Below are 44,129 nucleotides of genomic sequence, written 5' to 3' on the forward strand. Positions count from 1 at the left end.
TGGATTACACAGCATTTAAAAGGCTTTACTCTTACAGAACAGCAGGTGAGAAATCGTTTGGATGTACTAGAAGAAAAAGAGTATATTATAAAACGCAGAGGCAGAGCAGGAACGAAAATAACAGAAAAAGGACTGCATTATCTATATCATTTAAAAACAAAACAGCACTTAGTCAATCCTTAATATACGGAAGAAAGGGAAACTTCACTAATCAAGTTTCCCTTTTCTATAAAATAGTGTCGTCATAGACTTGGCGTTTACGGCTGATTTCCTCCGTATACTTTTCCTGTAGAGGAAGTAATAACACCGCCATTTACGTTTAAAGTATAAGCTAACCCTCCAGAACCCGTCCAAGTGGAAAGATTAAAAGTGCTACCATTAAATAGTTTATAGATAGAAATATTATTAAACGTCAGCGGCTGACCGCTTATACAAGTAGTAGGCGCCTTATTCGTTTTAGCTAGATAAACAGCTGCGTTTGTAGAGCCTGGCTGTGTTACTACTTTAGCTGAACCATCTTTTTCTACCAGAAGCGCTGACTGTTCATTAACAGCAATTCCTTTGGCGCTTGTTCCAGTTTCTTCTCCGTCTTGAATATTACGTGCAAGAAATGTTAAAAAGCGTCCCATTCTATCTCGTTGTTCAAAATGAGTGTCTGTTTGAATGTTATTATTATGCGGGGTTTGAATCAAATAATCTGTAAAAGAAATAAGAGAACTATAGGGATTGTTTAGCGCTGTTTTCGAATCTAAAGTTGTAGAGCCTGCTGAGATAGAGTCATAAACGTGATCACCTTGAATCATGGTGCCGGCGCTCGTTCCTCCAAAAGGAATGCCTTGATTAATACGATTATTTAAGGCTGTAAGAGCTGGCGATCCTTTTAAGAAATCTACGTAATCAGCTTGATTGCCTCCAGCAAAAAAGATGCCTTCTGCTTTGTTAATTTTGTCAATTAAAGAAGAGTCTGAACCTGCTCTTATTAAATCATCAACAACAATTGTGCTAACAGAGTTAAGGGGCTTACCTATGCTTTTGGCAAGGTCATAGATATATGAATTATAGGCGTCAGTACCCGTCGCTCTTATAACCAAGAAATCTCCGCCGTTTGCCTTTTGGATCATCCATTTGAATGCTTCATCTACATCGGTGCTTCCGCCCATATAGACTTGTCCGAAGCTTGTACTAGTAGCTTTATCTGCAGTACTTCCGACTTGATAAAGCGTATAAGGTGCAGAAGCAGCGGAAGTGGAGATTGGAAGTAAAAGAGATGCCGCGAGAACAGCACAAGTAATGACTTGCTTTTTAATACTTTTCTTACGTTCAGCTTTTTTCATAAAGTTCTCCTCCTTTAATAAGTGTTCATAAATGAATATGCAAGTTTTATACCAACTTATTGAACACCAGCAAAATAGTGAAAGAAGGCTTTTTTTAAAAGCTCTATGTGTAATATAGGTTATTTATGGGTCATTATTAAGGTTTTTTACACCCGAAAAATGCCGAGAACGACTCTAACTTGGATATCTAATATTGAAAAGAAATTGAAAAAGGTCTATTACAAGATTACATCCCTCATTGAAAAATCACCTTTAAAAACTTAAAATTATAATAGAAAGGAAAAACAAGGATAAAAAGAAGAGCTGTCCGCAATAGCAACTTATTTATCAAACAGACCTTCATTCTATCAATATCTTCATCTCTTAAATATTTTCCACCAGCATTTCTACGCAGAAAAATTATACATGAGAGGATCTGTCAAAATGAACAAACAGGAAAGTAGCTACAGATGGGTTGTTTTTGGAACCGCTTTATTAGCGTATTATTTGATTGTCAGTCAACGAACAGCCCCTGGACTTATTACAGAACAGTTAATGAAAGATTTTCACGTTTCAGCGTCTGTTATAGGATTAATGACTAGTATACAGTTTTTAGCATATGCAGGTCTTCAGATTCCTATTGGTTTACTTTCTGACCGATACGGTCCCAATCGATTTTTGATTATAGGGTCGCTTTTAACGGGAATAGGAAGTCTTATCTACAGCACGGCCCCTAACGAATATGTGTTAATTTTCTCTCGTTTACTAGTCGGTACGGGAGACTCCATGATTTTTGTCAATTTAGTGTTAATTTTAAGTCAGTGGTTTAAGGGAAATGAGTTTGTAAAGCTATTAGGTTTAATTGGGCTGGTAGGAAGTGTAGGTTCATTATCAGCTACCGTGCCTTTGTCTATGTGGATTTCATTTTCAGGCTGGAGAGTTCCTTTTCTTAGCATAGGTCTAGTTTTAATGGCGGTATCCTACCTGCTTTATGTCGTTTTGGTGGTAAAACCTAAACGATTATTTCAAGATGATGCTAAAGCAAATAAATCTTCTGTTAAGACTCCGGAAAGTGTATGGGCGATCCTAAGGAGAGTGATGACAACTCGCCAAGCCTGGGCAACATTTCTTTGTCATTTTGGTGTAGTTGGTACATATATCGGCTTTATTGGTTCTTGGGGAGTTCCTTATGGAATGAATGTGTTCCATTTATCTCGCGCTGATGCAAGTCAGCTTATTATGTATGGTCTGTTTGGCGCTATGATTGGCGGACCTTTAATCAGCTGGATATCAAGCAGGTTAAATTCCATTAAAAAAATTTATTCACTTATTCATCTTATTGTGGTGCTTAGCTGGACTGGGTTATTACTTTCCGGCGTGAAACCTTCATTCATGCTAGTCGTTATTTTGCTTTTTATCATCGGCTTTGGAAACGGCGCAAGCGCTTTGACATTTGCCGTAGTACGTCAATCCTTCTCAGTAAAAGAAGTAGGAGTTGTATCAGGTTTTGCCAATATGGGAGGCTTTTTAAGCGCCGTATTATTACCTAGTATTTTCGGGAATGTCTTGGATTTATTCCCCGAGCGTTCGCTGCATGTTGGTTATCATTATGCTTTTATGATTCCCATCTTGTTTTCAATAATGGGGTTGTTAGGTGTCTTACTAATTAAAGAAAAGGGAAAAAAGGAGCAGAAAGTGCTGAATGCTTCTTAATGTCTTATACAATGAGAGACATGCAAGAAAAAACGGGGCTGTCTGCGCCCACTCTGCGATACTACGAAAAGGAAGGCATTTTACCGTTTGTGGAACGAAATGAACATGATCACCGTCTATACAATGACCAGAATATCGAGTGGGTCAAGTTTATTTTAGCCTTACGTGCAACAGGAATGCCGCTTGTCGAGATTAAACAGTATGTAGTAGAGTCATATAAAAAAGGAGAAAGTACCATCAGCGAACGTAGAAACATGATGCTTCAGCATAAAAAGAAAGTGGAAGCAGACATGTCGCAAACCTACCTGCATCTAGAACGAATTAATTATAAACTTGCGCTGTACGATACGTTGGAAGCTGGTTTAAACAATAAACAAATAAAAATTTAAATGCTGATAACAAAGAATCCTGTTCATACACAAACTATACAGGTGTTAAAAACTGCGAAACAAACAAAACAAGATAACTGCACAGTTATCTTGTTTTGTTTGTTCTATTCTAGTATGTACTGCTTAAATAAAGAGCTACATCGCGAATTGCTTTATCAGTTGCACTTTCTATTAACTCTCTGTCCTTTGTATACGAATAAAGAGTATCGCCGTGAAGAAGGTGGTCTGATAAATTTAATAAGCCGACAGCCCGCTTGTTGAATTTATGAGCAATGGCCAAAGTGGTAGCTGTCTCCATATCCACACCGAGAAAACCTGCAAGCGACCATTCCTTTACCATGTCAAGTGTCTCGATCAGCATGGCACCCATACTGACCACGTGTCCTTTTATATAGCTGTAGCCTTTTTGTTCACAATATCTACAGGCGGCTTCGACTAACTCTTGGTCAGCTTCTACAAGCGTTTTTTCTGGTAAATACCAGTGTGATACGCCATCTTGCATTTTTGCTGCAGATACGATTAAGATATCTCCATATTGTATAGTAGAAGATAAGCCTCCAAAATATCCCGTTTGAATAAATAAGTCGGTTCCGCTGCCGGCAAATTGATGTACGATGTTTGACGCCATCGGACTGCCGTACACATTCGCAAATCCTATGTTTCTTTTATTTAACTTACCTATTATCGTGTTCCATTTAGGCATATGAACATCAGTGGATAAGATCTCTTTCCATAAATTTATATTATCTTGAAATTCCCACTCACCATGAATAATAAATGCATTAGGCAGCTCTTTTTCTGGTAGCTTTAATACATTTAGCCAATCTTCTTTTTCAAAATCGCCATACAGCTTCATCTTTTTCTCCTTATTTTCTCAGTTAGACTAGTTAGAAAAGAATTCTTCATTACTAGCTTTCATTCCTTTAATTTTTAGAACTAACAAAGATAAAAGAAATGACAGTGCTGATTTAAAAATGAAGTTATGCGTGCTTTTTCTGTTCATTTCTCGACAAATATTTAGAATTAAAAAGGAATTCAGTAATAATAAAAGAAATTTCTTATTAACGTTTATTTAAATTAGATAAAGCTGTGAGAAAAGCTCCGTTTAGTGAATGAATAAGAGGAGGGAAGGTACAGGTGTCAAATTATTTTCCCGTAATTAAAACAAAAAGGCTTATCCTAAGGGAATTTGAAACAGAAGACGCAGGCAGTATTTTAAAATACCTATCCGATAAAGAAGTAATGAATTTACGTGTGGAAAATTTGATGATTTGTATATGTATTCGTTATTAAAACAAGATTTTGACAGGCTTCAACCACATGAAGAGAATATCTAGACATCGTTATTAAGAATATAGCACAATGACAGATAAGAGGAAAATGTATGACCCGTTTTAATGTTGATATTGTTCACTATCATTCTCAATTTGCTGAGCAAACGGTAAAAATGTGGAGAGATAGTAAAGAAAAAGCAATTGAACAAAAGGAAATGCATAGTTTTGACCGTCATGTCTATTTTTTAAATCATATATTGTCAGCACACTATAAAATTGAATTAGCGTTAATGTATGAACAAATAGTAGGAATGATTGCTTATCATGCTGACGAAATTAGCCAACTGTACGTTCATGTAGATTATCAAGGAAGAGGAATCGGACAGCTTTTACTCGAAAGAGCCAAGACAGAATCAAATGGGAAATTAATATTACGTACATTTGAACGAAATAAAAATGCCCAGAGGTTTTACGAGAAACACGGCTTCAGTATTATAAAAAGAGGATGTGAAAACGAAGAGAAACTCCCGGATATTACATATGAATGGACAAACAAATGAAGCATACGTAATTTTAATAAAGGAGCGGTTAGTGTGAATACGTTAGCACATGAAACATAACAACGCTGTCTATATGTCCGTGGTCCGCCTTTTACTAGTTTAGGATAGATGATTAATGCTAGCTATAAAAAGGAGGAGTTCAATATGATAACGGACAAATATTTTTTTAATGCTGTAAACAATACAAATAATGTTGATTTTACTGGCTGGGATTTTTCTATTATTACTCGTACTGGTCGTATGGATAGCGACGTGCTTTCGTGGTCATACGGAAGTGAAGCTATTCGTCTTATTCAAAACTCTAATGCCGCTTTAGATATGGGAACAGGAGGAGGAGAATTTTTATCTTTGTTACAGCCTTTTCCTCGCGTTATGTACGCTACAGAAGGATACAAACCTAACATTCCAATCGCTAAAAAACGTTTAGAACCGCTTGGTGTCAAAGTTGTTGAACGAACTGAAGACAAAAATTTACCGTTTAAAGATGATACATTTGATTTGATTTTGAACCAGCATGAATCTTTTTGTGCTTCAGAAGTAAGCAGGATTTTGTCAAAGGAAGGCACGTTTTTCACGCAACAAGTGGGAGGGTTAGACTGTTCACGAATCAATGAATCTATAGGGGTTCCAATAAATAAAGAGTTTTGTAATTGGAATTTAAAGAAAGCAATAGAAGAGCTTAAACAAAGTTCTTTTAACATCATTTCTTTCAAAGAAGAGTTTCCTGTACAGAGATTTTATGATATTGGAGCGCTGGTCTTTTATTTAAAGGCAATTCCTTGGCAAGTTCCTAATTTTGATATAGAAACACATATCGAAGGGTTGTATAACATACATGGAATTATACAGTCTAAAGGTTTCTTTGACGTAAAACAACATCGTTTTATTATTAAAGCTAAAGCAAAATAAATAGTTAATCAACCAGAGAAAGCCGATCTCTAGCTGGAGACCTGCTTTCTCTAGTTTAATTATGTAATTGTTTGCTAGATAAATCTAGCTCAAAAAGAAGAGAATTTCGATCTGGATAATCATATTGAACTGTCAGATCCTTTTTGGTCACTTGTTTAAACCCAGCTTTTTTATAGAAATTATGTGATCGAGTAGCTTGAGATGGAGTATCTAAAATAATTTTAGAAAGCCCGTGCTTCTGCACAAAGAAAAGTAAAGAAGCATAAAGATTTTTTCCTATTCCAAACTCTTTTCCTCTATAGTGCTTGTAGACAAAAAATTTCTTTAATATGCCTATTTCATTGGTTTTCTTTTGCAACCCAATACATCCTATTACTTCTTGCTTATCATTCAAAGCTACCCAAAAGTTACCGCCGGTATGGAGATAGTTTGACTTAATGTCTAAAATATCCGGCTGTTCTTCAACACTAATACCTACACCAGCTTCTACATTTTGTACATGCAATATTAGTTGAATAACTGCTTCTTTATACTTATCTTCATACAATACAATCATGGATTAATAATAACTCCTTTCCTTCATTAAATGTTTCCTCCTCATTGCTCTTATTATATCTAGTACTATGGTGCCAATCTATTATGATAGTTGAGTAATAAAAATGTAGCTATATGGAACGCTTGTTGTCTTGAATATGATTTTGTGAGGTATGAGATTTTGGTAATATGCAATCTACTGCTTTTTTTGTAATGGGCATAAAAAAATTAAGCAGCACGCCGCCTAAAAACACGGTTAATAGCGACCCAACACCAATGGGTCCGTTTAAAAGCATCGCAGCTAGTAAGAATGTGAGGTAAATCAATGTTCTTGAAAGTAATAAGTTTGTTTTAGCTAGTTTTTGTATGATTAATGTTAAGCGGTCAATTGGAATGGGTGCAAAATTTGTATGTAAATAGGCTGAGGTTCCTACACCTATAATGATTAAACCAATTCCAAAACAACATAATTTGCTGTACCACATTTCAAAGGGAGCCCAATTCTGTAATAAAAAAAGCCATACATCAATACCAAGACCCGTTATGAATGCTGTTAACAGTCCCAGTACTTCCGGCTTTTGTTTGCTTAAAAGGGCATTACCACAAATTAATACACATGCAAGTATAATTTCCCAGCTTCCAACGCTAAGGCCTACGTTTAGGGATAGTCCAACTAAAAGTGCATCAAAAGGTGAAGCTCCTAGGCTGGATTGGATCGTTAAAGAAATTCCTAGAGTTAATAGCAAAATTCCTCCTACATAAACAACATACTTCACTGTAATCAGCTCCTTTATTCACTATTTTTTGTTGCAAATGCAACTATTTTAAGGTACATTAAACTTATATTATTTTTATTGTATTTGCAACAAAAATATATACAAAGGAGATATTTATGAGTGAAATTCTGCGTGAAATTGGAATGATAGCAAGAGCATTGGATTCGATTAGTAATATAGAATTTAAAGAGTATGACCTGACTAAGGGGCAGTATTTGTATTTAGTGCGAATATGTGAAAATCCGGGAATCATTCAAGAAAAGTTAGCTGAGATGATAAAAGTAGATCGAACAACAGCGGCTCGGGCTATAAAAAAGCTTGAAATGAATGGTTTTATTGAGAAGAAAGACGATCCCCGCAATAAAAAAAATAAAAATCTTTTTCCAACTGAAAAAGGGAAGAACGTATATCCGTCTATAAAAAGAGAAAATGATTATTCGGATAAAGTGGCATTAGAAGGTTTTACCCAGGAAGAAGCAGATACCATTCTTAAGCTGGTTCAAAGAGTAAGAAAAAATATAGAAGCAGACTGGGAGTTTGTCAAAAAAGGAAACAAGAGAAATTATTGAGGATATAAAGGAGAGGTGTATGTCAGTGATGATGGATATAAAAAAGTGTACTCTTGAAGATGTAAATCACCTTCAAGATATTAGTTACAAAACATTTAATGAAACATTTAAAGATCAAAATTCACCTGAAAACATGAAAGCTTATTTAGAAAAAGCATTTACAGTGGAACAGCTAGAAAAAGAACTATCAAATACGTCCTCGCAATTCTTTTTTATGTATGTTAATCATGAAATTGCAGGTTATTTAAAGGTTAATACGGGTGATGCTCAGTCTGAAGAGATGGGGGAAGAAGCGCTTGAAATTGAAAGAATTTATATAGGTAACAGCTTTCAAAAACAAGGGCTTGGTAAACATTTATTTAATAAAGCAGCAGAGATAGCAACGACACTTAATAAAAAGAAAATTTGGTTAGGCGTATGGGAAAAAAATAAAAATGCGATTGCTTTTTATAAGAAACAGGGATTTGTTCAAACCGGATCTCACTCGTTTTACATGGGAGACGAAGAACAAATAGACTTTATTATGGTTAAAACACTTTTATAGTTTTTTAAAAGATAAATAAAGTACGATAAGGATTCTGCTCTGTATAGTCTTCAAACTATAAAAAAAGCGTCTATTTCTTCGTATAATTTAACCATTGTTTTTACCTGTTCTTTTTATTATTAAGAAAAAGTTACCATGTTTTCATCAAATAATACCGGGGAACATATTCAAAGAGATAAATGAATTATTAAAGGTACATGTATGTAAATTATAAATAATAAATAATAAATGAAAAAGGAATGAGTAAATCATGACAGGAAATTCAAAAATTTTAATGGTTGTTACAAATGGACATACAATGGAAAACGGAGAACTTGCTGGAATTTGGCTTACAGAATTCTCTGAAGCATATTTAGAATTTAAGAAAGAAGGATATGAAGTAGTCGTAGCAAGTCCAAAAGGCGGTAAATCACCTGTGGATCCTAACAGCTTAACAGATGATGTGACGGACGAAGACAAAGAAGCAGGAAAATTTTTAGAGAATACAAAATCATTAGCTGAAGTAAGTTCACAAGACTTTGCAGGCATGTTTGTACCTGGAGGGCACGGAACAATGTTTGACTTTCCAGACGATACGCACTTACACCGTTTGTTAACAGAATTTGCTGAAGACGACAAGCTGATTGCAGCAGTATGCCATGGACCGGCAGCTCTTGTAGGCGGAAAGCTTAAAAACGGTGAGCCGATTGTAAAGGGTAAACGTATTACAGCGTTTACTGATTCAGAAGAGAAAGATACAACCTTAGATAAATACATGCCGTTTCTTCTTGAAACAAAGCTTCGTGAGCTAGGCGCTGAGTTTATTGTAAAAGATAATTGGAGCGATCATATTGAAGTAGACGGAAAGCTTTTAACAGGACAAAATCCACAGTCTACTATCAGCCTCGCAAAAGAATTTGTGCGTGCTTTAAACGCATAAAAGTATGTATGACCTTAATAGGATGAAATAAAATAGGAATTAAGGAAAATAAAAAGGGCAGCTATCTAAATAGCAGCCCTTTTATTTATTAGAAGGTTTATTTCTGAAAATATATGTAGTAATTCCTGTCACAATGATAACAGCTACAACACAAATGATCAGACGAACAATCTGTGTCACAAAGATATTATCTGCAATGCTCATGTTTTTGGTTAAAATTAACGTTCCATAAGCAGCTAAGACAGATAAAAACATATTGACGATTCGTTGAGCCATGTTGTTTTTACTCCTTTCGCTTCACTACTTTACACTTTAACACATGTGTTCGCTGTAAAAAATATTGAATTACAAGTATGTCAGAAAATCAGCACTCCAGTAAAAGAATCTACTTGTAAGGAAGTAGCTGATATCATATTAGTTATGACGACTAGAGCTCAGAGAAGGAAATAAGATTTCTTTAGTCGAATTTAACATGCTTGTATTATTTTTTTAGATAGGTGGGAAAAGCTTGTTTAATAAATTAAAAAAACTATTTATGGATAAACAGGATCAGGAAACAGATGACAAATATATTTTAGTCCCTGAGAGTGAAATAAATGAGAATTTAAAAAGAGATATAGTAAAGTTGGAAGAAGTAGGAGAGGCATACTGCAAAAGTCTTCAACACAAATATAGAAATAAATTTGAACGTGAGGATAAGCAGAACTTAAAAATATGGATGTGTCGGGATATTGATGGCGACCAACTGCCAAATCTAAGTTCGGAGCAGTGTTTAGAAAAAGAATATCGTTCCCAAGTGGCAATAAACTTTGACGGATTTACAGATGAAGAAGATGCATACGTTCATTACATCCAGTTGTGGTATTACTTTGGTGGGTATTTTAAAGGGACAGGCACTTTGTATGATTTGTCAAAAAATCATTTAGAAGCTGATATTGAAGAAAAGTTAGAAGAATTACTGAACCAATTATAGATTTCTACTTAGCACTGAGATTATTTGTTAATACACAGGGGGAAGGAATATGAGGGGGCGGCCAGAGTTAGAAATAGAAAGGAAAAAAGTTTATAAAACGAAAAAAAATCCTAATGGAACATTTATAGCGCGAATTATTCAAGTGCCTAAGGAAGAAAATATGTTAGATTTTATTCTAGAAATCAAAAATTTAAAGAAAAAGGAACTTTCTTATAGAAGTTTATTAGTAAGGACTGAAAACTGGTACTATTCTTTTCGTCTTGCTAGAGGAGATCTGAAATGGGTATCTTTGCATACAGTAGCGGTATGGGACCGGCTAGGACATAAAATAGTTGAGGTAGCGGCCCCAACCGGTAAGGAAAATTATCGTATTTCCGATGAACACTGTTCAGTTTACCGAGAAAAGTAATAGTGACCATATAGTTAAGGAGAAAACGAATGAAAAAGCATTGCTGCGATTACATGAATTATCATGCGAACTTTACGTGTGATATTCATAGTGATCCGTTTGATTGTCCAGATAATCTTATCTTATTTGATGAAACAAATAAGGAATACGGTTTAATTATCCATGATGGTGGTTCATCCATCATTGGAATTTCATTTTGCCCATGGTGTGGTGCGAAGCTATGAATTAAGAAATGAAGAGGCGTCTTTTGTTTAAGAGATCCTCTTCACTCTTGGAATGGGGGGATAAAATCATGAGCGTAAATTAAAAATAGTTTTATTATTGTATTGAATAACCCTGAGAAAATCTTAGCAAGTAGCCATCTGGATCTTGAACTATAAATTCTTTTTGAGTGAAGCCACTATAGTTATTTATCATAGCGTCTCTAAAAAGTGAAATATTATGTTTCTTTAAGTTTTGTAAAATAACCTCTATATTTTCTACTTCAATTTGAAAATTAATCCCTCGCCCATATGGGTATTCAAGTTCACCAGTTTCCCAGTGACCATTACATTGCTCAATCATCATTTGTGCTCCGTTTAGTGAAATAAATGCAAATTGGTCTTCTGGACGTTCATATGCAAGCTCAAATCCAAGTATCTCTAAATAAAATTCTTTTGATTTATAAATATCTTTTACGGAAAGTTCTGGTATTAACTTATTAAATTTCATGTAATCGCTCCTTTGTTTATAGGGCTACTCATTGTTTTAATAATACCGTATAGATGTAAAATACCGAAATGGGGGATTATACTTGGTCTTACATTATCTAGCTATGTTATCAGGACTAGGAATTGTTTTATTAAACCTTTTTGATCCTATACATCAAGGGGTTACGCGCTGGTTGATGGTCATCTGCGGTTTATTCATCTTTAGTAGCCGTTTAAAATTCATCTTAGATAAGAAATCGAAAACAAAGGATCATCAAAAGAAGACCTACTAATAAGAATTTCTTTTGAGGTGGTACTGTTGATAATTATGTAAATGAAAAACCTAAAGAATATGTATCTAGTATAAGGTTATTAAAGAGATCCCCTTACATAAAGAGGATCTCTTTGATGCAGGTGTTTGTAATAGTAATTATATTAACTAGCGTTGTATACTTCTTCATTACAAAGCGGTGTTTCATACTTATTAAAAAAAGAAATGTGTACAGTTAGTGTAAGAAAAGGGATCTGACAAAAACCCATTAATTTATATTTTAACCATAATATGTTATAATATTTCGAAAATGGTGGTGTGACGATGAGCGAAGATAAAGAAATACCTGAAAGAAGAAGAGAGAGATTAAAACACGAAGAGGTAAAGAGAAACCCCGCAGGGAATATGAACGATGCATTTAACAGAAATCAAGCTGGAAACCTATCTGGTTTAGCAGGCAGCTTAGGATGGAAGGGGCTAGGTATACTTATTACTGTACTGATTATAGGCTTTATCGTTGTGTCCCTATTTTTAAAATAATGTGAGGTTTATAAATTAAGAGTACTGGAGGAGTCATTTTGAAAAATTATGCAGTGTTTATTGGTAGTTTTATAGTGTTACTGTTTGCTTTTCAAATTGTTTCTGGGCTATTTCTTACACTTACATATGTACCTGAGACTTCACGGCATTTGAGTAGCTCAACGGTCAGTATTTTTTCTTTTAATTATCCATTTTTAAGTTCTATTATAGCAGCGACCGTTGCATTTATTATTTCAAAAAAAGGATGTAAAGTTAAAAAGAGCACCTATAAATGATTAGGTGCTTTTTTGTGCTGAAAATATTCATTATGATTTTTAACAACTGCTATTTTTCCTTTTTATGGTATTATATATAGATACGTATTCAGTACTGTTGAAAGAGGGAGATACTTAATGTTGCAATCACTGATTTTTGATATGGATGGAACGCTGTTTCAAACAGATAAAATTTTAGAATTATCGCTTGACGATACCTTTAACCATTTACGTGCACTCAATCAATGGGATACTGGCACTCCTATTGATAAGTATCGTGAGATTATGGGTGTACCTTTACCAAAAGTATGGGAAGCTTTATTACCTAATCAATCAGATGAAATAAGAAAGTATACGGATGACTATTTTTTAAAAAGCTTATTGGAGGATATAAGAAAAGGGAAAGGTGCTTTATATCCCAATGTAAAAGAGGTCTTTAACTATTTAAAAGAAAATAACTGTTTCATTTACATAGCAAGTAACGGTTTAAAAGAATATTTAGAAGCAATTGTAGACCATTACGATTTGAATAATTGGGTGACAGAGACATTTAGTATCCAACAAATCCAAACCCTCAATAAAGGAGAGTTAGTCAAAACAATTATAAAGAAATATGATATCAAACATGCTGCAGTAGTAGGAGACCGCCTATCTGATATCAATGCTGCAAGAGATAATGGTTTAATGGCAGTGGGGTGTAATTTTGATTTTGCTCAAGAAGCTGAGCTTGCGCAGGCTGATGTGGTAATAGATGATTTGAAGGAGTTAAAAAGGATTGTATCTAACATAAATAGTAGCTTGTCAATCTAATAGACGGATCTTCGTACATAACCATTATAGATGGTTAATGTCTCAATTCTATTAAGAAAATAAATTTTTTATATGCTATGTAAACGGATAGGCCTTTAAAGGCCTATTCGTTTGATTTACCTTACAGTATTGGAAGCCACTTGATTTTGAATCTTCATTGCAGTTTCTGCTTCGTCAATGAATTCATACATATAGAAATCTCAATCTATTGAAGTTAAAACATAACTAATGAGTGGTTCCCTACAACTCTCCAATGTTTACATAATCTTTTCTTGTCATTAATAAATGGTTTACAATCCTGAGCTATGCTTAGGTTAAGATTTCCAAAATAGTTTTACATTAAAAATAATTCTATGAGAAAGGAGATTTTTGATTATGGCTTCGCATATGATTCGTAAATCTGATAGCGCTCAGTTATATATTAGAGGATATAAGATAAAATTGACACTCAGCCAGTGGAAGCTTGTAAGCACTCAGAGATAATGGTTAACCCAACTATAAAAAAGGAAACCTCCACCTTAATTTAGGTGGGTTTTTTTGCATTTCTTTTATTAACCGTTTAATTGGTTAACTATTTAGACTTTATAATAAAAAAGACTAATAAAAGTTAAAAAATGTAATAAAAAAGAGGAATAGTATTTAAGTGAAATTAAAATAAAGCACAACTAAATATGCATTTTTTAAATGTTTTACCACTTTTTATTGACCATAAAAATTTAAAAGAATTAAAATAAATATAAAGTAAGTAGTTACTTACATTTTAAAACTAGTTTGTAGGAGGATGAATATTTTTAATGTATAGTTTAAGTTTTCAAAAGGTGGATGAGGCGAACGAAAAAGTTGGAGCAAAAGCTTTAAACCTTATAAAAATGAAAAAAGAAAATTTACCGATTCCGGATGGCTTTGTTATTCAAACAGAAGCTTTAAAGCGATATATCGAATGGAATGAGATTAATCGTCAAACGGATAATATCCACGAGAGAATTTTGCAAGGGGAAATTCCTATTGAAATTGAATCGGATCTCATAGAGGCATTTCGAAATCTAAAAAGCTCTTATACATCAGTAGCTGTTCGATCATCATCCAGTGCTGAAGATTTAGAAGGTGCATCGTTTGCTGGCCAGTATGAAACCTATCTTAATGTGAAAAGCCCTGAGGATTTTTTAAGTAAAGTAAAAGCTTGCTGGGCCTCATTTTTTACTGAAAGAGTCGAACAATATACTCAAAATATGTATGCTGATTTTGATGAAATTTCAATGGCAGTTGTTGTTCAAGGATTAATTGAGTCCGAAGTATCGGGAGTCATATTCAGCCAAAACCCTGTTACTCATAATACAAAAGAAATGATGATTAATGCCAGCTATGGACTAGGAGAAGCAATCGTATCGGGCATAGTAACACCTGATGTTTACCTGGTTAATAAACAAACCTTTGAGATAGAGAAAGAGAAAGGGCTAAAGGAAGTGAAAATAATTCCACTTGCTGAAGGCGTTGAAGAAATCGAAACAACGGAAGATGAACAGCAAAGGTTTTGTTTAACAGACGAGAAAATCATTGAATTGGGCGAAATAACAAAAGAAGTAGAAGCTCTTTACCAACATCCCGTAGACATAGAGTTTGGTATTCAAGACAATCAAGTATATCTATTACAGGCAAGAGCGATTACCACATTAACAGAATCAAAAGAATTAACTCCTTTCCAAAAAGATATATCTTTAAGTTTCGAGGATATGGAAGAGTTTTGGATTTTAAATGACACAAGTTTTTCCCATGCTGTTAGTCCTTTGTACGCTTCATTTATTATTCCGGCATTTTCGGAAGGAACAGCTGCTAGTTTTAAAAAGTTAAAGTTTATGTTTAATAGACTTCATTTAAAACTTTATAAAGGTCATATCTATACAAAAACGGAGTCTTTTAAAGGAGATTCTAATAAAAGATTCCAAGCAAATAAAGAATTGATGGAAAGTATTTATCCAATCCTAACAAAACGAATGAATCAAATGATTAAAGAACAATTCCTGCCTTACTATAACAAGTTAGATAGCTTTACTGAGGGAAATCTCAATCTTCAGAGAGGAAAAGAGATTCTTCAAAGTTTAACTGATTTTTATAAAACGGCATATGACTTGCATTTTGACATTGTTATGCCTCAAATGTCTTTAAATACTAAGGTTGAAGAATACTATAAAAACCTTACAAATAAAAAATCCGGCCATGATGTTTATGAGCTATTGACCGGGAAAATGAACAAATCGTTGGAAACGGATCAGCAGCTTTCTAGACTTGCTTTAACAGTTAAAGACGATGCGGAACTTACTAAGATCTTTGAAGAAGAATGTACAGAAACTTTATTAAAGAAATTAGAGGAAAATAAAGCAGCAAAAAGCTTTATGGCTGAAGTAGATGCTTTTCTAAAACAGTATGGATATCGAAGCGTCGTAAGTCACGATTTTGTAGGGGAAACTTGGCTAGAGAATCCTCTTCACGCATTATTGATTATTCAAGGGTATGTTAATGACGGTTACAACTTTGATGAGAATTTCAAACAGACGGTCAAAAAACGTGAACAGAACTATAATGAATTTCTGGAACAGATAGCGGATAGCACACACAAAGAAGAGTTTAAAAAATATTATCAGTGGGCGTTAGATGCATCTGTTATAAGAGATGACCACCATTTTTATATCGATGCAATGTTGGATGCAAAAGCTCGTTTATTCCTACTCAAGCTAGGTGATTTACTAGTACATCATCATGTTTTTCTAATGAAAGAAGATATTTTCTTCTTATATCTTGATGAGGTAAAGTCTCTTTTAGAAAATCCAGTAGACGTGACAGAATTAGTTGAGAAACGTAAAAAAGAACACGCAGAACATGAACAAATGCCTAATTTGCCTAGATACTTCGGCGTCCCTGAGCCAGCTCACCTAAAAGAAGCTGAGAAATATATGGGAGCTATTGAGGAAAATGACGCTAACAGCGAACATTCTATTAAAGGATTAGCCTCTTCTTCAGGAACCTATACCGGAAAAGTAAAAGTCATTTCAAATACGAAGGAATTTTATAAGCTGGAAAAAGGTGATGTTTTAGTATGTAAAACCACTACTCCACTTTGGACTACTTTATTTCAGACTGCGGGGGCTGTTATTACTGACGCTGGAGGCATTCTTTCTCATTCGGCAATAATTGCACGTGAATATGAAATTCCTGCAGTGGTTGGTACGAAAATAAGTACGGATAAGCTAAAAGATGGCGATATAGTTATGGTGGATGGTACGAATGGAATTGTCACGCTTTTAAATGAATAAATAGTTCTCTTCGCTTCCATTTGACAACAGCTCTTTTTCCTTTATATACTGCCTAATGGAAAGTAAATACTTACATTCAGGAAGCATAAAGGATGATTAACATGAAAAAAGATGAAACAAAAAAGAAGATAACAAAAGCTACAATAGAACTGCTTAAAGAAAAAGGCTACAAAGGTACTACCACTAGAGAAATTGCAGAACAAGCTGGAGTTAATGAATTAACTGTTTTTCGCCACTTTGGCAATAAAGAAGGCATTATTCAAGCTATTGTCAAAACAACAAGCTTTTCGCTTGAAATTTTTGATAAATCAATTGAATGGGAGCTTGAAAAAGATTTGACGAATTTCGGTTACCTGTTACTAAAAGACTTTGATAATAACCGAGACATGATTTCAATTGCTTTAAAAGATCCTTTAATTTTCTCACAGGCGCACGAAGAAATTTTGAAAAAAATTAATGATACGAAAGAAATACTAAAAGAATACTTTGAAGAAATGCAAAGGAAAGGATATATCAAAGAATTAGATTGCTGTACACAAGCGGAGATTTTCCTAAGTGCGTATTGGGGATATTTTATGTATAAACTAAATTTTGGAGACAAAGCCTTACATGCAGATTATCAAGATATGATAAAAAACAGTATAAACACGTTTATAAAAGGAATTTCTCTCCATTAAAAGGAGGCAATAATGTTTGGGTAAACATAAAGAGCTTATCTTGATTATTTCATTACTAATTGGGACATTTCTTGTACCAATAAATTCGACAATGATTGCCGTTGCTCTATCAACCATATCGGCTCATTTTAATGAACCACTTGCAAGTATTTCTTGGGTAGTAACTATTTATTTAATTGTAATGGCTGTCACTCAGCCTATCGCTGGAAAGCTAGGAGATCTATATGGAAACAGAACTATCTATTTATGGGGCGTGGTGTTCTTTCTGATAGCATCTTTAGGCTGTATATTTTCAACTAATCTCATTTCCCTTATTATCTTTCGATCACTGCAGGCAGTAGGAGGAGCTTTACTTACTCCAAACACTATAGCAATCATTAGATATGTGGTGCCAAAAGAACGGCTCCCTAAAGTTCTGGGTATATTTGGAATGGGGATGGGTTTGGGTGCTGCAATTGGACCTTTATTAGGGTCTGTCCTGCTTGAAAACTTCAATTTGGAAGCTATATTCTGGGTCAACGTTCCTTTTCTTTTCTTAGCTTTAATCAGCGGAATAGTTATGATTCCTAAATTTAATGTTAAAAAGCAAACAAGTACTTTAGATATTCAAGGTTCTATTTATTTAGCAATTAGCATTTCTTTATTGATCTTGTTGACACACGGTATGAAATTTACCAAGGCTTTAATAATGGGAATAATATTTATTTTATCTACAATCTTGTTTATCAAAAGAGAAAATACGGCAGAAAACCCGATTATCGATTTTTCTTTATTTAAACATTCCACCTTTACAAGCGCTAATTTATCTATTATGCTTAGCAACTTTGTTATGTATGTGATTTTATTAATTATGCCTCTGTTAATGAAGTCTCAATTTCATTTATCTACAGCGCAAACAGGGCTTGTTTTATCAGTTTTTTCGATTTCAATGTCTTTAAGCGGCTGGATAGGTGGATTATTAAACAATAAGTTTAGTTCTAAAAAAGTGATTGGGTTTTCTTTTGCTATGATTATTGTCTCTAATATCCTTTTTCTATCTTTAGAGAACATTGGATCTATTCTTTTTCTTATCGTAGCTTTAATTATTGGAGGTTTTTCGACCGGAATAGGTTTAACAAGCATGCAGGTTGCCTCGCTGGACTCCGTAAGCAAAGAACAGTCTGGTACAGCTTCTGGCATTTACTCGACATTTCGCTATTTTGGAAGTATTATTTCGTCCACGCTTATTGCGCTCGTTACAAGCTATAACTACATCTTCATTATTTTAGGGATATCGGGGATAGTAGGCATACTAGTAGCTAGAAGCATTAAATCTAGTAGCCAAGATGTAATAAGCAGCAATAATTCTAGTGCAAAAGCATAGTTGTTTTTTGATAAAGCTTTTGTTTATATACACAATTTACTAATCAATCAATAAAAAAAGTACTGCTTCTAAAATAGGAGCAGTACTTTTTTTCACTTAAAAACTTTAGAGAAAACAACATACGAATTTACAAAATGACTTGCTTTAAATAAAAAAATTCTAATAATTCAAACTTGTTGTTGACGAACTCGCATTTCAGATGTACACTTAAGTCACAAAGCTACTTAGTATACAAGTTACCTAAGTATACTAAATTATATGTTAATAGATATATTATTTAGAAAACAGCAAGTCATAAATTAATGAGGTGACTAAAATGAAAGAAATTAGTATTGAAGAATTAAAAGAAAAAGCCATTCAATTAAGAAAAACAGCTCTTACAATGATTTATGGAGCACAATCTGGCCATCCAGGAGGTTCACTTTCTGCGGCTGATATTATGGCAGCGCTTTACTTTAAAGAAATGAATGTTGATCCGCACAACCCTAACTGGGAAGATCGCGATAGATTCGTCCTTTCTAAAGGTCACGTTTGTCCCATTCAGTATTCCGCTTTAGCTTTACGAGGATTCGTTCCTTATGAAACGATATACACGTTAAGAGAATACGGTTCTCCGTTTCAAGGGCATCCAGATATGAAAAAGTGCAAAGGTATTGATATTTCAACAGGCTCACTAGGACAAGGACTTTCGTGTGGCGTAGGTATGGCAATCGCAGGTAAACGAGATTTTAAAGACTATAGAGTTTTTTCTTTAGTAGGAGACGGAGAATGTCAAGAAGGACAAATTTGGGAAGCTGCTCAAACAGCAGTTAAGTACCAATTAGATAATTTAGTTGTATTTGTAGATAATAACAGACTTCAAATCGATGGATTTTGTGATGAAATTATGCCATTGCAAGATTTAGAGAAAAAATTTGATGCATTTGGTTTTGAAACAAAGCGAATTAATGGACACTCCATGGAAGAGATTGTAGCAACATTGGATGAAGTAAAAGTAGCGAAGAATGGAAGACCAAAATGTATCATCTGTGACACGGTAAAAGGTAAAGGAGTTTCGTTCATGGAGGATGTGGCTGATTGGCACGGAGTTGCTCCAAATGAAGAACAATATCATCAAGCAATGGAAGAAGTAGCAGGAGGGTTAAGATAATGAGCATACTAGAAAAAGATCTTACAGTAAAAAAAGCTACGAGAGAAGCCTTTGGAGATGAAATCGTAAAATTAGGGAAAGAAAATAAAAATATTTATGTCATTGATGTCGATATTGCAAAGTCGTGTAAAACAGTAAACTTTATCAAACAATTACCCGACCAGCATATTAATGTAGGAATTGCAGAGCAAAATGCAGCCGGGTTAGCGGCTGGACTTGCTACGACTGGTAAAATTCCTTTTGTAAGCACTTACGCGGTTTTTGGTTCGTTAAGAATGCTTGAACAAATTAGACAAGAAGTCTGCTACCCTAACTTAAATGTAAAGATTGCTTGTTCACACGGCGGTTTAACACCAGCTAATGATGGCGGAAGTCATCAGGCTATAGAAGATATGGGTGTATTAAGATCGGTTCCAAATATGACCGTCATTATGGGAGCTGACTATTATTCTACTAGAAAGCTAGTAGAACAAGCTGCTAAAGTGTACGGACCTGTATATCTTCGTTTTACTCGTGATACGGTTCCAATGATTTACGATGAAAATGAAGAGTTTACAATCGGAAAAGCGAAAAAAATTAAAGATGGAAGCGACATCGCTATTATTGCCAACGGCGATACAGTACGACTCGCTTTAGAAGCAACGAAAGAACTAGAGAAACAAGGCATATCTGTGAAATTACTAGACATGCATACGATTAAGCCTTTAGATCGAGAAGCAGTGGTTGACTGCTTAAATATTGGAAAAATCATTACGGTTGAAGATCACAATATTCTAAATGGCCTTGGCAGTGCCGTATGTGAAGTAGTTGCGGAAGAAGGAAAAGGTACAGTTCGAAGAATTGGTGTACAGGATCAATTTGGACAATCTGCGCCTTATGAAAAACTATTAGAGTTAAATGGAATTACTGTAGAAAATATTATCAAAACAGCTAAAGAACTGATGTAAGACTAACTATATTAAATAGATAAAGCTAACAAGATGGGGGAAATATAACATGTTTGATTTAAAAGAGAGAGTAGCAATTATTACTGGTAGCGGTTCCAAAAAAGGGATTGGACGTACAATCGCCCTGACACTTGCAGAGCAAGGAGCGGCTGTTGTTATAGCAGATATTAATTTTGATGGTGTGCAGGATACAGTCAACGAAATAAAAGAAGCTGGTGGCAAAGCCCTAGGAATAGAGTTAAATGTAACAAGTAAAGATTCTTGCGAGGCGATGGTTAGAAAAACACTTGAAGAATTCGGCAGAATTGATATTTTAATTAATAATGCAGGTATTTCTCAAAAGGTTACCGTTCAAGATATGACGCTTGAAGACATTACAAAAGTGTTTAACGTCAATATGTTTGGGTTATTTCTATGTACACAAGCAGTATTAGAAACAATGAAAGATCAAAAGTATGGTCGAATTATAAGCTTGTCTTCTGTTTCGGCTAAAAGAGGTGGAGGAGTGTTTGGGGGACCTCACTATTCGGCATCTAAGGCCGCAGTACTAGGTTTTTCAAAGAACTTAGCGCGCGAGGTAGCCTTAGATGGCATTACGGTTAACTGTGTAGCTCCTGGACTCGTTAATACAGAAATTTGGAAGTCACTTCCTGAAGAAGATGCAAAGTCTGTGATTGATAGTATTCCTATGGGGAGACCGGGTGAAGTGAAAGAAATCGCGGCTACAATTGCCTTTTTAGCTTCAAAAGAAGCTTCTTATATTACAGGAGAAGAAATTGATATAAACGGTGGCTCACATATGGATTAATATTCAGGTTCGTTATACAGGCATGCCATGATGGTATGCCTGTATAGCTGTTTATTGATAAAATCATTAGTAAAATGAGAAACTGACTACATAAATAAGGATTTTTTTACTAGAAGATGCTAGGCTTGTTGCCCCTAAAAATAGAACAGTATATAATAATTATGTCTACTTAATTATGAATAAAATGAGCTAATAATTATAGAGAGAAGTGATTTCCATTAGTTTTAATCCAGTTTCTAATAATAAATTATATATTCAAATTTATAATCAAATTCTTTCTGAAATTCAATCTGGAGCGTTTCAAGTAGGAGATAAACTCCCTGCTGAAAGGGAGCTGTGTGAACAATTTGGTGTAAGCCGCGTGCCTGTTAGACAAGCCCTTAGCGCCCTGGAATTGAACGGTTTTATCTATTCTCGTCAAGGAGAAGGTGTATATGTTAAAGAGTTTCAAACAGAAGCTGAAAATTCTCAATCAACACTTTTAACGGACTCTACCTCCCCTGAAGACATTGTAGAAGCAAGAATGAACATAGAGCCTCTTATTGTACGTTTTGCAGCTTTGAGAGCTACAGAAGAAGATATTAAGGACCTGCGTGCAACTATTGATAAGATGGAGGAAGAAACGAACGCAGGGGTGTACGTACCAGAAACAGATGAAGCCCTACATAATGGTATAGCAAAGGCTTCTCATAATGATTTATTTATTAGTATTATGGCAGCTATTAGCAATGCGATGAAACAGCAGGAAATGTGGAAGTTTATAAGAGATCGAACCGTCACTAGACCTGACTACCGGGAAGTTAATTTTAATGAGCATAAATTACTTATTAATGCAATTGAACAGCATAACGAAGAAGAAGCTGTGAGAATTATGAGTTTTCACATGCAAAATCTATATGATCGTTATTGGAAAGCTTAATTCCAACTAATTTTTTATTAGAACAATACCAAATATAGAGGTAAAAGGCAGCTAAAGTGTAGCTGTCTTTTTGCTGTTGAAAAGATAGCATAAAATGAGTAAGATTCAGTGTTTTCTTTCCAAACAAACTGTGTATTTCTTTTCATTTTTAATAAGGTTCAGAAAATATTTAATATAATAATTATATTGACAATTGATAGGTATGTAAGTACACTGTTTATATAAGGTAACTTAGTATACAAGTAGCTAAATCTATAAAACGGAGGTAATGTGAATCTTAAAATTCATTAGTCTTTACAGCTCGATATTTTTTTAGAGAGATTAAGAGAAGGGTTCGAAAATATAAGCGTTTTTTACCGTTACTGTGGAGTACAAATGTTTTGGATTATTAGGATAGAAAGTAGAAAGTGGATTTATAGTGTTTTCATATCGCTAGTAAGGTTTTGGTGTATGATATTTTCTAATAGTTCTTACTTTTTTAAATGATAAATAATACAGGGGGATACTTCGCTCTTTCATTTTTTATATGTCCATATGAAAGGGATTACAGAAGTAGGGACTAGATTTACTGAGACTTAGAAATAGATCAATCATCTTTTATATAAACTTTTAATTCTTTCTGTCAATTAGCCTAGAGCAAACTCTCAGGTCAAAGACCGAAGAGTATGAAGAATAGAAGGATGGTAACCCAGGGAGGAATTATTTTGGATCCAATTAACTTAGAACGTTCAACTACTAAAAAAGTAACGTTAAGGCTCATTCCATTTCTATTTTTATGTTTTACCATATCGATACTTGATCGAGTAAATATTGGGTTTGCTGCATTACAAATGAATGAAGATTTAGGTTTTTCTAATGCTGTTTTTGGATTAGGGGCAGGAATTTTCTTCCTTGGCTATTTCCTTTTAGAAGTACCTGGAAGTGCTATGATGACGAAAGTCGGAGCTAGAAGATGGATTAGTAGAATCATGATTACATGGGCAGTAATTGCTATTTTAATGGCTTTTATCCAAACACCATGGCAGTTTTATACCGCAAGATTTCTTTTAGGAATTGCTGAAGCTAGCTTTTATCCTTGTATGGTCTTTTATCTAAGTGGTTTTTATCAAACAAAACATCATGCAAAAGCAATTGCTGGATTTATGATTGCAATCCCTGGTGCTAATGCAATAGGATCTCCTCTTTCTACTTATTTATTAGGTATTGACTGGTTAAACATGGCTGGATGGCAATGGCTTTTCATTTTGGAAGCGATTCCAGCTTTAATCTTAGGTGTGATATGCTTCTTCTATCTTGACGATAAGCTGGAGGATGTAAAATGGTTGACTAACGAGGAGAAGAAATGGTTAATCGACGTTACAACAAAAGAGAAGTTAGAAAAGCAGGAAGCCAAACACTATACATTCGCTCAGGCCTTAAAAGACCGTGACGTATTAACCTTATCTTTAGGATACTTTTTCTGGATGGTTGGCTACTATGGCATCGTCATGTTTTTACCGACAATTTCAGAAGGGTTATCTAAAACCACTTCTCTTAGTACGCATGCTATGGGGTGGATTTTAGGATTAATGTATGTTTGTGCAATGGTAACCATGATGTTGGTTAGTAACCACTCTGATAAGAAAAATGAAAGACGCTTTCACGTCGTTGCTTGCTTAGTAACAAGTGGCGTGGCATTGATTATTAGTAGCTACGTTGCAAATATGAACATTGTTTTATCATTTGTATTCTTAACGATCAGCCTTTGCGGAGCGTTCGGAGCATATTCTCCGTTTTGGGCAATTCCACCGTCTTTCTTAACGGAAGCTGCTGCTGCAGGTGCCATTGCCCTTATTAATAGTATTGGGAATCTAGGCGGTTTCTTCGGACCGTACATCGTGGGATATATTAAAGATATGACCGGATCTTTTAATGCTAGTATGACATTTCTAGGTATTAGCATGTTTGTAGCTTCCTTTATCGTAGCTTTTTTATTAAAACAATCAGGAAGAGCTATTAAAAAAAACACAGTCGATCGATTAGAAAAAACTAGTTAATTCTTGTTTGAAAGAAAAATTGTGCTACTGAGAGTGACCGACAAAAAGGTCTTTAACATGTGTCGGTCACCTTTCTAAATTAATGAGAAGGTGTTTAGCAATGATAAAGCTAGGAGTTTTAACAAGTGGCGGAGACGCTCCAGGAATGAATGCTGCTATTAGAGCAGTAGTAAAAACAGCTGACTATCATAACATAGAGGTAATGGGAATCGAGAGTGGTTACCAAGGTTTAATAGAAGGTAAACTTCATAGATTAACCTCTACAGATGTAGATTATGTTGCGGATAAAGGAGGGACATTTTTAAAAACCTCCCGCTGCGCAGAATTTATGAAAGAGTCGGGCAGAATGAAAGCTTTAAGTATATTAAAAGATTATGGAATTAATCATTTAGTGGTAATCGGCGGTGAAGGATCTTTTAAAGGCGCTCAAAAATTACATGAATTAGGTGCAAATGTCATTGCTATTCCCGCAACGATTGATAATGATTTATCTTATACAGATTATTCAATTGGATTTGATACTACATTAAATACGATATTAGAATGCCTCGGTAAAATTAAGGATACAGATTTATCTCATGAAAAGACTACCATTGTAGAAGTTATGGGAAGATATTGCGGAGATTTGGCCCTATACTCTGCTTTAGCAGGAGCTGGAGAAATTATTTCAACCCCAGAGAGAAAATTGGGCTTTGAAGAGATCTGCTTCAAGCTTAATGAGAAAATTAAAAATGGTAAAAAAGATAACTTAATCCTGATTACTGAAAAAATGTACGATATTCAAGACCTGCAAAAATATGTCGAGGATCGATTAGATATTAGCGTAAGGACAAGTATATTGGGTTTCATTCAAAGAGGAGGACAGCCGTCCGCATTTGATCGCATATTAGCAAGTAAAATGGGAATCACAGCAGTAGAATTATTATTCAAAGGATATTCTGGCAGAGCTGTAGGAATCAAAGAAAATGACTTAATTAATGTAGATATTGAAAAAGTTCATTCGAAGTTATCTAGTAATGATGATAAATACAGCTTACTGGATACCATTCTGGCTTAAGGATATCTTTTCTAACATACAATGAGTGATCTCTAAAAAAATGTATTTGAATACAAACGAATTTTTCTAATAAAAAGGAGGAAATAAACATGAATAAGCAGGTTAATGTAAAGCAGGGAACTATCGTTTGTCAAGTATGTGGGAAAGTTATTGAAAATGTAGACAACTCTGAAGGAGTTAAAACATGGTACGGGAAGTGTTCTGAGGATTGTTCCAGGAAATAATGTATTGGGAAAAAGAGACTTCAAAAATCATTAGAATTTTAATTAAGACTATAGCTAAACAAGGAGAGTATTCTTATGAAAGTCATAATTGCTTCAGATCATGGTGGGATAAACATTCGTAAAGAGATTATAAATCTATTAGATGAAATGTCCATAATATATGAAGATCTAGGCTGTGAATGCAGCAGTTCAGTCGATTATCCGGACTATGCGATTCCAGTTGCCCAACGAGTAGCAAATGGAGAAGCGGATTTTGGAATTTTAATCTGCGGTACGGGAATTGGCATGAGTATTGCCGCTAACAAAGTAAAAGGAATTCGTTGCGCACTCGTTCATGATGTTTTTTCAGCTAAAATGACGCGTGAACACAACGACACGAACATTTTAGCTATGGGGGAACGAGTAATTGGGCCAGGTTTAGCCCGCGAAATTGTGAAGACTTGGTTAACAACCCAATTTGTTGGGGGCCGTCATGAATATCGCATTGGTAAAATTACAGAATACGAAAATGTATCAGAACCTTCTCTTGAAAGAAAATAAAACCAGAAAAGGCAAGAATCAATTTGATTCTTGCCTTTTCCTATTATTTCACTTACTGATATGATGATTATAGGTCCTATCAGAATAGCAAAACTAACCGTTCCAATTCCCATACCAGTTAACCTTCCGTAAAAGCAGCTTATTATGACAACACTGAGACTAATTATTTACAATTAAAATAGATGTAATAAAATATCCCTGATTTATTATTGGGAGTTAAAGAAGTTTGTTTGCTGATGAAGAAATCTGTACGGTTAGTATCTATATATAGGAGGAAGCAAAGATGCAGGGTAAAACGATGATAACAAAAGTTATGGCTTACATAACTAGGTTTAATGGTCATCATACAGAGTTATTAGTTTACAAACACAAAGATTATCCAGAAGCAGGAGTTCAAGTTCCGGCAGGTACTGTAGAAGAGGGAGAAACAATTGAAGAAGCTTTATATAGGGAGATCAAAGAAGAATCTGGATTAATGGAGTTTTTATCGGTAACAAAATTGAAAACATATGTTTATCATCATGAAGGTAAAAGCCAGTATCATAAACGACATGTTTTTCATTTGGAAATTAAAGAAAAAACTGCAGAACGGTGGGAATATAAGGTTAATTCTAAAGGGGAAGATGCAGGATTAATCTTTTCATACTATTGGGCTCCTATTCAAGCTATTCCTAAACTAGCTGTAAATCAAGATGATTGCATTAATCAGTTATTTTTATAGTTATAAATTTATTAATAAGAGAAATATGTAGGTATCAATGAGAATAAAAGTAATTTTATATTACATCAAACCGTCCAGATATATAGCAAAGGAGAATAGGAAACATGCTTAATCAATTAAAGCTGTGGGCGAAAAAGTTAAAAAAACAGCTATTCATCTTATACTTAGCTTATAAAGATGAACGAGTATCTTGGTATATCAAATTATTTACTGCTTGTGTTGTTGCATATGCCTTCAGTCCAATCGATTTAATTCCTGATTTTATACCGGTTTTAGGCTATATTGACGATATAATCATTGTTCCTTTAGGAATTATGCTTGCTTTGAAAATGCTACCTACAAGTGTTATAGAGGACTGCACAATAAAAGCAGAAGAGCTCATTCAAAATGAACGACCTAAAAATTGGGTTGCGGGTTCAATTATTATCGCAGTATGGCTACTTATTTTTATGTGGAGCTGTTTTACTGTTTTTAAATTATTAAATTGAATGAACTCTTATCAAGAAAAAATATAGTAGGTTTACTATCGATTGTTATGATGCAAAATGGTAAATGATATATATAATTGAAAGGAGTACATTAGAACAAATGCAGCAAATTGATATCCAAGAAAAAAAGATAGACAGAGCTCTCTTTCAATTTGTTTTCCCTTTTTCCTTAAAGCAAGGAACTGAATCTAGTATCTCCCTTTTTTTAAATAAGAGCGGATTTAAGCTATTTCAGTTAAATCAACTAGAAGACGAATGTGCATATTACGGCGATTTTAAAGTCTCACATCGTGATATGGAGGCGTATTATTTGTCTTTCACTAATAAGATACTCTTTCCACACTCAGAAAAAGAAAAAGGCCTTCATAGATATTCAAAACCTTTAAATATAAGAGGTAAGTTAATTACAGATACAGAATGCATTCCTTTTCAAATACACTCTGTGGATTTAACGACATGTCCTTATGAACTTGGGTTTTTAACCATTCGAACTGAGTTGAAACCCTTTACTTCTGTGCCGTTGTCTCATTCTTTAGAATTCGCAGATCGCTTTCGCGTATTAGAACCACGAACACAAAAAGATAGCAGTACAAAAATTGAATGCGATGGCAAGATATACAAGGGAGCAGGGGAATTTGTATTTAACAACCTCTTTGAGGGGCTCTCCCGCTTTTTTGAAGGTGATTCAAAGGAAAATTCTTATTTTGAAACCTTTTCTTTTTTTGAAGATGAAAGAATGTATGTCCAATCTTTAGTGGCATTAGAGAAAAATGAAAAAATCGATGTAGTTGATGTTTATCGAATGGGAAGTCTCTGCGGCTTAACTGTAGAGGGGAAGCCATATGTTCATGCTAATAACCTTCCTTACATTCAAGATTATTTACAAAAACATGCTTATCAGCGCTGGGCTCCTAGCACTTATTTTCTGATAGAAGAACATATTTTTACTTGTATAACGATTCAAGATGAACGTACAACTCCTGATTTAGCTAATCAGTTTTATGGAGAATTTTACTACGGGCTTGTATTAAATCTGTTTCACAAGATCGTTTTATTAAAATTAGCTAATACCTATACAGAGCTAAATATTGAAAAAGACGTAAAAGAAATGGAAAAATTAATTTATTCCATTAATTCGTTTACCGCCAATTATTTTTCGCTTGAAATAGTATCTCAGTCCCGGAGCCGTGATATTTTTTATCTTCTTAGGAAAAATTTCAATATTGAGTTGTTATATAAGGAAGCTAAACAATCTCTAGAGAGTTTATTTAGATACCAGGAAAACGTTAATGCGAAAAAAGACAGCCTGCTATTGCTGATTTTGACTCTTTATTCCGTAGTAGGTCAAATGCTTGGAATGGGGCTTGTAGTAAATGATTTTATCGGAAGAATCAAATGGAGAAATATACTTGCGTACAATCCTGTAGAATATTTTGCATTAATCTTGGCAGCTAGCGGTGTCATAATTTCTCTGATACTAGGTATACAAAGTTTATATCAATGGATAATTGACCAAAGAAATCGAAAAAAATGGGTGAAACAAACTGTATTATCTTCAACAAAGGAATGAGAGCAGTCCTTTATTTCCTCCATATTCATCTTAAAACAGAAATAAAGCTCGTATAGCCTATAATTGATAACCATAGGTATCAATTATAGGCTAATTTATCTCTATGCCTTTTTAAAAAATGTTCAGCTATATCGCTTTACAATTAAAGATAAATGTTGAAATTGAGCTAATTATCCGTTTTTTTAGTGTGTTTTTTTACTGTCCATTTCTTATAGATGTAGTGTAAGAGGAAGCCTCTGTACTGATTTATAATATAGTAACTAACAATATAAAGTATACTTCCAAATAAGAAGCTATTAAGAACCATTCCTGTTAAAAAATTCTTTCCTACTTTCGCTCCTAGTTCTAGTCGATTATCCAAATCTTCATCTGCATTCTGAAGCAAAGTTTGATTAAGGTCGATTGGAAATATATATCCTCCCACTACTGTATTTAAGTAAAACATCAACGGAAAGGCCCACATAAAAAACATTCCACCAATAAGGCCTGCTATGCTGTTTCCTTTACATAATTTAGCTAAACCTATGGATATTATAAGGCCCAATCCAAAGGTAGGAACAAAGTTCACAACAGAACCTAGACTAAAACCTAGCGCAACTTTATGTGAATGATCTTTTAATCTTAATAGTTTAAGAAGTAAGTATTTAAATCGGCGCTTCAAAAATACTAATTTGCCCACATTATTCCTCCTATCTTTTCACGCTGGCATCCTATCTTTCCTTTTGGTGTATACCATTATAGAAAGGTGTTTTATTGTATTCAAGATTTGGCGTTATATAAGTAAAAAGATAAATGAGGTTAAAGAACAACAAATTTAACCATTATAAGTATATTTATACTTTATATGACAAAACAAATAATTACCTCCTAATAAATCAAGTGATTTTTGAAAATGTCACAAAAAATTCACAAATAGGTTGTTTCTTTTCTCTTTCTCCCTGCTAAAATTTTATAGTCAAGAATAAGAAAAATATAACATCGGGGGATATACTTAGTGAAAAAGATAATTTCTTCATTAGCTCTATGCTCGTCATTGATTGTGTTACCGACAATAAGCCAGGCAGCTTTAGGAGACAAGCTATTAAAAGAAGGTATGACAGATCCAGACGTAAAAGAATTACAGGATGTTTTAAGACAGAAGGGGATATTTTCAGCTACTTCGACTGGCTATTTTGGTTCAATTACAAAAGATTCAGTTTTAAGCTTTCAGCGTTCTCATAGTTTAACCGCTGATGGAATTGTAGGATCTAATACATATCAAGCGTTAATAGGTAATTCAACAAGTACGGTTACAAACGGTACACTTTTAAAATATGGAATGACTAGCAATGAAGTTGAAAAAGTACAGCAATTGTTAAAGGAAAAAGGTTACTTTAATGCCACCCCAACAGGCTATTTTGGTACAGTTACTCAAACTGCGGTTATGAATTTCCAACGGGATCATGGTTTAGCCGTGGATGGAATAGTAGGTCCGGCTACTTTGAATGCTTTAAATAACGCATCTAGCAGCTCCACTGGTTCTTCAACTGTCAATAGTTCAACGCAAGCGACAGCTAGTGATATAATTGCTTATTCTAAAAAATTCATAGGCGTACCATATGTGTGGGGAGGAACATCACCGAGTGGTTTCGATTGCAGCGGTTTCATTTATTATGTATTTAAAAATGGAGGCGGAGTAACTGTACCGCGAACAGTAGCTACCTTGTATCAGTCAGGAAAAAGTACATCTACTCCAAATGTAGGAGATATTGTGTTCTTTGATACTACTGGAGGTCCTTCACATGCTGGAATTTATATTGGAAACGGGCAGTTTATTCATGCTGGCAGTTCAACTGGTGTAACTATTGCATCGTTAAGCAACTCTTACTGGGCACCTCGTTATTTAGGAAGTAAATCTATTTTCTAATAGATTACTAGTAAAAAAATATAGCAATTGAAACTAAGCAGCTTTATTATTATTTGTGTAAATAAAGTGAAAAGTCCTGATATACAGTCAGGACTTTTTGTTATAGCAGCGAACAATGGTCTTAATATAGAGGTTGAGCTTGGTTGAAAGAATTAGATGTATGTGTCCTGTAGCAGCTTGTTAATAACAATAACGCTAGCTAACATACACCATTTAGCCATTCAGGCGTTAAACACTTCTTATATAAGCTTGTTCCATTGAATGGCTTTTGAATGTTTGAGTGTATGTGTTAAACATGGAAACATTGGTAAGTATTCCTGCAGCAAGCATTAACAATGTAAGCGAAGAACCTCCAAAGCTTATAAAAGGAAAGGTGACACCAGTAATAGGAAGAAGACCTGTGACAGCCCCAAGGTTTACAAATACTTGAACAGCAATCATAACGGAAATACCGATAGCTAACAGTGCTCCAAAAGGATCACGACACTTAATAGCTGTTTTTAATCCTTTAAAAATAATAAAAAACAGTAGCCCCAATACAAGAAGTACACCCCAAAATCCCAGCTCTTCTGCAATAATGGCCATAATAAAATCCGTATGTGATTCAGGCAAGTAGCCCGTTTTTTGAATGCCTTGTCCTAACCCCATACCTAATATTCCTCCGTTTCCTATAGCCACATAAGAATTAACAAGTTGATATCCATCGCCTTGTTGATTTTCAAAAGGATGCAAGAATCCGGTAAAACGAGCCAAACGCCCCGGAGAAAACAAAAGATCCATGTTTCCGGTTACTAATAAAACGGCTAACATAACAAGTGTTCCAATTAGCCCTAATAAACTAATTTTTAAAATAGATTTCTTTGAAATCCCTGAACATAACACAATAGCTGCAACTGTTCCTAAAATAAGCAAGGCTCCACCATAGTCAGGCTGCAAGATAATTAAGAAACAAATAAAAAGCACAACCACCATAGGTGGAAGAATCGCCCTTTTTAAATCATTGATATACTCTTGTTTATTTGCAAAAACAGCGGCTAAATAGATAATAAGCGTTAATTTTGTTATTTCTAACGGCTGAATAGCAATAGGCCCTATTTTAAACCAACTTTGTGCATTACCCGCTGTATGTCCAAAAGCTAAAACTAAAATAAGGAGTGAAATAGCGACACCTAATAAAAATTTTAATACTGCTTTTTCTTGATAAATTTTATATGGTACGATAGCTGCTAATGTGAAAAGGATAAAGCCTGCTATAAGAGCAAGCTTTTGTTTTTTATAAAAATAATCCCCAGATACACCATAACGGCTAATTGCTGTTACCATGCTGGCACTATAAACCATAATTAAACCGATCAGGCTTAGAACAATTAACGCAGCAATAAATTTGTAATCGTAACATTTTAGAATTTTTTTGAACATAAAAAACTCCTCCTAAAAAACCCACCTAATAACGGCTATGTACAAGAGAGAAAATAAAAAAATACACATATATTTCAATACTTTTATACGAATCTTTAGGTCTAAATTTATCTCTTTAGCCATTTTTTTATTAATCATTGTATTACCTCACATCCTGATCAAACATATAGGCTTTTGATCGAAAGCTTATATTTAATACTAGTCCCATCAAAAACATCGTACTCATTAACGCACTTCCCCCGTAGCTAATAAACGGCAGTGGTATTCCCGTTATCGGAAGAAGTCCTATACACATGCCCACATTTTCTAAAACATGAAAGAAAACAATCGAAATAACGCCGGTACAAATGTATGTAGAGAATTGATCTTTCGTGTGAAATGCGATGGTAATAATTTGGTAAATCAGCACCATAAATAAGAAAAGGATAAGGCTAGTTCCTAAGAAGCCGTAACTTTCTCCAATTGCACTAAAAATAAAGTCTGAATGTTTTTCGGGAACATATACTGAAAATTTTGATGTATCTCTTCCTGAAATGGATCCGGCACCTATTGCTTTTAACACTTGCATATAGTTGTAAGACAAGCTGCCTGCATAAGATTCTGGATCAAACCACGCATAGATACGATCAAACTGATAGGATTGAACGTGCAAATATTTTTCCAATATTTTTGGGTGGTTCAAAACCATATATAAAATACCTGAAGCGATTCCTATAATTGAAGTAAAGGTAGGAAGAATGAGCTTAAAACTTACTCCTGAAACGAATATCATGACAAAGAATAAAAAGATCATTACGAGTGCCGTTCCTAAATCGGGCTGCTGCATAATAAGAAGAATAGGGACCGCTAACGTAGCTCCTAGCTTTCCAACGAGTAAAACGTCGCTTCTTATATCTCTTACGCGAAATTTTTCGTTATGATTTCGTATGGCTTTACTAAATGCTAAGATTAAAGAGATTTTTGTGAACTCTGACGGCTGTATCGATCCAATACCAGGAAGGACGAACCAGCTTTTTGCACCATTTTTGACAGGAGCAATACTTTGGGGAGAAACGATGAGTAAAATAAGGATAAAAATATTTAGCCCATAAAAGAACCATGTGAATCGGTCCCACTGTTCCTCATCGGGCCTCATGGTGATGAAGATAATCCCAATACCTACTGCGTACCATTCAACTTGTTTAATTACGAAGTTTGTAGAATACTGTCCTGTTTTTTGCGCGTTATAAATAGCTATACAGCTAATAATAAAAAACAGCAGCAGTGTAAAAGCAAGACCATAATTAAAGCTTTCTGACTTCTTGCGTTCCATGTTTAAAACACCTTTTCTTTATTAAATTTCTATTCCAATCACTGAATATAAGGTTCTCTAATGTATGTTAGAAAAATATCAATAAAATAGATTTCTTCTCACAATCTATCACAAACCTCCAATCTGTTTTAACTGTGATTTTTTATATAAAAGGTCTACCATACGATAGCCTGTATAATCAAAACGTTTATTAGCCCTAATTTAGTGAACAAGACATTTTCTTGACTTCAGCTTATTTTTTTTATTAAGTACTATAAATTTGCCCTAAGGAAACTTTTCGAGCATAAGAAACCCTTTGAAAATAAAATTTTGACTTAGAACAGACTGAAATGTCTACATGTGTTAGCAGTTTATATATTAGAATCCTAATTTATCTTTCCTCAGGGAAACATTTTAACATTAAGGAAAAATATTTGTCTAATAAAAAACTTAGAATTTAACTACAAACTGAATTACTTTGGTTAAATTCGGTTAGAAAACTATGATGCAACTAACTCTTTTTACACTAAAAAACTGACCATAATGGTCAGTTTTTTTAGGTTAATAAATAAGCTATTTTGCTTACTTCTCATATCGTTTGTAATTTTATCATTAAAAAATGAAAAATAAGTGAAAAGAGAAATATTAATACAAATAAGTTAAAAAATATTTAAATTTGTATAAAATTCATGTTATTCATGAAAATATTGAGAAAGAATGTTCTTTGAAATTTTTAATGTTAACTTTTATATAAAAGCTGTGATTGTTTACAGAATGCAAAGTTTTTTTGAAAGCACCTTTTTATTTTTATGAATATTGAGCTTTATGATACGATATGAAGTGAACTTTTTAAATGAGGGTCTATATGCAAAAAATTAAAGGTAAAAAGATAAAAATTAGTATATTTATGCTGGGATTAGGGATTATTTTTTTTCTGTTTGCCGGGAAAGAGCTTGTGGTAAACGAAAAGCCTGTAAAATCTGACGTGATCATTGTGTTAAGTGGTGATAATGATCGACTGGAGAAAGGAATTGAATTATATAAAAAAGGCTATGCGGCTCATTTAATCCTTTCGAATGGTCAAGAAAATAATTTTTATCATCAAGCCAAGGACTCAGGAATACCTGAGGATTCAATTATATTAGAAAATCACGCTACAAGTACTACGGAAAACGCTAAATTCACAAAAAGGCTAATGATGAACTATCATTTTCAATCCGCTATCGTTGTTTCTTCCAACTATCATATGAAAAGGGTAGAAAAAAACTTTAATAAAGAATTTAAGGATACCCAAATACAATTAACCTATTGTTCTAGTGGAAGTCGCTATTATAATCCACAGAGATGGTGGGAAACTGCTTTAAATAGAAAAGTTACCTACACAGAATACGTCAAGCTTATTGGCAATTATTTTGGTTTTAGCGGAAAGAAATCTAAAGAATTATTAAGAGAATTTATCTAAAAAATTGCAAAAAAGTCCATAGGGGATGCCTCTATGGACTTTTTGCTTTTTGAGATGACGAGGAGTAGTTCAACATAGTCCTGTGATGATAGATTATTTGTTTAACATAAAGGAAAGCATAGTGCCCCATATAAAGATTACTAAATAGAATAATCTTTGCAGCAGACCGGTAGGCATAGGAACAAAAAATACAAGCATAATGAGTATGAGGATGACTAGTAAGGAGACTAAACAGCCATAAGTCCAATACTTGCCGCTGGTTAAGGAGGATGCATATATCCATAGACCAGCTAAAACAGTGATCATGCCAAGTTGAGCGAATATTGAATGCCAAAATAAATTTATATCAGCCGGTATAAAGCCTGAAACAACGTTACCTAAAGCTAATATAAGAATAAAAGCTGTTGCTAGCTGGGTTATTTTTGTTTTCTTGAGTTTTTGTGAAATGTACAGAATACCAATCGAAAGTGTTAATCCGTTTATAATAAACAATACGTTCATCCAGAAATGGTTAGGAGAGCAAATGTCATGAGGTGCAATTGAATAGGTGTAGGTTCCACAAGAAGTTACGCCAAGATCACTCATTGCGTGATTTAAAAAACTGTAGGGAGCAGTTGAAGTCAAAATAAAGAAAGGTTCAACTAAAAAATACAAGCAAGTAGCAAACCAGCTTAAAATGCCAACCTTTTTTGATATATACAGAATCATCACCTCTTAAAAAGTGTTATATACGAATTGTATATCCAAATAATATTAAACAAAATGGTCTTGAAGCCTATTTTTATGTAGGGCTTGAGGTTGATGTGAGGAAGGAGGACAAAGTGTTTAAACTTGGAGGTACTTAGGAAAAGACCTCTTTACTAATGTTTGGTAGCGGTAAAGAGGTCCAAAAGCTGCTTAATTAGAAATGAATAACTGCTGATTATAAGGCTTAACTTACGTGTAGTTTAATGTATCCAAAACGCAGTGACATTCAAGGCGTTTTATCTAAAATTTTATAATCTGATGTTTTTTGAATATCTACATCATATTCATGTGCAAATCTTTCTAATTCCCTAAAAACATTTGGTGGATTAAATAATGCTATTCGCATATTCCAGCCGTTTTCTACTTGTACTACAGCCAATTTTGCTTTCCAACTTAACCTTTTAAATACAATTCTTTTAATGTCCATTGGTTTAACGGTTTTTGCATATACTTTAAACCATAATATATATGTTCTATAGGTTAAAGCATCTTTGTCTATCTGAAATTCATATCTGAGGAAAAGGGAAAGAAATGAACAGAGGATAGCAAAAAGAAGTAAGAAGGCAAGTACTTTATATTGAATTGCTTGAATGAATAATAAAGCATACAAAAGTAATAAAGCAAACATGATAGTTTTTTGAGCGGTAGCTTTAAATAACATAGAATCTCCTTTCTTTAGTAAATAAGCCAATTGGTTTTTTCTATGATATTATTTAAGTGTTAATTTAGGTTAGATTTATATTGGGAGGTCTTTTACATGTATAACACCATTTCAGATTTTATCAAAGAATGGAACAGCGAAGCCATGCTAACTCAAAAAGTTTTGGATAGCTTAACAGATGATTCGTTGAAACAACAAGTTTGCCCTGAAGGACGTACGTTAGGAAGAATCGCTTGGCATTTTACAACAAATATTCCAGATTATCTAACTGAATTTGGACTGAGCATAGATAGAATAGAAAGTACAGCAAGCGTTCCATCTTCAGCACAGGAAATCGCTATAACCTTTAAAAATGTAAGTTCTCACGCTGCTAAAATCATTGAACAGCAATGGACAGATGAATCTTTAGGACATACGCAAGAAGCGTTCGGAAGAACCCAATCAAATGCCACAATCTTAATGGGACTAATCAAGCATATTGTTCATCACCGAGGTCAAATTACCATTCTGATGCGTCAAGCAGGACTGAAACCCCCTGGAGTTTATGGGCCTCCAAAAGAAGATTGGGTTCATTTAGGTGTGGAAAACCCACCGCTTTAATAATATCAGGTAAATAAAAAAGAGGCTGTCCATAGAAAATACTATAAAATTTTTTCTCAGGCAGCCTTTACATAAAACCTAATTAATCAGTTAGTACTTACTCTGAAAAAACTTTTGAGTACTGCACAACACCTTGCATATTTTTTAATAATCCCTCTGTTAACTCTAAGGTCATAAAGAATTCTTCAAGCACGTCAAAATGTTCTTTCTTATCGCTGTATTCTTCATTTTAAAAGGCGCTTTTCACAACTTTTTCAGTTTTATTATATTCTTCAGTGAGTTCTTGATTAATTAAAATATCCATACTTAGTATGGATATATTTTATAGTGTTATATTTTATGAGTCCACCTTTAATACATAATATTTGTAAATTTTTATGGTGAAATATACTATATATGTTAAATTGGAGTGTGTAAAGAAGGGATAATATCTGATGTTAAACGTATTATTTATATGTTTAGTAAGCTGCTTCATCATTTATATTGGGAAACGTGTATGGAAAAAAGGTAGTACTAATTTTATTGCTGGGTATGGAAAGATATTTACACCTAAGGATGAAAAACAGCTAGCTAAAGGAATTGGGCTTATTATTATGTTATTTGGCTTTGAATCTATGATATTTCCTATTCTCTCTTTGCTTTTTGAAGGGATCGGCTTTTATTATGGATTGCTGGTTGTGTTGAACTTCTTCGCTTTATTTGGGCTTATGATAAAGGATCAGGTGCAAAGAGAAGCCTAAAGGGGGAGAAAACGATCAATAAAAATATTCGGCTTATGATTGGTTTAATCAGCACTATTATCCTATGTTTTTATGGAATAAGAGGTTTATTCATACATGAAACAATACCGTGTTCTTCTTATCTCTTTGCGGTAGGTGGAGCTATTTCTACCATTGCTCTTATCTGGGAATTAATAAAGAAAGATGCAGCTTAAATTGAAAGAAGTGATGATGTGAAAAGACGATGGATTTCCTGGTGTATAGCTAATATAATTTGGATCATACTTTTTGCTGTAGGCACAGCTGTTATCTGGACAAGAGAAGTGGATGGAGCGGGTGTTACCCAAACACCGGAGCTGAAATTGTTCGCATTTATAGTGTTGCTAATTGCATTTATTTTCCCTTTGATTATTCAAGTTATATGGCTAATTATTAATTTTAAAGTTAGTAAGCATGTACTATAGAAAATAGGAATAATGTTATGGAATAGAGAGGGATGATGTGTATGCAAAGCAAAAAATGCTCTAAATGTGATTCAACTCTAATCAAAGCTCGTATTCAATCATCACCTGGTACAGTAGGTGTAAATAAAACACCGAGCAGCGTATTAAATAACAATCACCATTACAGCGAATTAATACCTTATGTTTGTTCAAGCTGCGGTTATGTGGATTTTTATGTGGAGGAAGCCGGAAAGTTTTTTTAATAGAACTTTTAGGATTGTTCGTTTTCGAATACATTATGATACGTCACTGAACTTGGTATATCGCCTAATATCAATTTTAATCAAGGGGTAAGGAAAATGATTTTTGGAGGCTATTATGAAGAGAACACTTAGTTTTCTGTCAGTAGTTTATTTAACCGTTCTAACTGCATGTAATCAAGAAAGTACAGGGGAAAATATAGAGAGTTCTTCTGCTATCATTGTTGTAGTTGAAAACAAGGAATATAACGGAACAGAAGATAAATTAGATCAAACACAAGAAATAGGAGACCAAATAGGAACCATAGAAAAGAAAACTAAAGCAACTACGATGCCCGAAGGTAATAATCAATCAAACTATTTTACAGTTGGTTCAGAAATCTATTCAGTAAAAGGAACAGAGGATTATATTATAGTTAAAAATAAAGATCATAAAAGTCAGTTAATGAAAAAGGTAGCCCAAAAAAGATGAGTATTATTTAAGTTGACTACTTTATCTTTCAGAAAATACGTTCTACGTGAGCGTATTACATATATCAAAACCTAATTATAGTAAAACAAAAAAATTTTAAGAGGTCGAAAGTGAATAAAAAAATTCGATGGGGCTTAGCTAGTTGTATAACAATTATAGGGGCGTTAAGTATATATTTTTTGTTCTTTTCTTACGATAAGTTTTATGTAACAAAAGACGATAATATGTTTAACACAAAGCTTTTAAGTGATACATATGGAAAATATGAGTGCACAGAGATGGCTGATCAAACAAAGTATGACTCTAAGAAATATTTTAGAGCCTTTGGTAAAACACAAAATGGGGATTTTATTTATGCTATTAAAGGTGATCCTAAGCATAAACAAGTGCTGCTAATTGAAAACACCGAGATGCCTGCGTGGTTTTTGTACTCGCGTCAATAAAGGTGCTAAAGTGTCTGTAAAACCCATTATGGTAGGTAAAGATGTTGCATCATTTTTCTTTTGAAATATATTTCGAATACAGAAGGGGCTGTGTTATGAAAAAGTGGTTATACTTACCTTTTATTCTATCTTTGGTTATTCTATGTGCAGCATGTTCAAGTTTAATTTGGAAAAAACAATACGCGGATTCTCCACCTAAAGAGTTATTGTCAGATGGAGAAGAATATTCTATTTTGGCAGTAGGAGAAGAGATCGATCATCCAGAGGAAATAATGGGTTTAAAACAAGTTCGATATTTTTCTTCGTTGGAAGAAGTAAAGAATCAATATCCAGACTTAAAGGTAGAAGGCAGCCCTTTCTTTATTATTTTTAATGATAAAGAAGTCGTTTTAAGAACTTCAGAATTAAACAAAGCGATACGTTTTGTAGAAGAAAATTACTAGATACAAAAACAAATAAAAGACACCAAGGAAACATAAAGCACCTTGGTGTTTTTACGTTTAATAATAGCTCATATGACAATTATAAAATACAAAATATAGAAAATATAATAACATATGTTTATTGGTGGGGGACGAAAAATGTTTGGAGGAGAAATATGAAAAAGTTCTATCTTGGTTTGTTTATTATGTGTTTGGTGTTTATCATCTCCGCTTGTTCAAAAACGGAATATGTAAACAATGTTGAGTACTTAAAATTACAAAAAACAGAGGTAACGTTAACAGATGATAAAAAAATCGTTGGGGAAATGATAGTACCTGATAAAAAGAATAAAAGTAAAAGTATCGTTCCAATGGAGTTACGCTATACATTTACGATGGAAAATACGTCTAATAATATTATGGCTCTCTCTGATTCTGCTAAAACAAACATTCGCATAAAACCAGATAAGGAGTTAGTATCAGCTGTAAAGGAATCAATTGGTTCAAATATTTATAATATGGATAACAATAAGTTAGGTATTGGTATGAGTATAGGAGAAATTCCATCTAAAGGAACAAGTAAATTTACTCTTAGTTACACCTTAGGAGCAAAGGAAAAAAATAATGAATTACCTCTTTTGCCAACTGAAGAAGAACTAAAAAAGCTACAAGCTAATGCGTTAAAGGGTACACTCGTTATCTCCCAAGATGAAAAGGATATTGCAAAGTTTAGGTTAGATTCAAGCCAATAAACATGATTATAAGTTTAAATAGATTAATAGCTCGCTAATCCTGTATATCGTCAGCGTTAGCGAGCTATTGTTTTTATATTTATACGCTTGTATGTGGATTTACTTTTCCCGAAAATAAAATTGATTAGCCCTACTTATTTGGTTACGATAAGCGCTCGAATAATTTCATTCCAATAGTATTTGAAGTTTTTGTCACTTGTATTTTTTGGCATTAGAACGGTTGATTCCTTTGTATTCTCTTTTTTTATAGACATTATGATTTCCCCTTATCTCTTTATATTTAGTATGTTGTGGTTTGATTTACCATATTTTATAATGAAATTAGCAATCGTTACAGATGAACATTACGATTGAATCAATCGAAATATCCGATTATAAAGAGGTGAGGAAAATCGAAATAAAACAACTGATTACATTTAAAACAGCTGCAGAAAATTTAAATTTTACATATACAGCTAAAATTTTGAACTTTGCTCAATCAAGCGTTACTGCTCAAATAAAAGCTCTTGAAAATGAACTTGAAACGCCTTTATTTGAACGTCTCGGAAAGCGCTTGGTTTTAACAGAAGCAGGTAGAGAATTCAAAAGGTACGCCGATAAACTGATTCAATTGACTAAGGAAGCAAAAAACGCTGTAAGTGGAGTGGAGGAGCCCGCAGGTACGCTTATAATTGGATCTTCTGAAAGTCAGTGCACGTATAGATTGCCTCCAATATTAAAAGAGTTCAAGGATCAATTTCCAAAGGTTAAAATGATCTTTAAGCCCATTTACTCTCAAGAACAAACGAGAGCGCAGCTACTAGATGGCACTCTTGATATTGCCTTTACATTGGAGCCTATTCAGCATTACGATGCAAATCTACATACGCAATGTCTTGTTGCAGAAAACCTAAAAATTATAGCTTCTCCTCAGCATCCTTTAGCTAATAAAGCGGAAATCTACTTAGAAGACCTTGAGAATGAGACTCTTTTGTATACTGAGTCGGGTTGTTCATACCGGGTAGTATTGGAAAACTTGTTTCGTGAGGCGGGTATTTGCACATCAACTAAATTTGAATTTGTAAGCGTAGAAGCTATTAAACAGTGTGTAATGTTAGATTTAGGTATTGCCATACTACCGGAAGTAGTAGTAAAAGCGGAAGTTGAGAAAGGTATATTAAAAGAATTAGCATGCACTAAAGTTGATACACCTCTTTACACACAAATGTTTTGGCATAAAGATAAATTCATGTCTCTTCCTTTGCAATCTTTTATTCAATTGGCTTGCAGTACTTTTGGTTTAAATTATATAGGTCTCGAAAGTAAAAAACTCTAGGTGCGTTATGCTGACTAAAGAATTACACAGGATACATAAAATAATCTAATATCTTTCCTAATAAGATAAGAGATGAAGGAAATCTTCATTCCTTCGCTAATATATAGATGAACCTTAATAATCTAGATTTTAATTGGTGAAATCTGAGTTAGGAGTTGATCTAATTTGAAAATGGGAGTAAATCAAATTGAACTAAATGGTTTAACATTTCAATATCGAGAGGCGGGCAAAGTTTCGGCACCCGCTATTATTGCACTTCACGCTTTGGGAATGAGTGCAGAGTCTTGGGATGAAGTAGCAGCTGTATTAGGGAAGGAATATCGGTTTCTAGCTTTAGATCAGCGAGGACACGGTGGAAGTGAGAGAACTGACGCGTACACGTTTGAACTCATGTGTGATGACTTGCTTCAGTTTGTAAATGCGATGAATTTGGAGCGCTTTACGTTAATTGGGCATTCTATGGGCGGTACGGTGTCCTATCTTTTTTCTGAAACATTTCCAGAAAGGGTAGATCGGCTGATTGTTGAAGATACTCCTCCACCTTTTACAGGAGAGAAGTTCGAAATTCCTGCCAAACCGCCTGGTTCTTTACCGTTTGACTGGGAGGTTGTACCTTCAGTTCTTCACCAGTTAAACAACCCCAACCCTAAATGGTGGGGAAGTCTTACAGAGATAATTGCACCTACTCTCATCATAGGAGGAGGATCCAGCCATATTCCTCAAGATAAATTACAGGAAGTTTCTAAGCGCATTCCAAATTGCAAATTAGTAACGATAGAAGGGGCTGGACATGAGGTGCATACAGGAAACTTATCCTCTTTTTTAACTGCTGTGAAAAGCTTCCTTGATTCGTGACTTTCTGGAGCTTTTATTTAATTTGAAAGTTTGGTGAAGTAAATAACATGGTAAAAGTTATTAAACTTTTATAGAAAGGGAGACTATACGTTAGTCTCCCTTTTAATCCTCGAATATGTTAATATATGAATTAAATGTAATAAAATTCATAATAAAATAATTTTTATGGAAGATAAATAAACGCCTTTTAATAGTTATAGGGAATACTATAACTCATTAAATGAGCATGTTTGAAAGGAGGAGAGTGTCTTGTTGAAATTTATAGAAAAAGGTTTTTTCTACGGCCTTATTTTAGGAGTATCATTAAGTTTCTTTGTGATTCCATATAAAGAAGTCCAATCAATGGGTGATGGTGTAACAGAAACAACGTATTTAAACCTTACTGATTTTATTATTCATCTAATTCGTTTTAGTGTAGTTATAGCTGTACTGGGAGCGGTGATAGGTTTCTTTGTTTATAGAAAAAAGAGTTTGGAGTGATTCACCCAAGCTTTTTTCTACTGGTGATTAAGTACATTATGGTAGCTGCTAGTTAAATGGTGCCATATAAACATATATCTAGTTTGCAGAGGACCAAATTGAAACAACGTTTTAGTCAATATTCACTGTGGTTATCGTTGCTTGGGATTGCTGTTGGTGTTGGACGATACCTTACACCCATACATAGCCCCAACATTTGGTATGTATGTATTACCCTTTATTCGATAGGATTTTCATGTGGAATAATAGCTTTTGGAAAACAAGAAAAAGGGTTGATGAAATATTTTAGTTTAATCTCTTTTGCAGTAATCCCAATATTTATTATGGCGAGCTTTTTATTTTTTGCAATGAATTTTGGTGAAAAATAAAAGAAGGTAGTTATAATAAATATTTTCATGTTAAAATTTGTATGTGAGATGTAAAAACACAATTCGGTTGGTAGTCCGGATGCATTGATATGTATTAATGTCAGTAACCTTCCCCTCCTCGGGATGTCCATCATTTCATAGTATGTTTAGAGGAGGGAATCGTTATGTCACTAACGATTTACCATGATGGTCAGTTTTGGGTAGGAATTATTGAAGTTGTAGAAGGCGGTAAGTTAAAAGCATTTCGTTATGTATTTGGA

54 protein-coding genes and 1 pseudogene (1 of these 55 only partly in view) are annotated in these 44,129 nt (G+C 34.0%); 44 read left to right on the top strand and 11 right to left on the bottom strand.

Annotated elements, in window-relative coordinates:
• Positions 1 to 183, top strand: partial view of a sigma 54-interacting transcriptional regulator gene (locus AC1D0Y_RS10710; protein ID WP_272801555.1) — the final stretch only. The gene continues 1,863 nt to the left of window position 1, outside the view; the window shows 183 of its 2,046 coding nt (coding positions 1,864-2,046); the start codon falls outside the window, past its left edge; it ends in the stop codon at positions 181 to 183.
• A gap of 74 nt (positions 184 to 257) precedes the next feature.
• Here AC1D0Y_RS10710 and AC1D0Y_RS10715 read toward each other — a convergent pair whose 3' ends face one another.
• Positions 258 to 1,334 carry a cyanophycinase gene (locus AC1D0Y_RS10715; protein WP_060747560.1) on the bottom strand — a complete coding sequence of 359 codons (1,077 nt, stop codon included), beginning with the start codon at positions 1,332 to 1,334 and terminating at the stop codon, positions 258 to 260.
• A gap of 423 nt (positions 1,335 to 1,757) precedes the next feature.
• Between AC1D0Y_RS10715 and AC1D0Y_RS10720 the strand changes: the two genes are divergently transcribed.
• Positions 1,758 to 3,026 (top strand): MFS transporter, encoded by a 1,269-nt coding sequence (locus tag AC1D0Y_RS10720; protein WP_060747561.1) that lies wholly within the window; start codon positions 1,758 to 1,760, stop codon positions 3,024 to 3,026.
• Positions 3,026 to 3,415: a MerR family transcriptional regulator gene (locus AC1D0Y_RS10725; protein ID WP_060747562.1), complete on the top strand. Its 390-nt coding sequence runs from the start codon at positions 3,026 to 3,028 to the stop codon at positions 3,413 to 3,415. Before AC1D0Y_RS10720 ends, AC1D0Y_RS10725 begins: the two co-directional genes overlap by 1 nt.
• A 109-nt stretch (positions 3,416 to 3,524) precedes the next feature.
• On the opposite strand, the gene AC1D0Y_RS10730 is transcribed toward AC1D0Y_RS10725, so the two are convergent.
• Entirely contained in the window at positions 3,525 to 4,271 is a 747-nt protein-coding gene (locus AC1D0Y_RS10730; RefSeq protein WP_060747563.1) for a phosphorylase family protein, read from the bottom strand.
• A gap of 281 nt (positions 4,272 to 4,552) precedes the next feature.
• On the opposite strand from AC1D0Y_RS10730, the gene AC1D0Y_RS10735 reads away from it, so the two are divergent.
• The 3 genes from AC1D0Y_RS10735 (at position 4,553) to AC1D0Y_RS10745 (ending at position 6,158) form a co-directional block, all read left to right on the top strand.
• Positions 4,553 to 4,708 (top strand): GNAT family N-acetyltransferase, encoded by a 156-nt coding sequence (locus tag AC1D0Y_RS10735; RefSeq protein WP_235593653.1) that lies wholly within the window; start codon positions 4,553 to 4,555, stop codon positions 4,706 to 4,708.
• Positions 4,709 to 4,799: 91 nt separating this feature from the next.
• Positions 4,800 to 5,249 (top strand): GNAT family N-acetyltransferase, encoded by a 450-nt coding sequence (locus tag AC1D0Y_RS10740; RefSeq protein WP_060747564.1) that lies wholly within the window; start codon positions 4,800 to 4,802, stop codon positions 5,247 to 5,249.
• 144 nt (positions 5,250 to 5,393) lie between these two features.
• Complete coding sequence (locus AC1D0Y_RS10745; RefSeq protein ID WP_028409943.1) at positions 5,394 to 6,158, top strand: methyltransferase domain-containing protein; 765 nt, start codon at positions 5,394 to 5,396, stop codon at positions 6,156 to 6,158.
• A gap of 55 nt (positions 6,159 to 6,213) precedes the next feature.
• On the opposite strand, the gene AC1D0Y_RS10750 is transcribed toward AC1D0Y_RS10745, so the two are convergent.
• Together AC1D0Y_RS10750 and AC1D0Y_RS10755 are read right to left on the bottom strand one after the other, a co-directional pair.
• Positions 6,214 to 6,714, bottom strand: coding sequence for a GNAT family N-acetyltransferase (locus AC1D0Y_RS10750; RefSeq protein ID WP_028409944.1), 501 nt, complete (start codon positions 6,712 to 6,714; stop codon positions 6,214 to 6,216).
• A gap of 109 nt (positions 6,715 to 6,823) precedes the next feature.
• The gene (locus AC1D0Y_RS10755; RefSeq protein WP_060747565.1) at positions 6,824 to 7,468 is read right to left on the bottom strand and encodes a YczE/YyaS/YitT family protein; all 645 of its coding nucleotides are present in this window, start codon (positions 7,466 to 7,468) and stop codon (positions 6,824 to 6,826) included.
• A 116-nt stretch (positions 7,469 to 7,584) separates the two neighbouring features.
• Here AC1D0Y_RS10755 and AC1D0Y_RS10760 point away from each other — a divergent pair, with 116 nt between their 5' ends.
• From AC1D0Y_RS10760 to AC1D0Y_RS10770, 3 genes are all read left to right on the top strand, one after another.
• Complete coding sequence (locus AC1D0Y_RS10760) at positions 7,585 to 8,037, top strand: MarR family winged helix-turn-helix transcriptional regulator (RefSeq protein WP_060747566.1); 453 nt, start codon at positions 7,585 to 7,587, stop codon at positions 8,035 to 8,037.
• 19 nt (positions 8,038 to 8,056) lie between these two features.
• A complete protein-coding gene (gene paiA, locus AC1D0Y_RS10765) occupies positions 8,057 to 8,581 on the top strand; it encodes a spermidine/spermine N(1)-acetyltransferase (protein ID WP_060747567.1) in 525 nt (174 codons plus the stop codon).
• 250 nt (positions 8,582 to 8,831) lie between these two features.
• Positions 8,832 to 9,500 carry a type 1 glutamine amidotransferase domain-containing protein gene (locus AC1D0Y_RS10770; RefSeq protein WP_060747568.1) on the top strand — a complete coding sequence of 223 codons (669 nt, stop codon included), beginning with the start codon at positions 8,832 to 8,834 and terminating at the stop codon, positions 9,498 to 9,500.
• Between the two features lie 81 nt (positions 9,501 to 9,581).
• On the opposite strand, the gene AC1D0Y_RS10775 is transcribed toward AC1D0Y_RS10770, so the two are convergent.
• Entirely contained in the window at positions 9,582 to 9,776 is a 195-nt protein-coding gene (locus AC1D0Y_RS10775) for a hypothetical protein (RefSeq protein WP_025749210.1), read from the bottom strand.
• A gap of 232 nt (positions 9,777 to 10,008) precedes the next feature.
• Here AC1D0Y_RS10775 and AC1D0Y_RS10780 point away from each other — a divergent pair, with 232 nt between their 5' ends.
• From AC1D0Y_RS10780 to AC1D0Y_RS10790, 3 genes are read left to right on the top strand one after another with little or no spacing between them, the layout of a single operon-like run.
• A complete protein-coding gene (locus tag AC1D0Y_RS10780; protein WP_060747570.1) occupies positions 10,009 to 10,473 on the top strand; it encodes a hypothetical protein in 465 nt (154 codons plus the stop codon).
• Positions 10,474 to 10,522: 49 nt separating this feature from the next.
• The gene (locus tag AC1D0Y_RS10785) at positions 10,523 to 10,882 is read left to right on the top strand and encodes a hypothetical protein (protein WP_060747571.1); all 360 of its coding nucleotides are present in this window, start codon (positions 10,523 to 10,525) and stop codon (positions 10,880 to 10,882) included.
• Positions 10,883 to 10,911: 29 nt separating this feature from the next.
• Positions 10,912 to 11,106: a DUF6980 family protein gene (locus AC1D0Y_RS10790; protein WP_060747572.1), complete on the top strand. Its 195-nt coding sequence runs from the start codon at positions 10,912 to 10,914 to the stop codon at positions 11,104 to 11,106.
• A 94-nt stretch (positions 11,107 to 11,200) separates the two neighbouring features.
• On the opposite strand, the gene AC1D0Y_RS10795 is transcribed toward AC1D0Y_RS10790, so the two are convergent.
• Positions 11,201 to 11,593: a bleomycin resistance protein gene (locus tag AC1D0Y_RS10795; protein WP_060747573.1), complete on the bottom strand. Its 393-nt coding sequence runs from the start codon at positions 11,591 to 11,593 to the stop codon at positions 11,201 to 11,203.
• A gap of 82 nt (positions 11,594 to 11,675) precedes the next feature.
• Between AC1D0Y_RS10795 and AC1D0Y_RS10800 the strand changes: the two genes are divergently transcribed.
• The 17 genes from AC1D0Y_RS10800 to AC1D0Y_RS10880 all read left to right on the top strand — a co-directional run bounded on the left by AC1D0Y_RS10800 (position 11,676) and on the right by AC1D0Y_RS10880 (position 29,254).
• On the top strand, positions 11,676 to 11,864 hold the full coding sequence (locus tag AC1D0Y_RS10800; RefSeq protein WP_141524413.1) for a hypothetical protein: 189 nt from the start codon (positions 11,676 to 11,678) through the stop codon (positions 11,862 to 11,864).
• Between the two features lie 302 nt (positions 11,865 to 12,166).
• A complete protein-coding gene (locus AC1D0Y_RS10805; protein ID WP_060747574.1) occupies positions 12,167 to 12,382 on the top strand; it encodes a DUF6366 family protein in 216 nt (71 codons plus the stop codon).
• A gap of 392 nt (positions 12,383 to 12,774) precedes the next feature.
• Positions 12,775 to 13,446 (top strand): HAD family hydrolase, encoded by a 672-nt coding sequence (locus AC1D0Y_RS10810; protein ID WP_477707564.1) that lies wholly within the window; start codon positions 12,775 to 12,777, stop codon positions 13,444 to 13,446.
• 794 nt (positions 13,447 to 14,240) lie between these two features.
• Positions 14,241 to 16,754 carry a PEP/pyruvate-binding domain-containing protein gene (locus AC1D0Y_RS10815; protein WP_060747577.1) on the top strand — a complete coding sequence of 838 codons (2,514 nt, stop codon included), beginning with the start codon at positions 14,241 to 14,243 and terminating at the stop codon, positions 16,752 to 16,754.
• A 92-nt stretch (positions 16,755 to 16,846) separates the two neighbouring features.
• Positions 16,847 to 17,431 (top strand): TetR/AcrR family transcriptional regulator, encoded by a 585-nt coding sequence (locus tag AC1D0Y_RS10820; protein ID WP_060747578.1) that lies wholly within the window; start codon positions 16,847 to 16,849, stop codon positions 17,429 to 17,431.
• 16 nt (positions 17,432 to 17,447) lie between these two features.
• A complete protein-coding gene (locus AC1D0Y_RS10825) occupies positions 17,448 to 18,794 on the top strand; it encodes an MFS transporter (protein ID WP_477707565.1) in 1,347 nt (448 codons plus the stop codon).
• 298 nt (positions 18,795 to 19,092) lie between these two features.
• Complete coding sequence (locus AC1D0Y_RS10830) at positions 19,093 to 19,944, top strand: transketolase (protein WP_303750122.1); 852 nt, start codon at positions 19,093 to 19,095, stop codon at positions 19,942 to 19,944.
• Positions 19,944 to 20,891, top strand: coding sequence for a transketolase family protein (locus AC1D0Y_RS10835; protein ID WP_028409965.1), 948 nt, complete (start codon positions 19,944 to 19,946; stop codon positions 20,889 to 20,891). Before AC1D0Y_RS10830 ends, AC1D0Y_RS10835 begins: the two co-directional genes overlap by 1 nt.
• A gap of 49 nt (positions 20,892 to 20,940) precedes the next feature.
• Complete coding sequence (locus AC1D0Y_RS10840) at positions 20,941 to 21,699, top strand: SDR family NAD(P)-dependent oxidoreductase (RefSeq protein ID WP_060747580.1); 759 nt, start codon at positions 20,941 to 20,943, stop codon at positions 21,697 to 21,699.
• Between the two features lie 208 nt (positions 21,700 to 21,907).
• Positions 21,908 to 22,618 carry a FadR/GntR family transcriptional regulator gene (locus AC1D0Y_RS10845; RefSeq protein ID WP_028409967.1) on the top strand — a complete coding sequence of 237 codons (711 nt, stop codon included), beginning with the start codon at positions 21,908 to 21,910 and terminating at the stop codon, positions 22,616 to 22,618.
• Positions 22,619 to 23,322: 704 nt separating this feature from the next.
• Positions 23,323 to 24,654 carry an MFS transporter gene (locus tag AC1D0Y_RS10850; RefSeq protein ID WP_098248889.1) on the top strand — a complete coding sequence of 444 codons (1,332 nt, stop codon included), beginning with the start codon at positions 23,323 to 23,325 and terminating at the stop codon, positions 24,652 to 24,654.
• A 100-nt stretch (positions 24,655 to 24,754) separates the two neighbouring features.
• Positions 24,755 to 25,711 (top strand): 6-phosphofructokinase, encoded by a 957-nt coding sequence (gene pfkA, locus AC1D0Y_RS10855; protein ID WP_060747582.1) that lies wholly within the window; start codon positions 24,755 to 24,757, stop codon positions 25,709 to 25,711.
• An 89-nt stretch (positions 25,712 to 25,800) separates the two neighbouring features.
• Positions 25,801 to 25,935, top strand: coding sequence for a GapA-binding peptide SR1P (locus tag AC1D0Y_RS10860; protein ID WP_107917869.1), 135 nt, complete (start codon positions 25,801 to 25,803; stop codon positions 25,933 to 25,935).
• 75 nt (positions 25,936 to 26,010) lie between these two features.
• A complete protein-coding gene (gene rpiB / locus AC1D0Y_RS10865) occupies positions 26,011 to 26,475 on the top strand; it encodes a ribose 5-phosphate isomerase B (protein WP_098621352.1) in 465 nt (154 codons plus the stop codon).
• Between the two features lie 283 nt (positions 26,476 to 26,758).
• Entirely contained in the window at positions 26,759 to 27,196 is a 438-nt protein-coding gene (locus AC1D0Y_RS10870) for an NUDIX hydrolase (RefSeq protein WP_060747584.1), read from the top strand.
• A 104-nt stretch (positions 27,197 to 27,300) separates the two neighbouring features.
• Positions 27,301 to 27,684, top strand: a complete 384-nt coding sequence (locus AC1D0Y_RS10875; protein ID WP_060747585.1) for a YkvA family protein — start codon at positions 27,301 to 27,303, stop codon at positions 27,682 to 27,684.
• Positions 27,685 to 27,784: 100 nt separating this feature from the next.
• Entirely contained in the window at positions 27,785 to 29,254 is a 1,470-nt protein-coding gene (locus AC1D0Y_RS10880) for a hypothetical protein (protein WP_098578980.1), read from the top strand.
• Positions 29,255 to 29,420: 166 nt separating this feature from the next.
• Here AC1D0Y_RS10880 and AC1D0Y_RS10885 read toward each other — a convergent pair whose 3' ends face one another.
• Entirely contained in the window at positions 29,421 to 29,933 is a 513-nt protein-coding gene (locus AC1D0Y_RS10885) for a DUF2062 domain-containing protein (RefSeq protein ID WP_477707566.1), read from the bottom strand.
• A 315-nt stretch (positions 29,934 to 30,248) separates the two neighbouring features.
• On the opposite strand from AC1D0Y_RS10885, the gene AC1D0Y_RS10890 reads away from it, so the two are divergent.
• On the top strand, positions 30,249 to 31,160 hold the full coding sequence (locus AC1D0Y_RS10890) for a C40 family peptidase (protein ID WP_028409974.1): 912 nt from the start codon (positions 30,249 to 30,251) through the stop codon (positions 31,158 to 31,160).
• Between the two features lie 228 nt (positions 31,161 to 31,388).
• On the opposite strand, the gene AC1D0Y_RS10895 is transcribed toward AC1D0Y_RS10890, so the two are convergent.
• Both AC1D0Y_RS10895 and AC1D0Y_RS10900 read right to left on the bottom strand, forming a co-directional pair.
• Complete coding sequence (locus tag AC1D0Y_RS10895; RefSeq protein WP_217599306.1) at positions 31,389 to 32,579, bottom strand: FtsW/RodA/SpoVE family cell cycle protein; 1,191 nt, start codon at positions 32,577 to 32,579, stop codon at positions 31,389 to 31,391.
• A 142-nt stretch (positions 32,580 to 32,721) separates the two neighbouring features.
• Positions 32,722 to 33,891: an FtsW/RodA/SpoVE family cell cycle protein gene (locus tag AC1D0Y_RS10900; RefSeq protein WP_477707567.1), complete on the bottom strand. Its 1,170-nt coding sequence runs from the start codon at positions 33,889 to 33,891 to the stop codon at positions 32,722 to 32,724.
• Positions 33,892 to 34,735: 844 nt separating this feature from the next.
• On the opposite strand from AC1D0Y_RS10900, the gene AC1D0Y_RS10905 reads away from it, so the two are divergent.
• Entirely contained in the window at positions 34,736 to 35,332 is a 597-nt protein-coding gene (locus AC1D0Y_RS10905) for a YdcF family protein (RefSeq protein ID WP_060744974.1), read from the top strand.
• Between the two features lie 93 nt (positions 35,333 to 35,425).
• Here AC1D0Y_RS10905 and AC1D0Y_RS10910 read toward each other — a convergent pair whose 3' ends face one another.
• Complete coding sequence (locus tag AC1D0Y_RS10910) at positions 35,426 to 36,040, bottom strand: DUF998 domain-containing protein (protein WP_286128139.1); 615 nt, start codon at positions 36,038 to 36,040, stop codon at positions 35,426 to 35,428.
• Positions 36,041 to 36,305: 265 nt separating this feature from the next.
• A complete protein-coding gene (locus AC1D0Y_RS10915) occupies positions 36,306 to 36,740 on the bottom strand; it encodes a diguanylate cyclase (RefSeq protein WP_217599304.1) in 435 nt (144 codons plus the stop codon).
• Between the two features lie 96 nt (positions 36,741 to 36,836).
• Here AC1D0Y_RS10915 and AC1D0Y_RS10920 point away from each other — a divergent pair, with 96 nt between their 5' ends.
• The 13 genes and pseudogenes from AC1D0Y_RS10920 to AC1D0Y_RS10980 all read left to right on the top strand — a co-directional run.
• On the top strand, positions 36,837 to 37,340 hold the full coding sequence (locus tag AC1D0Y_RS10920; protein WP_028409980.1) for a DinB family protein: 504 nt from the start codon (positions 36,837 to 36,839) through the stop codon (positions 37,338 to 37,340).
• A 434-nt stretch (positions 37,341 to 37,774) separates the two neighbouring features.
• Positions 37,775 to 38,080 (top strand): hypothetical protein, encoded by a 306-nt coding sequence (locus tag AC1D0Y_RS10925; protein ID WP_060744977.1) that lies wholly within the window; start codon positions 37,775 to 37,777, stop codon positions 38,078 to 38,080.
• 212 nt (positions 38,081 to 38,292) lie between these two features.
• A complete protein-coding gene (locus AC1D0Y_RS10930; protein WP_060744978.1) occupies positions 38,293 to 38,523 on the top strand; it encodes a DUF3923 family protein in 231 nt (76 codons plus the stop codon).
• Between the two features lie 41 nt (positions 38,524 to 38,564).
• Positions 38,565 to 38,765: a hypothetical protein gene (locus AC1D0Y_RS10935; RefSeq protein WP_060744979.1), complete on the top strand. Its 201-nt coding sequence runs from the start codon at positions 38,565 to 38,567 to the stop codon at positions 38,763 to 38,765.
• A gap of 115 nt (positions 38,766 to 38,880) precedes the next feature.
• The gene (locus tag AC1D0Y_RS10940; protein ID WP_060744980.1) at positions 38,881 to 39,234 is read left to right on the top strand and encodes a hypothetical protein; all 354 of its coding nucleotides are present in this window, start codon (positions 38,881 to 38,883) and stop codon (positions 39,232 to 39,234) included.
• Between the two features lie 110 nt (positions 39,235 to 39,344).
• A complete protein-coding gene (locus AC1D0Y_RS10945; protein WP_060744981.1) occupies positions 39,345 to 39,677 on the top strand; it encodes a hypothetical protein in 333 nt (110 codons plus the stop codon).
• A 95-nt stretch (positions 39,678 to 39,772) separates the two neighbouring features.
• Positions 39,773 to 40,120: an outer membrane protein assembly factor BamD gene (locus tag AC1D0Y_RS10950; protein ID WP_060744982.1), complete on the top strand. Its 348-nt coding sequence runs from the start codon at positions 39,773 to 39,775 to the stop codon at positions 40,118 to 40,120.
• A gap of 155 nt (positions 40,121 to 40,275) precedes the next feature.
• The gene (locus AC1D0Y_RS10955) at positions 40,276 to 40,851 is read left to right on the top strand and encodes a hypothetical protein (protein ID WP_477707568.1); all 576 of its coding nucleotides are present in this window, start codon (positions 40,276 to 40,278) and stop codon (positions 40,849 to 40,851) included.
• Between the two features lie 391 nt (positions 40,852 to 41,242).
• A complete protein-coding gene (locus AC1D0Y_RS10960) occupies positions 41,243 to 42,166 on the top strand; it encodes a LysR family transcriptional regulator (protein WP_176524054.1) in 924 nt (307 codons plus the stop codon).
• A gap of 165 nt (positions 42,167 to 42,331) precedes the next feature.
• A complete protein-coding gene (locus AC1D0Y_RS10965; protein ID WP_028409989.1) occupies positions 42,332 to 43,021 on the top strand; it encodes an alpha/beta fold hydrolase in 690 nt (229 codons plus the stop codon).
• A gap of 249 nt (positions 43,022 to 43,270) precedes the next feature.
• On the top strand, positions 43,271 to 43,501 hold the full coding sequence (locus AC1D0Y_RS10970) for a hypothetical protein (protein ID WP_060744985.1): 231 nt from the start codon (positions 43,271 to 43,273) through the stop codon (positions 43,499 to 43,501).
• A gap of 98 nt (positions 43,502 to 43,599) precedes the next feature.
• Positions 43,600 to 43,869, top strand: coding sequence for a hypothetical protein (locus AC1D0Y_RS10975; protein WP_060744986.1), 270 nt, complete (start codon positions 43,600 to 43,602; stop codon positions 43,867 to 43,869).
• 97 nt (positions 43,870 to 43,966) lie between these two features.
• Positions 43,967 to 44,129 (top strand): annotated as a pseudogene (locus tag AC1D0Y_RS10980) (DUF2992 family protein); the annotation flags it as partial.

This window comes from Priestia sp. P1_B12_1 (genome assembly GCF_056406695.1).

Excerpts from the sequence above, each read along its gene's own strand:
- AC1D0Y_RS10715 (WP_060747560.1), bottom strand. The coding sequence starts at position 1,334 with ATGAAAAAAGCTGAACGTAAGAAAAGTATTAAAAAGCAAGTCATTACT.
- AC1D0Y_RS10720 (WP_060747561.1), top strand. The coding sequence starts at position 1,758 with ATGAACAAACAGGAAAGTAGCTACAGATGGGTTGTTTTTGGAACCGCT.
- AC1D0Y_RS10725 (WP_060747562.1), top strand. The coding sequence starts at position 3,026 with ATGTCTTATACAATGAGAGACATGCAAGAAAAAACGGGGCTGTCTGCG.
- AC1D0Y_RS10730 (WP_060747563.1), bottom strand. The coding sequence starts at position 4,271 with ATGAAGCTGTATGGCGATTTTGAAAAAGAAGATTGGCTAAATGTATTA.
- AC1D0Y_RS10740 (WP_060747564.1), top strand. The coding sequence starts at position 4,800 with ATGACCCGTTTTAATGTTGATATTGTTCACTATCATTCTCAATTTGCT.
- AC1D0Y_RS10745 (WP_028409943.1), top strand. The coding sequence starts at position 5,394 with ATGATAACGGACAAATATTTTTTTAATGCTGTAAACAATACAAATAAT.
- AC1D0Y_RS10750 (WP_028409944.1), bottom strand. The coding sequence starts at position 6,714 with ATGATTGTATTGTATGAAGATAAGTATAAAGAAGCAGTTATTCAACTA.
- AC1D0Y_RS10760 (WP_060747566.1), top strand. The coding sequence starts at position 7,585 with ATGAGTGAAATTCTGCGTGAAATTGGAATGATAGCAAGAGCATTGGAT.
- paiA (WP_060747567.1), top strand. The coding sequence starts at position 8,057 with ATGTCAGTGATGATGGATATAAAAAAGTGTACTCTTGAAGATGTAAAT.
- AC1D0Y_RS10770 (WP_060747568.1), top strand. The coding sequence starts at position 8,832 with ATGACAGGAAATTCAAAAATTTTAATGGTTGTTACAAATGGACATACA.
- AC1D0Y_RS10775 (WP_025749210.1), bottom strand. The coding sequence starts at position 9,776 with ATGGCTCAACGAATCGTCAATATGTTTTTATCTGTCTTAGCTGCTTAT.
- AC1D0Y_RS10785 (WP_060747571.1), top strand. The coding sequence starts at position 10,523 with ATGAGGGGGCGGCCAGAGTTAGAAATAGAAAGGAAAAAAGTTTATAAA.
- AC1D0Y_RS10790 (WP_060747572.1), top strand. The coding sequence starts at position 10,912 with ATGAAAAAGCATTGCTGCGATTACATGAATTATCATGCGAACTTTACG.
- AC1D0Y_RS10795 (WP_060747573.1), bottom strand. The coding sequence starts at position 11,593 with ATGAAATTTAATAAGTTAATACCAGAACTTTCCGTAAAAGATATTTAT.
- AC1D0Y_RS10805 (WP_060747574.1), top strand. The coding sequence starts at position 12,167 with ATGAGCGAAGATAAAGAAATACCTGAAAGAAGAAGAGAGAGATTAAAA.
- AC1D0Y_RS10810 (WP_477707564.1), top strand. The coding sequence starts at position 12,775 with ATGTTGCAATCACTGATTTTTGATATGGATGGAACGCTGTTTCAAACA.
- AC1D0Y_RS10815 (WP_060747577.1), top strand. The coding sequence starts at position 14,241 with ATGTATAGTTTAAGTTTTCAAAAGGTGGATGAGGCGAACGAAAAAGTT.
- AC1D0Y_RS10820 (WP_060747578.1), top strand. The coding sequence starts at position 16,847 with ATGATTAACATGAAAAAAGATGAAACAAAAAAGAAGATAACAAAAGCT.
- AC1D0Y_RS10835 (WP_028409965.1), top strand. The coding sequence starts at position 19,944 with ATGAGCATACTAGAAAAAGATCTTACAGTAAAAAAAGCTACGAGAGAA.
- AC1D0Y_RS10840 (WP_060747580.1), top strand. The coding sequence starts at position 20,941 with ATGTTTGATTTAAAAGAGAGAGTAGCAATTATTACTGGTAGCGGTTCC.
- pfkA (WP_060747582.1), top strand. The coding sequence starts at position 24,755 with ATGATAAAGCTAGGAGTTTTAACAAGTGGCGGAGACGCTCCAGGAATG.
- AC1D0Y_RS10860 (WP_107917869.1), top strand. The coding sequence starts at position 25,801 with ATGAATAAGCAGGTTAATGTAAAGCAGGGAACTATCGTTTGTCAAGTA.
- rpiB (WP_098621352.1), top strand. The coding sequence starts at position 26,011 with ATGAAAGTCATAATTGCTTCAGATCATGGTGGGATAAACATTCGTAAA.
- AC1D0Y_RS10870 (WP_060747584.1), top strand. The coding sequence starts at position 26,759 with ATGCAGGGTAAAACGATGATAACAAAAGTTATGGCTTACATAACTAGG.
- AC1D0Y_RS10875 (WP_060747585.1), top strand. The coding sequence starts at position 27,301 with ATGCTTAATCAATTAAAGCTGTGGGCGAAAAAGTTAAAAAAACAGCTA.
- AC1D0Y_RS10880 (WP_098578980.1), top strand. The coding sequence starts at position 27,785 with ATGCAGCAAATTGATATCCAAGAAAAAAAGATAGACAGAGCTCTCTTT.
- AC1D0Y_RS10895 (WP_217599306.1), bottom strand. The coding sequence starts at position 32,579 with ATGTTCAAAAAAATTCTAAAATGTTACGATTACAAATTTATTGCTGCG.
- AC1D0Y_RS10900 (WP_477707567.1), bottom strand. The coding sequence starts at position 33,891 with ATGGAACGCAAGAAGTCAGAAAGCTTTAATTATGGTCTTGCTTTTACA.
- AC1D0Y_RS10905 (WP_060744974.1), top strand. The coding sequence starts at position 34,736 with ATGCAAAAAATTAAAGGTAAAAAGATAAAAATTAGTATATTTATGCTG.
- AC1D0Y_RS10910 (WP_286128139.1), bottom strand. The coding sequence starts at position 36,040 with ATGATTCTGTATATATCAAAAAAGGTTGGCATTTTAAGCTGGTTTGCT.
- AC1D0Y_RS10915 (WP_217599304.1), bottom strand. The coding sequence starts at position 36,740 with ATGTTATTTAAAGCTACCGCTCAAAAAACTATCATGTTTGCTTTATTA.
- AC1D0Y_RS10920 (WP_028409980.1), top strand. The coding sequence starts at position 36,837 with ATGTATAACACCATTTCAGATTTTATCAAAGAATGGAACAGCGAAGCC.
- AC1D0Y_RS10925 (WP_060744977.1), top strand. The coding sequence starts at position 37,775 with ATGTTAAACGTATTATTTATATGTTTAGTAAGCTGCTTCATCATTTAT.
- AC1D0Y_RS10935 (WP_060744979.1), top strand. The coding sequence starts at position 38,565 with ATGCAAAGCAAAAAATGCTCTAAATGTGATTCAACTCTAATCAAAGCT.
- AC1D0Y_RS10940 (WP_060744980.1), top strand. The coding sequence starts at position 38,881 with ATGAAGAGAACACTTAGTTTTCTGTCAGTAGTTTATTTAACCGTTCTA.
- AC1D0Y_RS10950 (WP_060744982.1), top strand. The coding sequence starts at position 39,773 with ATGAAAAAGTGGTTATACTTACCTTTTATTCTATCTTTGGTTATTCTA.
- AC1D0Y_RS10955 (WP_477707568.1), top strand. The coding sequence starts at position 40,276 with ATGAAAAAGTTCTATCTTGGTTTGTTTATTATGTGTTTGGTGTTTATC.